The 51,490-nt window shown below is 50.5% G+C and carries 34 protein-coding genes and 1 pseudogene; 19 read left to right on the top strand and 16 right to left on the bottom strand.

Features of this window, described 5'->3' with window-relative positions; translation table 11 throughout:
* Positions 1-260, bottom strand: a pseudogene (locus UF06_RS08310) (hypothetical protein); the annotation flags it as partial.
* Between the two features lie 526 nt (positions 261-786).
* On the opposite strand from UF06_RS08310, the gene fes reads away from it, so the two are divergent.
* From fes to pulA, 3 genes are all read left to right on the top strand, one after another.
* The gene (gene fes / locus UF06_RS08305; RefSeq protein WP_052702536.1) at positions 787-2,367 is read left to right on the top strand and encodes an enterochelin esterase; all 1,581 of its coding nucleotides are present in this window, start codon (positions 787-789) and stop codon (positions 2,365-2,367) included.
* 8 nt (positions 2,368-2,375) lie between these two features.
* The gene (locus UF06_RS08300) at positions 2,376-4,328 is read left to right on the top strand and encodes a TonB-dependent receptor (RefSeq protein ID WP_052702535.1); all 1,953 of its coding nucleotides are present in this window, start codon (positions 2,376-2,378) and stop codon (positions 4,326-4,328) included.
* A 469-nt stretch (positions 4,329-4,797) separates the two neighbouring features.
* Positions 4,798-8,406 carry a pullulanase-type alpha-1,6-glucosidase gene (pulA, locus tag UF06_RS08295; RefSeq protein ID WP_045570026.1) on the top strand — a complete coding sequence of 1,203 codons (3,609 nt, stop codon included), beginning with the start codon at positions 4,798-4,800 and terminating at the stop codon, positions 8,404-8,406.
* 113 nt (positions 8,407-8,519) lie between these two features.
* On the opposite strand, the gene UF06_RS08290 is transcribed toward pulA, so the two are convergent.
* From UF06_RS08290 to UF06_RS08260, 7 genes are all read right to left on the bottom strand, one after another.
* A complete protein-coding gene (locus UF06_RS08290; RefSeq protein WP_045570025.1) occupies positions 8,520-9,446 on the bottom strand; it encodes a DUF368 domain-containing protein in 927 nt (308 codons plus the stop codon).
* Between the two features lie 468 nt (positions 9,447-9,914).
* Positions 9,915-10,727 (bottom strand): TrmB family transcriptional regulator, encoded by an 813-nt coding sequence (locus UF06_RS08285; RefSeq protein WP_045570024.1) that lies wholly within the window; start codon positions 10,725-10,727, stop codon positions 9,915-9,917.
* A 53-nt stretch (positions 10,728-10,780) separates the two neighbouring features.
* Entirely contained in the window at positions 10,781-11,671 is an 891-nt protein-coding gene (locus UF06_RS08280; RefSeq protein WP_045570023.1) for an ROK family protein, read from the bottom strand.
* On the bottom strand, positions 11,668-13,461 hold the full coding sequence (locus UF06_RS08275; protein ID WP_045570022.1) for a glycoside hydrolase family 13 protein: 1,794 nt from the start codon (positions 13,459-13,461) through the stop codon (positions 11,668-11,670). Before UF06_RS08275 ends, UF06_RS08280 begins: the two co-directional genes overlap by 4 nt.
* Positions 13,462-13,476: 15 nt before the next feature.
* On the bottom strand, positions 13,477-14,310 hold the full coding sequence (locus UF06_RS08270; RefSeq protein WP_045570021.1) for a sugar ABC transporter permease: 834 nt from the start codon (positions 14,308-14,310) through the stop codon (positions 13,477-13,479).
* A gap of 2 nt (positions 14,311-14,312) precedes the next feature.
* Positions 14,313-15,596 carry a sugar ABC transporter permease gene (locus tag UF06_RS08265; protein WP_045570020.1) on the bottom strand — a complete coding sequence of 428 codons (1,284 nt, stop codon included), beginning with the start codon at positions 15,594-15,596 and terminating at the stop codon, positions 14,313-14,315.
* A gap of 2 nt (positions 15,597-15,598) precedes the next feature.
* Positions 15,599-16,828, bottom strand: coding sequence for a maltose ABC transporter substrate-binding protein (locus UF06_RS08260; RefSeq protein ID WP_045570034.1), 1,230 nt, complete (start codon positions 16,826-16,828; stop codon positions 15,599-15,601).
* Positions 16,829-17,227: 399 nt separating this feature from the next.
* Here UF06_RS08260 and UF06_RS08255 point away from each other — a divergent pair, with 399 nt between their 5' ends.
* From UF06_RS08255 to UF06_RS08235, 5 genes are all read left to right on the top strand, one after another.
* A complete protein-coding gene (locus UF06_RS08255) occupies positions 17,228-18,262 on the top strand; it encodes a porin (protein WP_045570019.1) in 1,035 nt (344 codons plus the stop codon).
* An 18-nt stretch (positions 18,263-18,280) separates the two neighbouring features.
* A complete protein-coding gene (gene lpxD, locus UF06_RS08250; RefSeq protein ID WP_045570018.1) occupies positions 18,281-19,291 on the top strand; it encodes a UDP-3-O-(3-hydroxymyristoyl)glucosamine N-acyltransferase in 1,011 nt (336 codons plus the stop codon).
* A gap of 83 nt (positions 19,292-19,374) precedes the next feature.
* Complete coding sequence (locus tag UF06_RS08245) at positions 19,375-19,863, top strand: glycosidase (protein ID WP_045570017.1); 489 nt, start codon at positions 19,375-19,377, stop codon at positions 19,861-19,863.
* A 125-nt stretch (positions 19,864-19,988) separates the two neighbouring features.
* Positions 19,989-21,119, top strand: a complete 1,131-nt coding sequence (gene ugpC / locus UF06_RS08240) for a sn-glycerol-3-phosphate ABC transporter ATP-binding protein UgpC (RefSeq protein ID WP_045570016.1) — start codon at positions 19,989-19,991, stop codon at positions 21,117-21,119.
* Between the two features lie 37 nt (positions 21,120-21,156).
* Positions 21,157-23,127: an alpha-amylase family glycosyl hydrolase gene (locus tag UF06_RS08235; protein WP_045570015.1), complete on the top strand. Its 1,971-nt coding sequence runs from the start codon at positions 21,157-21,159 to the stop codon at positions 23,125-23,127.
* 90 nt (positions 23,128-23,217) lie between these two features.
* Here UF06_RS08235 and UF06_RS08230 read toward each other — a convergent pair whose 3' ends face one another.
* Together UF06_RS08230 and malT are read right to left on the bottom strand one after the other, a co-directional pair.
* Complete coding sequence (locus UF06_RS08230) at positions 23,218-24,225, bottom strand: immunity 49 family protein (RefSeq protein ID WP_045570014.1); 1,008 nt, start codon at positions 24,223-24,225, stop codon at positions 23,218-23,220.
* A gap of 313 nt (positions 24,226-24,538) precedes the next feature.
* On the bottom strand, positions 24,539-27,247 hold the full coding sequence (gene malT, locus UF06_RS08225; RefSeq protein WP_045570013.1) for an HTH-type transcriptional regulator MalT: 2,709 nt from the start codon (positions 27,245-27,247) through the stop codon (positions 24,539-24,541).
* 552 nt (positions 27,248-27,799) lie between these two features.
* Between malT and UF06_RS08220 the strand changes: the two genes are divergently transcribed.
* The 4 genes from UF06_RS08220 to rimO all read left to right on the top strand — a co-directional run bounded on the left by UF06_RS08220 (position 27,800) and on the right by rimO (position 36,609).
* Entirely contained in the window at positions 27,800-30,253 is a 2,454-nt protein-coding gene (locus UF06_RS08220) for a glycogen/starch/alpha-glucan phosphorylase (RefSeq protein WP_045570012.1), read from the top strand.
* A gap of 138 nt (positions 30,254-30,391) precedes the next feature.
* Positions 30,392-32,572: a 4-alpha-glucanotransferase gene (gene malQ, locus UF06_RS08215; RefSeq protein WP_045570011.1), complete on the top strand. Its 2,181-nt coding sequence runs from the start codon at positions 30,392-30,394 to the stop codon at positions 32,570-32,572.
* A gap of 238 nt (positions 32,573-32,810) precedes the next feature.
* Positions 32,811-34,991: a 1,4-alpha-glucan branching protein GlgB gene (glgB, locus tag UF06_RS08210; protein WP_045570033.1), complete on the top strand. Its 2,181-nt coding sequence runs from the start codon at positions 32,811-32,813 to the stop codon at positions 34,989-34,991.
* A 205-nt stretch (positions 34,992-35,196) separates the two neighbouring features.
* The gene (gene rimO / locus UF06_RS08205; RefSeq protein ID WP_039426538.1) at positions 35,197-36,609 is read left to right on the top strand and encodes a 30S ribosomal protein S12 methylthiotransferase RimO; all 1,413 of its coding nucleotides are present in this window, start codon (positions 35,197-35,199) and stop codon (positions 36,607-36,609) included.
* Between the two features lie 63 nt (positions 36,610-36,672).
* Here rimO and UF06_RS08200 read toward each other — a convergent pair whose 3' ends face one another.
* On the bottom strand, positions 36,673-37,260 hold the full coding sequence (locus UF06_RS08200) for a LysE family translocator (RefSeq protein WP_045570032.1): 588 nt from the start codon (positions 37,258-37,260) through the stop codon (positions 36,673-36,675).
* A 136-nt stretch (positions 37,261-37,396) separates the two neighbouring features.
* Here UF06_RS08200 and UF06_RS08195 point away from each other — a divergent pair, with 136 nt between their 5' ends.
* Entirely contained in the window at positions 37,397-37,837 is a 441-nt protein-coding gene (locus UF06_RS08195; protein WP_045570031.1) for an Lrp/AsnC family transcriptional regulator, read from the top strand.
* A 408-nt stretch (positions 37,838-38,245) separates the two neighbouring features.
* Positions 38,246-39,424, top strand: coding sequence for a lytic polysaccharide monooxygenase (locus UF06_RS08190; RefSeq protein WP_045570010.1), 1,179 nt, complete (start codon positions 38,246-38,248; stop codon positions 39,422-39,424).
* Positions 39,425-39,432: 8 nt separating this feature from the next.
* Here the strand turns inward: UF06_RS08190 and UF06_RS08185 are convergent, their stop codons facing one another.
* Positions 39,433-40,038, bottom strand: coding sequence for an HAD family hydrolase (locus UF06_RS08185; protein WP_045570009.1), 606 nt, complete (start codon positions 40,036-40,038; stop codon positions 39,433-39,435).
* 378 nt (positions 40,039-40,416) lie between these two features.
* On the opposite strand from UF06_RS08185, the gene UF06_RS08180 reads away from it, so the two are divergent.
* Positions 40,417-41,610: a type III PLP-dependent enzyme gene (locus tag UF06_RS08180; protein ID WP_039463817.1), complete on the top strand. Its 1,194-nt coding sequence runs from the start codon at positions 40,417-40,419 to the stop codon at positions 41,608-41,610.
* Positions 41,611-41,718: 108 nt separating this feature from the next.
* On the opposite strand, the gene UF06_RS28170 is transcribed toward UF06_RS08180, so the two are convergent.
* Together UF06_RS28170 and UF06_RS08170 are read right to left on the bottom strand one after the other, a co-directional pair.
* Positions 41,719-43,035, bottom strand: a complete 1,317-nt coding sequence (locus UF06_RS28170; RefSeq protein ID WP_045570008.1) for a PAS domain-containing methyl-accepting chemotaxis protein — start codon at positions 43,033-43,035, stop codon at positions 41,719-41,721.
* A 395-nt stretch (positions 43,036-43,430) separates the two neighbouring features.
* Positions 43,431-43,844: a PaaI family thioesterase gene (locus tag UF06_RS08170; RefSeq protein ID WP_045570030.1), complete on the bottom strand. Its 414-nt coding sequence runs from the start codon at positions 43,842-43,844 to the stop codon at positions 43,431-43,433.
* Positions 43,845-44,109: 265 nt separating this feature from the next.
* On the opposite strand from UF06_RS08170, the gene UF06_RS08165 reads away from it, so the two are divergent.
* Positions 44,110-45,030, top strand: coding sequence for an aminoimidazole riboside kinase (locus UF06_RS08165; RefSeq protein WP_045570007.1), 921 nt, complete (start codon positions 44,110-44,112; stop codon positions 45,028-45,030).
* Between the two features lie 385 nt (positions 45,031-45,415).
* Positions 45,416-46,180, top strand: coding sequence for an EAL domain-containing protein (locus UF06_RS08160; protein WP_045570006.1), 765 nt, complete (start codon positions 45,416-45,418; stop codon positions 46,178-46,180).
* A 55-nt stretch (positions 46,181-46,235) separates the two neighbouring features.
* On the opposite strand, the gene UF06_RS08155 is transcribed toward UF06_RS08160, so the two are convergent.
* Positions 46,236-47,864 carry a glycoside hydrolase family 32 protein gene (locus tag UF06_RS08155; RefSeq protein ID WP_045570005.1) on the bottom strand — a complete coding sequence of 543 codons (1,629 nt, stop codon included), beginning with the start codon at positions 47,862-47,864 and terminating at the stop codon, positions 46,236-46,238.
* A 155-nt stretch (positions 47,865-48,019) separates the two neighbouring features.
* Positions 48,020-49,006, bottom strand: a complete 987-nt coding sequence (locus UF06_RS08150) for a LacI family DNA-binding transcriptional regulator (protein ID WP_045570004.1) — start codon at positions 49,004-49,006, stop codon at positions 48,020-48,022.
* 253 nt (positions 49,007-49,259) lie between these two features.
* Between UF06_RS08150 and UF06_RS08145 the strand changes: the two genes are divergently transcribed.
* Together UF06_RS08145 and UF06_RS08140 are read left to right on the top strand one after the other, a co-directional pair.
* Entirely contained in the window at positions 49,260-50,699 is a 1,440-nt protein-coding gene (locus tag UF06_RS08145; protein WP_045570003.1) for a sucrose-specific PTS transporter subunit IIBC, read from the top strand.
* A 162-nt stretch (positions 50,700-50,861) separates the two neighbouring features.
* Positions 50,862-51,490: EamA family transporter (locus UF06_RS08140; RefSeq protein ID WP_052702534.1), on the top strand; the 629-nt coding region annotated here is incomplete at its 3' end.

Raw genomic sequence — 51,490 nt, 5'->3', positions numbered from 1 at the left:
CTCTTCCGTTTCCAAAAACCGTCAAGGCTTTCGGCCTTCTTTCCTTTCTCTGTATAAATGACGGCACTTGTCTTCATATCAATCACAACCGTCATGAAGCCACTTTTTGAGCCACAGTAAATCTCATCAATTCCAATGTGAGTGACGTTTTTAAGACAAGGTTGAGAGTATCGCTTTTGCAGGTAATGCTTCTGAATATCTTTCACTGTATCCCAACAGACACCACATAGCTTGGCAATGGCATTGATGGTGACGTTCAATGCTGACAGCGAGAGAACATACTGTTCAAAGCCCTTTGTGTAACGCACTTTGGGACGAGGAACAAAGTTAAGCGGCAAATACCCGAGTGTATTACAAGCTCGGCATTCAATCCGCTGGTTTGCTATCTGGATGTAACAGGGGCTAGTGCCGATTGGCGTAGCGATAAAACGGCGAACCTTACCTCCTTTTTTTTATGACATCACGACTACGACATGATGGACATTTAATATGAGGATTGTGTGCTACGTGAAAGATGGTCGCGTCACCATCAAACTCTGTAGAGCAATAATGGAAAGGGCCGCGTATTCCAAAGCGATGGTAAAGAAGTGAAGTTGACATTAACTGGCTATTTTTGGCGATATGGTATCAGAAAAGCCATTCAGGTATCGATTTTCCGGATGAACCCCTATAGCAGAGTCGCGAATAAAACCAATCGAAAACATCACTTTACCTAATGAACCAAATCAGTATAATGCGCCAAAATACAAATGATAATTGTTATTATTTGCATCAAGGAGAGTCGTTGTGTTGTCCCCGGTATTTCTGCTAGCGCTTTCAGCCACGTCACCTTTGCCCCAAACTTGGCAGCAAGAGTTTGACATCGAGCAAACCACGCACCAGCCTGTGCTCACTGAGTCGCAAACCTATTTTCGCGGCACACTCACCAGTGATGCGCCACTACAGTCTGCCTCGATTGTCGATCAGCAAGGCCAAGTGGTGAAACAACTGCTCAGCGCTGGGCAGAAAGAAGCAGAGATCTTCTGGCTGGCGGATAAGGCAGGGCGCTATCAGATAGAGATCCAGCCGTTTGCGCAGCAAAATGCTCACATTTCGCTTAATTTGAACAAGTTGGCCCTAAAGTCTGATCAACGTGTATTACCACAACATCCGTTGCTCAGCTCGTTGCTTCAGAAGACGCACGATGCGATTGTGGCCAGCAACGCCGATGCTGAGTCGCGCTTCTGGCAGCGAATAGAACAAGCAGGGACACCCCTGATCGAGCCGATTGATGATGAGCAAATGCTCCTCACATTTCTTTGGCGCGGTGAAGCAGACAACGTTCGTTTGCTCGGCAGCCCGTACGATGGCCATGTGCACTTAGCCCGTTTAGCCAATAGCACTATCTGGTACAAAAGCTATGTGGTGCCAGCACAAACCCGCCTTTCTTATCGTTTAGCGCCCAATGTGCCACAAATTGTGAGTGACGAATCTCAAGATGCGTGGCGCGAGCAGCGCCGCGCGGTGCTTGCAACAGCAGGGCCCGATCCTCTTAATCACAACGCGCCTTTTGCGCAAGACGATACGCTGTTTTCTACTGCTTCCACCGTGACGTTACCGAAAGCGCTGAGCGATGAGATAACCCGGCCACAGGGCAACCTAACTGGCCAAGTGACGACGTTTAGCTACGACAGTGCGATGCTGAATAATCGCCGCACCATCCACCTCTATCAACCCCACGCCCGCTATGCGGTGACGCCAGCCTCACCGCTGCTTATTTTGTTCGATGGGGATGCTTATCTGGGGCGCGCCTCTGTACCGACCATGTTGGACAACTTAATTGCGCAGAAAAAAATACCGCCACTGCGAGCGGTGTTTATCAATAACCCGCTTCCCAGCTTACGTGCTCAAGAGCTGACTCCCAACGATCGCTTTGCCGATTTCATGGCCAACGAGTTCAAGCCGTGGTTGTGTCAGGTGCATGGCATTTGCCCCAAGGCGGAAGAGACCATTCTTTCAGGCTCAAGCTTCGGTGGCTTGGCCTCAATGGCGATTGCTTTTCGCCGCCCCGATGCCTTTGGCAAAGTGCTCAGTCAATCAGGTTCGTTTTGGTGGGGAGAAAGCCCGCACAGCAGCGAGTGGTTGACGCAGCAGTTCGCGCTTAGCGAGCGCAAAGATATCGACATTTACATGAACGCGGGCGTGTTCGAAGTCAGCCCGGATTCGGCAAACATACTGAAAACCAACCAAAAGCTGCACAAAGTGCTGAAAGAGAAAGGTTACTCCGTGGTCTTTGAACAGGTAGCCGGTGGCCATGACTACTTCAGTTGGCGCGTCATGTTGGCACAAGGTTTAGCCCAGTTTTTTAACCAGGATAAAAAGGAATGAAAAAGAGAATGAAAAAATCAGCACTCAGTTACGCAATTACGTTGGCGGTTTTCTCCCTCCCTGTTTTGGCGGATACAACGCATAGTTCTGACGTGGATGTTATGGTGGTGACCGCGACCACCAACCAAACCTCGTTGCGCGAAGCGCCAGCGACCATTAGCGTGATCACCAGTGAGGATCTCAACCGCAAGCCAGTGAATGATGTGGCCAGCGCACTCGAAAGTGTCCCCGGTGTGCATGTGGTGCGCAGTTCTGGTAGCGAGCCGAATATCATTATTCGTGGTTTGAAGAACAACAATACCGCACGGGACAACTTTACCTTGTTGCTGGTCAATGGCCGTCGTATCAATTCCAGTGAGACGATGGTACGCGGTGCCGGTTTTGATTTCTCCAGCATTCCGATTAGCGCCATTGATCGCATTGAAGTGATCCGCGGGCCGATGTCGTCGCTTTATGGCAGTGATGCGCTCGGCGGAGTAGTGAACGTTATCCTCAAACAGCCAACGGAAGAGACGCGTGTTAACGCCAGCCTCTCTTATTCGCACCCCGAAGAGGGGGATGGCGCTATGACCAAAGGCAACGTTTGGGTCAGTGGTAGCGCACGACCTGACAAACTGCTTTACTCTGTGGCAGCAGAAGTGAGCCAGCAAGATGCTTGGTTCCCTGACGATGTGCATGCTGGGAATAACTTCTCCGGCAACGCAGAGCAGGAACGTAAAGGTATCCAAGCGGCATTGACTTGGCTTGTAAATGAAAATAACAAAATCCTATGGGACATCAGCTATCTGGAAGATAAGCGTACCTATCCCGACACCGATAGAAACAGTTCGTCGGATGATGACATCACCAACGGTAAAAAGTACACCACCTCGTTGGGCCATCAAGGAGAGTGGAGTTGGGGTAATGACAACATCAACTATTTGTACGAAAACTCGAAAATCCATGATGACAACACGCACCCTCTGTTAGAGGTTGCCAATGCGAAACAGCAAAACCACTCACTGGATGCTAAGTTTGGCATCACGGCCATCGATGGACAATTGATTACCACTGGCTTTGATGTTCTTTACACCTCAATCGACATCGACCGAGATTACAATGACAGCCAATCGCTGACGCAAAGTGCGCTGTTCTTGCAAGATCAGATCACTTTGAGTGATACCTTGTCAGCAACGCTGAGTGGCCGCTTAACCCACAACAACAATTTTGGCAGTGATTTCACCCCAAGAGCGTACTTGGTGTATACCCCAAGCGATCGTTTGACCCTCAAAGGGGGCTATGCGGAAGGTTTTAAAACGCCTTCTATTTACCAATCATCGAAAGATTTCACTCTGGTCAGTTGTGGCGGTGCTTGCTACCTGACGGGCAATCCCGACCTCAAGCCGGAGAGCTCAAAAACTGTTGAGTTCACCTCTAGTTACCGTGGTGATAGCTGGTTTGTTCAGGGCACTGTGTTTGCAAACCAGATTGAAAATATGATTGACCGAGACACCTCAACACGTGCGACAGGCTTTATTACCTACCAGAACATTGAAGACGATGTTGAGTCGAAAGGTTTAGAGCTGGAAGGCGATCTGGATATCAGCGATACCCTCTATCTCAACGCGAATGCCACATACACCAAAACCGAAGTGAAAGCGACGGGGTTGGATTTGGAAAACGTACCGTCATGGTTGGCGAGCGTTACGCTGAACTGGGACGCAAGCGCGGATCTCACTCTGTTTGCTTCAGCTAACTACACGGGGAAACAGTTGGGCTACAGTTATAGCCTCGGTGAGAACATCTGGTTTGACCCGTATGTGATCGCCAACCTTGGTGCCAGCTATCGCATCAACCATGATTGGACGGTAAAAGCAGGCATCACCAACTTCCTAGACAAAAATCTTCAAGCGGAAAGCCAAGATTATCAAGAAAGTGAGATTGGCCGCTCTTACTACATCACCGTCGATATGGCGCTGTAATAACAAGCCTTAGCCTTCCCCAGACACTGGTTTGGGGAGGGCTTGATAACCTGTGCCGTTCTTCCTCAAGAAACTCCTCTTTTACTCTCCGTTTTTCTCTTTATCTGGTTTGTTTTTCATTTGGGTGCGGAATGCGCTTTTTCCTTGAGTAACAGGAAAGGTTATTTTTATACAGAAATTAACATCAATGAAATATGTGATTTAACCCGCACTGGGTGAGAGTGGCGAAATTTCATGCAGAATGGCATCCTCCGTACCTAGCTCACAAAAGCGCCTTTTCCTCCCCCTTTCTACGCCCTAAAAATGTGCAGTATTTCACGACCTCTCCTTCTACTTTCCGTGATCCCGATACCCGCATTGCATTAATTATTAACGACAAAAATCTTTACTGAGTTTTCTCACATTTTGCTGGCAAACGAAATTCTTAGCATAACTGGGCTTTTTATAATTACGCATATGGATATAGAACGTGAACATACAACCTTTTAATTTATCAATGGTGGCGAAAGCCATTTTACCTCTGTTGGCCACATCGATCGTTGCTGGCTGTAACTCTTCAAACAGCGACAGCAGCACCCCGCAACAACCGGAACCCAGCAAAACGGCGCGTGTTTACTATAAAGCGAATAGTGCAGTGGCAGCGGCCGATACCTCTGCTTACGACAAAGCTTCGCTGTATGTATGGAACAATGACAACTGCAATAGCTACGCCGAAACCGATCCCAATGCCAACGACTGGGGAACAGGCATAGCGCCAAAAGGGGTAGACGACAAGCTCGGTGCTTACTGGGATCTCGACGTCCGTGAAGATGCAACCCAGTGTATCAATTTTATTCCGCGCATTGATGGCAACAAACCGCTGGGCGATTTCGATGCCAAGCTCGATCTGACGCAAACAGGCAAAAACAACGCGGTGTTTACCCAAGAAGGCGTCAAGGCGGTTTATCCTGAGCTGATCCCGACCTCTGACATTCCTGCAAACACGGCGCGCGTTTACATGAACACGCCAGATGGCGACCAAAGTGCGTTCCGCTTGCATGTGTGGAATGACGACACGTGTAAAAACTATGGCTCAACCAATACCAGTTGGCCTGGCATTGAGCCGACGGGCGTGAGTGAGGTGTATGGCCCGTATTGGGACTTGCCTGTCACCGGTACCGACAGCTGTCTCAATATCATTCCAAACAACAAATCGAATGGCGATTACCAAACCGCGAACTTGAAGTTTGAGTTTGATAAAACCACGGTGATTGGCAATGTGGCGTTTGTTTTCAAAGGCACCGATAAGGTTTACTACACCGCTTTGGCGCAAAAACCAGTGGCACAAGTGGAACTGGCGGGCGCGAGCGCGATTTTTGCCGATGATAAAGTCATCCTAGTCAATGCCAAAGACGCAACCAGCGTCACGCTCTACTATTCACAAAGCGGCGAACTCGCGTTTGACAGCGCGACTAAAAAAGTCACTGGCGCCACCAAACAGGTGACGTCGAGCAAAGTGGCAAGCGGCGATTGGGCCAGCGCTAAACCCCATTTGAAAAATGATTTTATCGGTTTTGAGATGGACTTTAGCGGCGAAGGTCTCGCGCTGAAAGATCTGTTGAAAGGTCAGCTAATGGTGGTGGCTAGCGACGCGACAGGCGTTATCAAGGCGACCGAAGTGCAGCCAGCCAGCGCACTGGACGCATTATACGCGGATAGCGCGACCAAGCTAAGCTATGGCGCGATCATCAACCAAGACAGCAGCACCACGTTCCGTTTGTGGGCACCGACCGCGCAAAGCGTCAAACTGATCCCTTACAGCGCAGATAAACAGGCACAAAGCGCAATTGCAATGAGCTTTGACGCCAGTAGCGGTGCTTGGGTAGCAGAAAACACAGCGTTAAAACACGGTGATTTCTACCGCTACGAAGTGACGGTTTACCACCCTGCAACCGACGAAGTGGAAACCTATCAAGTGACCGACCCGTATTCATTGAGCTTGTCGATGAACTCGGAATACAGCCAAGTGGTGGATCTGGAAAATGCCGAGCTGAAACCGTCGGGTTGGGATGCGCTTGCCGCGCCGCACGCGCAAGATAACCCAGCCAGCTTTGTCTTGTACGAAGCGCACATTCGTGATTTCTCTGCGCTAGACAGTTCAACCATTGAAGCGAACCGTGGCAAATACAAAGCCTTTACTCAAAGTGGTAGCGCGCCTGTTGAGCATTTGAAGAATCTGGCGAAATCGGGTGTTACTCATTTGCATCTGTTGCCTACCTTTGACATCGCGACCATCAACGAAGATCCAAGCAAAGTGGCCGATATCAACGCTAAGTTCGCCAAATTGTGTGAACTCGACGCTAGCGTGAAAGATGACAAAGACTTTGGCGGCTACTGCGCCGGAGATGAAACCATCGCCGCGGTGTTTGACACTCTGTCAAAGGCCGACAGCAAAGACAATGCGGTGGTTCAGCGCCTCAACAGCCATGTTCGTAATGTTGACTCATTCAACTGGGGTTACGATCCATACCACTACACGGTGCCAGAAGGCTCTTACTCCTCTGACGCCGAGGGCATGACGCGCATCAAAGAGTTCCGTGAGATGGTGATGGCGGTGAAACAGGATGTCGGTATGAACGTCGTGATGGATGTGGTGTACAACCACACCAACGAATCGGGCGTCTCTTCCAAGTCGGTTCTCGATCGCATTGTGCCTTGGTATTACCAGCGCTTGAACGAATTCTCTGGCGCGGTGGAGCAATCCACCTGCTGCTCAAACACCGCTCCTGAGAACAAAATGTTCGGCAAATTGATCGACGATTCGATCGCCACTTGGGTGAAAGAGTACAAGATTGATGCCTTCCGCTGGGATTTGATGGGACATCACCCACTGGCGCAAATGCAGCAAACCCTCGCGGCGGCGCAAGCGGTCGATCCACACGTTTACTTCTACGGTGAAGGGTGGAACTTTGGTGAAGTAGGCAATGATCGCATGTTCAAGCAAGCGACACAGCCGAACTTAGGCGGCACGGGCATCGGCTCTTTCTCTGACCGTCTGCGCGACGCCGTTCGCGGTGGAGGCCCATTTGATGGTGAAGCGACCCTGTGTTCGAACCAAGGTTTTGGTAACGGTATTTACGTACAAGTGAATGACAAAAATACTCAAACCGCAGAGCTGAAGAAAACCGCGCTGCACTTGGCGGATCTCACTCGCCTTGGTATGGCGGGCAACCTGAAAGAATTCCCATTTACCGACAGCACAGGCAAAGCGATTACAGGTGGTGAGCTGGACTACAACGGCCAACCGGCTGGTTATGCGCAAGATGCGTGGGAAATTCAAAACTACGTCTCTAAGCATGACAACCAAACATTGTGGGACAACAACCAGTACAAGATTGCGTACGACGTGACGTCTGCTGATCGTACTCGCATGCAGGCGGTCAGCCTGTCAACGGCGGTGCTGGGACAGGGGATTCCGTTTATCCACATGGGCAGTGAGCTGCTTCGTTCTAAATCGATGCAGCGCGACTCGTACGATTCGGGTGACTGGTACAACCGTGTTGATTTCACCAAACAAGACAACAACTGGAATGTTGGCTTGCCACGTGAAGATAAAGATGGCAGCAACTGGGGCATCATTAGCGATGTCATCACAGGTTCGAGTGATCGCGCCATGCCAACCGCAACAGACATCGGCAACATGGACAAGTTCTTCAATGAACTGGCGGCGCTGCGTGCATCCTCTGGCTTGTTGACCTTAGGCAAAGGCAGCGAAATCATCAAACGAGTTAAGTTCCACAACACTGGCGCGGATCAAACCCCGGGTCTGATTGTGATGAGCGTGGATAACAGCGGTGAGCTGTACGACGCGAAAGTGGATGCAACTCGTGATGGCTTAGTGGTGGTGGTGAACGCTTCACCAAGCGCATTGAGCAGCTTCGCTCACTTTGATGCGACAGGTTACAGCCTGCATGCCATTCAAGCTGCCGCTGGCAATGATTCTTTGGCGAAAAACCAAGATCAAGTGGCGTCAGTGACCGAGGGCAAACTCTCTGTGCCTGCGTGGTCTGTGGCGGTGTTTGAGAAGCTGCGTAACTAACGCTTCACTCATTCTATCGGCCTAAAAACAAACCCCACCAAAATCGGTGGGGTTTGTCTATTCAAACAGGGCAACTTCTGACTTTGACATAGCGCCAAAGCGTGCGCGAAATGTTAATGCGTTTTTTGATTGGCTTCGGCAAACTTCTCCAGCCCCAGTACCAAGACAAACGCCAGCAAGGCCATGATGATGGCCAAGCCTAACTGCGAAGGTTGCGAGGTCAGACTTTCAAACTCGAATGGAGAGAGATTATGTTGCACCAGAGGCACTTGCTCACCTTTGGAGTTGAGGCGCCAACTGATGGTCTCTTTCCATGGCCAAATTTTCGGTAGTGTGCCGATCATCAATCCGGTGAGAAACATCAAGGTGAAATCGCGAAAGCGGCGTAACAGCCAAGAGAGCACATGAGAAAACGTCAGCAAGCCCGCGACACATCCGGCGAGAAACAGTCCGAGAATATCAAGCTGCACGTTTTTGACCGCGCCGAGCACAGGCGCGTACATGCCGATCAGCAGCAAAATAAAGCTGCCAGAAATGCCCGGTAAGATCATTGCGCAGATGGCAATCGCGCCTGCTAACAGGACATTGAGCGACGTCGGTTCAAGATGCAGTGGTTTGAGCACCGTGATGCTGTAGGCGAAAACGATGCCGAGTAGCAGCAGAGCAAAACGCGTCACATCTTTGCGTTCAACTTGTCTGAGAATGTGGTACACGGAAACGAGGATCAGGCCAAAAAAGAACGACCAAATCGGGATCGGGTGATTGGCCAGCATCCAAGTAATTAGCTTAGCCAGCGTGGCGATACTGGTGAGTACGCCGCCGAACAGCGCAATGAGGAAAAAACCGTTGATGTGCTGAAAAGCGGCTGTAAAGCCTTGGGCTTTCCATAAACGAAAAATGCTCGGGTTAATGCGGCGAATACTTTCAAGTAGGGTGTCGTAAATACCAGTGATAAAAGCGATGGTACCCCCAGAAACGCCCGGGACCACATCGGCGGCGCCCATGGCCAGCCCTTTGAGAAACGTGGATAAATAATTCATGGCTCATAAACCGTCAGAAAACAGAGTGGAGGAGTATAACCAGATTCAAGGTAAAAAAGTATGCAATCACTTTGAATCGTGCCGCCGCGATCTTCTGATGCAATGGAAGTGGCAAATGTTGGGTGAAAATTAATCACCTCAATAAGAATATGGCTATTTGCGTAGGAGGTTGCATTTTGCAATTGCAAAATGCAACAAAGATCCAATCAATGAGAAAAATATGAGACATTTAGCTAAAAATAGAGCTTTCAATCTTGGCATGAATCATGCATAATCTCTTTCGACCCTTATTAAGCCGAGGGTCACCTAGCCAACTGACGTTGTTAGTGGATATATATTGTTCACACCATACATAAGCCAATCGCACCTTTTTGCGGTTGGCTCTTTTTTTATCTGCGTTTTGGTTTGGACGCTTTTTGACCTATTCGCCATTGACGGAACATCCGTTTCCCGCCGCACTTTTCTTGCCTAGGCTTTGCTTTGTGCTTTTAAGGTTAAGCGATCATCCACCACCATATTGTTTTCGAGCTCGTGCACGGTGGCAATACGACAGCGTTTTTCCGGCGCTAGCTTTTCATACTCAGTGAGATAGATATCACTGTGGATGTGTTCGGCCATCATTTTGACCATCAAACGGTTGTTGGAAAATAGCCCCTGCGTCTCCTCGCGATGTGAAAACATCATCGCTTGTTTCATGTCCACCACCAGCATAAAGCGGTGTGAAGGATAACGCTGCTCTGGGCTGTCGGATCGCGAATAGTGCTCGACTTTCGGATGCGGCAAGGTTAAGCGATTGAAAGAGAAAACAATGACGCGTACTCCACGTTCAATCGCGTGGCAGATCTCATCGGCGAGTAGGTCGAGATGAAAATCGGTATTGAGATAGACTTCGATCTGCGCCAGGTTCAGCATCTCGCGCGCTTTTTGCAGCAGGTTTTCAAAACCAGAGACGTTATAGATAAACTCTTTCTCTTCCTGAAGCATCATGCGTGAGAGCTCTTTTTTCAGGATCTGAATGTTTTCTATGGTTTTTTTCTCAATCTGGCTAAAAATCAAATCGGGCGATTTGGCCTCGTACTCTTTGGTCTCACCATCGGACATAAAGATGCAGCCATTTTTGTACAAGTTATCAATCGATGAATAGACAGATGAGCGAGAGAGCGAAATCTCTTTGGCAATTTTATAACCGCTGGCGCGGCCATTTTTGAGTAAATTGATATAAACCAAGGCATCGGTCTTGGTAAAGCCAAAGTCCATCAGTTTTGTTACCAGCTCGGTCACGGGGGTTCCTCGGTAATGATTCACGCGAATTTTCCTGTCAAGGTTACCACTCCTCATGCAGTGAATGTAGAAGGTTGTGCACAATTTACGGTGCACATCGAGACGGCGCCCTCGGCAAAACGATACTCATCGTTGTGCAGACATAAAATTTCCGGTAGGGCGTCAAATTGGCAGTAGCGGCTTAAAGTGCTTTTGAGCGTTAAGGCGAGATCAGGGTGCAGGATCAAGCTGCCACTTAAGACCAGCAGCTTAGGTTGGAAGCGAAACACCGCATCGGAGAGCGATCTGGCAAGCTGATCGACCCAGATACGATAGATGCGCGTTGACCAAGCGTGGTTGTCATCAACACCAAAGACGATGTCGCGCGCGGTGCGATGTTGCAAAGAGAGCTGATGATATTGGCGCTCAATCCCCTTGCGTGACAAGTACTGACGAATGCACTCATCACTGCCGCAGTTGCACAGCGGTGTCAGCCCGTCAATTAAGCTTTGATACCCTTTGAGCGGTTTGTGCGCCCAACCTAAATCGAGCACGTGGCGATACGGTTCGCGTCGGCAAAGCTGATCGGTAACGTACAGCTCGCAGCCGTCATCCAATACCGCGCTTAAAACGTTGCCTTGCGGCAGGTTTGGGATTTGCGCTAAGGCGATCACCGCCGGATTAAACAACTGGCAGGGCACCGAGAGGTGCGTTGTCAGCCAATCGGTCAATACCTCTTTGCCATTGGAGAGTGCGCCTTGCCAGCAATCGGGCATGAGATTGATACCGACCAGTGTCAGTGGGCCGAACATGCGCTGCATGCTCAGCGCCATGCTAGTGATGACTTCAGCGGTTTGCTGCGCGCTGAGTGGCGTTTTGAGCTGATTGCGATAACGGGGCTGCCCATCGTTATCGATGAGCACCCCCCAGATCCATTCTGAATCGACAGAAAGACCCAGCTTCATAGCACTTCCGCAGTGGTGAGATCACGCAGTTCAAAGCCAAACGCGGGCAAAGCAAGCTCAGTGCCGTTGATAAGACAGCGCGCTTCACTGTCGCTGTTGTTGAGGGCCACTTGCAGTGCGCCTTTGCGAAAAGCCACCACGTGTGGATGATCCACCTCGATCCACTCTAAGTAAGGCAGGTTGCACTCCGGGTAGGCTTGGCGAAGTCGAATCAGCTTTTGCATAAAGGCTTTGAATTCGAGATCTTGCTGCTGCTCATCCCAAATCATGCATTTGCGGTTTAGCTCTAGGCCCATGCCTTTTTGCCCGTCCATGCCCACTTCGCCGCCGTAGTAGATACACGGAGAGCCCACTTGGGTGAACATAAACAGATACGCCAGTTTCGCTTTGCGCTTGTCGTTGCCACACAGGCTCAACAGGCGCGTGGTGTCGTGGCTTTCCAGCAGATTAAACATCGCCTCATTGACGTTACGCGGGTAAGCAAGGTAAGAGCGCGTGACCGCATTGATGAAGCTGGTTTTGTCGTCGTAGCCAAGGGCAAAGAAGTCGGTGATCGCCTGTGTCAGCGGATAGTTCATCAGCGAGTCATATTGATCGCCGCGCAGCCACGGCATGCCTTCGTGCCAGATCTCGCCCAAAATGTAGCAATCGGGCTTGATGCCTTTGACCAAACGGCGGAAATCACGCCAGAACTCGTGATCGACCTCGTTGGCTACGTCCAAACGCCAGCCGTCGATATCAAACTCTTGTACCCAATGGCGCGCTACATCCAACAGGTAGGCGCGGCACTCTGGGTTTTCGGTATTGAGTTTGGGCATTTCTGCCACATTGCCGAACGTTTCGTAATTGAGGTTGCTAAAGTCCCACTCCGATTTGGGCTTGTCTGGATAAACCGGAAATTGCTTGATCCAGAACCAATCGGCGTAGCGAGACTCAGCGCCTTTTTCCACCACATCCAACCACAGTGGGGATTGATGGCCGATGTGGTTGAATACCGCGTCTAACATCACCTTCATGCCACGACGGTGCGCTTCTTGAACCAAAGCACGGAATGCCTCGTTGCCGCCAAAATGCGGGTCGACATTGTAGTAATCGACCGTGTCGTATTTGTGGTTGGCATTGGCGGTGAAAATCGGGCAGAAATAGAGACCATTGACCCCGAGTTCTTGCAAGTAATCGAGTTTTTCAATCACGCCCCATAGATCGCCGCCCATGAAGTTGTCGCTGGTGGGCGTGCTGCCCCACGGCTGCACATTGGCAGGCGAGATCTCCGCACGGCCGTTGTAAAAACGTTCCGGGAAAATCTGATACCAGATGGTGCTGCGTACCCATTGTGGGGTTTTCAACACATCTTTGGGGTTGATGTAGGGAAAGCAGAAGAAATTGCTTAAGTTGCTCAGTTCGATTTCGGCTGTGCGCTCGTCTTGAATGTTCACACAACGTTTTTCGCCAAACAGCAGTTTCTCACCCGCTTTGCCATGCAAAATAAAGCCGTAGCGGGTGCGTTTTTTCGGTGGCACGAACGGGGCGAACCAGTGATCATGATGTTCGCTTTGTCCTTCCAACTGCATCGGCACTTCAGTCCCGCCTGTCCAGCCGTGCGCGTCGCTGCCGCCTAAATTTCCACCGTCTAGGCCGCCTTCGGCCCAGGTGTAGGGGTCGCCGATCCACAGTGTCACTCGGTCAACTTCGCCTTTGGCACTGCGAAAGCGAATGTGCAAAGTGTCGTTGTCGTAGGCGTAACTGTCCGCACTTTTCGCCAAGTGAGTTAATGAGCTTCTAGTAATCATAAAGGTTCCTGATATTTATTCTTTTACTGCGCCACTGACTAAGCCAGTTGTGATGTGTTTTTGAGTGGCGACAAACAGCAAGGTGATCGGTACGGCGACCAGTAGCGAGCCAGCGGCAAACAGGGTGAAGTTTTCCGCTGAGTTGGAGGTGATCCAACTGAAGATGCCGATGGCTAACGTCATCTTCTCTTCGCTGCGTAAAATCAGCGTCGGCAGGATGAAATCCATCCAAGGGCCGGTAAAAGAGACCAAGGCGACAAACACTAAGATCGGTTTGGCGAGTGGCAAAATGATCTCAAGGAAGATGGTCATGTGTCCGGCGCCGTCGATTTTCGCTGCTTCATCCAGCGAGGTAGGAATGGCGTCAAAGTAGCCTTTCACCAGCCAAGTCATAAAGGGCAGAGAGCCCGTCACGTAGACAAACAGCAAGCCGATGTAGGTATCAATCAAGCCCATTTTTGACAGCAGAATGTATATCGCCGTCATCGAGAGAAAGGCCGGAAACATCTGTAACACCAAAATGCTCATCAACACGTTACGTTTGCCCTGAAAGCGGTAGCGCGAGAAAACAAATGCCGTCATGGTGACAATCACCAAAGAGATCACCATATTGGCTGTCGCGAGCATAAAGGTGTTTTTGTACCACTCCAAATACGGGGTATCGGTAAACAGCGCTTTGTAATGGTCGAGGGTAAAAGCGAACTCGCCGAACGAGGAGCTGAACAGGTTGTTGCCCGGTTTAAACGAAGCCAGCACTGTCCACAGTACCGGGCCAAGCACCAGGATGGCGTTGACGGCGAGGAACAAATAGACGATTACGGTACCCAGTTTTTCTAATACACGACTCATAGTTACATCCCCACATCGTCTTTAAAGGATTTCATGCGGCGGAATTGCCAGATAGCAATCACCGACAGGAACAAGAAGATCACAATCGAAATCACCGAAGCGATTTGGTACTGCTGAAAGTCGAGCGTCAGTTTGTAAATCCAAGTGATCAAAATGTCGGTATGGCCAGCAAAACGGTATTCCGGATTGATTGGCCCGCCTTCGGTGAGCAAGAAAATCGCACCGAAGTTGTTGAAGTTATGGGCAAAGGTCATCACTAACGACGGTGCGACTTGATGCAACACCATCGGCAGGGTGATTTCACGAAATTGCTGGAACTTGCTGGCGCCGTCGACTTCACTCGCTTCATACAGATCGCGTGGAATATTGGTCAACGCGCCGGAAATCAGCAGCATAAAGTAGGGCGCGCCGACCCAAACACTCACCGCAATCACGGTCAGCTTGGCTAAATGTGGATCCGAGAGAAAAGCGACCGACTCAAAGCCCCAAGCATTGAGTGTGGCATTGACTGGGCCAATACCGTTGAGTAGCAGGCGGAACATCAGCAGCGTCACGAACGCAGGAATGGCATAGGGCAAAATAAACACAAAACGCCATAGTTTTTTCGCTTTGATGTTGCGATTTTCCAGCGCCAGCGCGAGGATAAAACCAAAACCACAAGTGCAAATGGTCGCGGCAATCGCCCAGATGACCGTCCAAGTGGCGACACCGACAAAGGTGCTCGACCAAATTCTCAGCTCAAACAGCGTCAGAAAGTTTTTAAAACCGACCCAATCGACCAGATTTTTCGGCGGAATATGGTGCGGCGCTGAGTAGTTGGTGAACGAGACCAACACGGTGATCGCAATCGGCATGATGATGAAAGCGATGCTGGCGATAAACGCCGGTGACAACACGATAAAGGCGAATTTGTCGTCGTAGATGGCTTTAAGTTGCTGGCGCACGCTCAAACGGCATGGCTGACACTCTTGCGCCTGACGAACGTTAACCACGTAGGCGGTAATCGCTAAGAAAAGAAACAGCAGGGCAATGACCCCTTCCACCAACATAAAGATGGAGTTGTCTCCTTGAATCACTTTAAACCCTTGGCGAGTTTGCGCCACGTCGCCCAGTGATACCAAGCCCTTGAGTGCGGCCGCTAAATCCGGCAAGTAGAGCAGAAACAGGCATTGGATGGCGAGGAAAACCCCGCCAGTAACCCAATGTTTGTGCGCCAGTTGTGTTGAGCCCATGATAATCCACGAGGCCGACACTTTCGGTGCTTTGATGGTTTGCGACAACAACATAACTACTCCTGAAACGCGATCTGCTCTTCAATGATCGCTTTAGCGTGATCAAGAACCTGTTTGGGCGTTTGATCGTTGACCCACATCGCAGTGATGGCACTGGCCATCGGCGACCACAGGTAGCCCATCTCCGGAATGGATGGCATTGCGTCTGAGTAGAAGCCTTGCGCGATGATCGCGTAGGTCGCTTCATCCGCATCGACAATGATTTTCTCCATCAGGCTCTGTACTGGTGGGATGGATTTGGTCATCTGATAGCGTTTCATCAGCATCTTCTCTGAAGAGAGGTAGTCGGCAAACAGCTGCGCTGCTTTCGGGTACTCACTGTACGAGGATACGACTGCCAGGCGTACGGTGGAAAAGGTACGCGGCTGCTTGCCTTCAAAGGTAGGAATTGGCACGACGCCGTAGTTGACGCCACTGTTGTCATAGCTTTGAATCGCCCACGGGCCATCGATGATCGCGGCGACTTTGCCCTCACCAAACAGGCCACGACGCACCTGTGGGTTACGCATGTCGACCGGGTTAGAGTTATTCGCCGCTTTAAGGGTTTTCATCGCGCTCATGCCCTGCTGCGCCAGTGGCGAGTTGATGCCGAGATCTTTGGCATCGGTGCCGCCTTTACCAAACTCGTAGGCACCGTACAGCGTTAAGAACATACGTGATTCATAGTAGTTCTGAATATCCCACAGCAGCGCGTATTTGTTCTCTTTGGCGTTATTAAACCCTTTACCAAAATCGATGATCTCTTCAAAGCTTTTTGGTGCCGTTGGCAGCAGATCTTTGTTGTAAAACAGCGCTAACGTGGCGTAGCTCACTGGGAAGCCATAGCTGGCGCCCGCGTATTTGGCCGCAGCGGTCGCGTTGGGTAAGAAGGTCGATTGAATGCGATCGGCAGAGACAAGGTTTTCCATCGCGCCACCCGCGACCACTAAACGGCCGAGCAGATCGTGTTCAATTTCGGCGATGTCGGCCACGCGAGCAGAACCACCATCCTGAATCATGCGTGACGCAGCATCAATCGGGGCTAAACCACGAAATGAAAACTTCACCTTGTAACCAAAATCTTGGTTAAACGACTCTGCCGCGTACTTCATGTAGTCCAGCGTGGTGGTGTCGGTCCAGATCAACAGATCTGACCCAGGTTCCGGCTGAATATCTTGAGCGTAAGTAACTGCGGGCAGACTAACGAACGTCGCGAGTAGCGCTGCTTTTATCCATGTCTTTTTCATCGTGATAGCTCTGTAGTAGTTCATAATATACTACTAGGTTAAATCCGCCTTCTTTTAAGTCAACTACTATCCATCGAACTTTGAGTTCAAGTGTGATGCTCATCAATAAATGCTGATGGAAGCTAAGTCCGGTGTCGCTTTGTGTCTCACGAATAGAATGTTTTTTTCATGAGCAAAAAGCGCTCACAAATTGGCTGTAATCTCGGCTGTCAAATCTAAAATTGTGACCAATGTCATTCAAATGAGCCAGTGAGAGTGATGAGAGTCTCATTTGAAGAAAAGGGGAGAGGAAAAACAAATCAACATGCAGAAGAATAGATAGGCGTTCACAGTGAACTACTAAATATTCAACTTAACTCTACCGACGATTTACAACCAAATGGTTGATAAGGACCTATCGTGAAAAGAACGTTAATTTCCGTCTCCGTAGCGGCGGCGCTTGCTCTCTCTTTCCCTACTCTTGCTGCCAGTGAGCGTGGCATGGACTCTGACACTGGTTTTCTTGACGAAGCGATGCAGTTTGGCGGCCATGTGGGCACCTCTCTTGAATACGAAGATAAGGTGACTGATGGCTTCAACGGCGACAAGAAAAAGGAAAAAACCACCACCCATGAAGTGTTTGGCGTCTACTACAACAACGCCCGCTGGAACCTTAGCGCGCTCTATGGCCTGAAACTGGAAAACCGTGAGCAGAGAAATCCCGGCTACCATGAAAATGAAGACGGCATTAAGCATCTCTTCTCCCTCAATAAGGGCTTTGATCTCGGTAATGGCTGGGCTACTGGTGCTATTTATGAGCTGGAGTACACCCGTAGCAAAGTATTCTCTCCTTATGTGAGTGGCCTGCGTAAAGAGCTTGCCGAACACAGCTTCCGTCCTTATCTGACCTATTTTAACAACGAGCACAACTGGGGCTTCTACTCAAATCTAGAGTACCTATACAGTTCAGAAGATAAGAGTGCCTGGGGCGAGCGCACCGAAGAAGGATACAGCTTGCTGTTTAAACCTTATAAGCGCTTTGGCAACTGGGAGTTAGGCGTCGAGCTTTACTACCAAATCAAAGACAACGAAGATCGCTCATCAAGCGGTTCTATCAATGAAATCAGTGATTTCAATGAAAAATACATCGAACCGATTGTGCAATATAGCTTCGACGATGCGGGTGTACTTTACGCACGTGTTCGCGTTGGTGAAAACGAAACCAACAATGCAGCCAACAGCGGCGGCGGCAACGCAAATGTGGATTACTTTAAAGACATTCGTAAAGCGACCTTGGGCTATGAACAGGCAGTGGGTGATAACTGGTTGCTAAAAGGCGAATATGAGTACGCGAACGAAGTCGAAGAAAAAAGTAAACTGGCGGGATGGGAAGCGAAAAACGAGAGTGAGCTCAAACAGCACACCGTTTATCTTCAAGCTTTATACCGTTTCTAACCGAGTCAAGGGGTCAACATGCTGAGTGTTTCAGAAATTGCGCAAAGTTTATCGGGTCGAGTGGAGGGGGATACTTCGCTGGTGGTGGACACCATACGTCCAGTGGTCAGTGATATCCGTGGCGGCCTCGCCGTGGTCTTTGCCCGCTCGGATCTTAAACAGCTTTCTGAAACCTCAGCCGATGTGCTGGTCGGCCCGGCAGCGATTTTGCAAAGCCCAGCCAAAGCACACATAGTGATTGACCATTTGGATGTGGAGAAAATCAATTCGCTGCTGCGCTTTTATAAAGTGCATAAATATCAGCTATTTGATCAAGGCAACACATCAACCATTGATGGGGTATATATCGGCAAACATTGCCAGATAGGGCAGGGATGCCATTTTATGCCCGGCGTACTCATTATGAACGGCGTGACCATTGGTAACAACGTGGCGATTCACGCCAATACGGTGATCAAAGAAGGCACGGTGATCGGCAATAACGTCATCATCGACTCCAACAACTCGATTGGCAACTACAGCTTTGAGTACATGTCTGGCAAAGATGGCAGTTATCAGCGCGTGGAAAGTATTGGCCGCGTCATCATTGAAGATGACGTGGAGATCGGCTGTAACAACACCATCGATCGCGGCACACTGGGCGACACTGTGATTGGCAAAGGCAGCAAAATCGACAATCAAGTGCAAATCGGCCACGACTGCCGCATTGGTAAGCACTGTTTGATCATCTCTCAATGCGGTTTCGCCGGGCACACCGTGCTGGGCGATCACGTGGTGGTGCATGGCCAAGTCGGCACCGCCGGACACATTCACATCGGCAGCCATTCGGTGATCAAAGCCAAATCTGGGGTGAGCCACTCTTGCCCGCCGGGCAGTGATCTGTTTGGTTATCCGGCCAAAGAGTCCAAAGCCTATTACCGCAATCTTGCGGTGCTGAACAAACTGACTCAGCACTATGAGCAGTTGAAAAAATCGCCACCTGAACAAAAGCGCTGGTTTGCCCGTCTGTTTGACAAGAAATCGGCCTAACAAGCGAACACAACCGACAACGCGGAGCAGGCAGTTCGGACTCCGCTGGATAGAAACGAGAACGAAATAATCAAGGATTTGTTATGAAATATACACTTCTGATTGCGGCGACCGCTACCGCGTTACTGGCAGGCTGTGCCAGCACCACCACTGAGCAGGCCCAGCCTGCCGCGACCAATGTCGACGCGCGCTTTTCTAACTGTAGCTTGCCGACGTTAGAAGATGATCGCGGGCCAATTCGCCCATCGCTGTTTGTGGTGGGTACTTTCCCAGAAGGTCAGTGGATTCATTTGGACAACCACAAAATGGGCTACAAAGGCGATGGTATCTATCAAGTGGTGGTGGACGAAAAAGCGGGCAACGTGAGCTTGCAATTTGCCACCATGAGCTGGACGCCGCAGTTCACCGCCGCAGGGATGGAGATGACGGTTGGCCAAGTGAAAGAGCTGAAACGCGGCGGCTTTGCCAAAAACACCGTAGTGAATTTGCCTAAAGATGGCAAATACGTCTGGACCATTCAGATCGCTGCGGACAAAACACCGCTGCTGGCGATGGTCACTGAGTGTCAGTAACAAAGTCATCGAGTTGGCAGCCGAAGATACGTTCGGCTGCCCGATTTACCCAGACAGATTGCCTGCCAGTCTGCCTCGGTAAATTGAGGACCAATTTTATACCCTTTTGGTAAGTGGAGAGATTCATGGCGACGGTTAGCTTACGTAAAGTAGAAAAAAAATATGAGAACGGTTTTAAAGCTGTCCATGGCATAGATCTGGATATTCGCGAAGGCGAATTTATGGTGTTTGTCGGGCCATCAGGCTGCGCAAAATCGACCACCTTGCGCATGATCGCGGGGCTGGAAAGCATTTCAGGCGGTGAAATCCACATTGGTAATAAAGTGGTAAACGACTTACCACCGAAAGATCGAGGCATCGCAATGGTGTTTCAAAACTATGCGCTTTATCCGCACAAAACCGTGTTCGATAACATGGCCTTTGGTTTGAAAATGCAAAAGCGGCCGAAAGAGGAGATTAAGCGCCGTGTGGAAGAGGCGGCTGAAAAACTGGAAATCACTGACCTTTTGTACCGTAAACCGAAAGAGATGTCTGGTGGACAGCGCCAGCGCGTAGCGGTTGGGCGCGCGATTGTGCGTAAGCCAGATGTCTTCCTGTTTGACGAGCCGCTGTCCAACCTAGATGCCAAACTGCGTGTGTCGATGCGGGTGAAAATCGCCCAATTGCATCAATCGCTCAAAGAAGAGGGCAACCCGGCGACCATGATCTACGTGACGCACGATCAGACCGAAGCACTCACCCTTGGCGATCGCATCTGCGTGCTCAACCAAGGCAAGATCATGCAGGTGGATACCCCCGCCAACCTCTACAACTATCCGGCCAACAAATTTGTCGCAAGCTTTATCGGCTCACCAGCGATGAACCTGATTGATACAGTGATCCGCGAGGAAAATGGCCAGCTCTATGTTGAAATTGGCAATGGCCTTCGCATGTTCATTCCGGTGGAAAAGCAGAAAGCGCTCAGCGAATACGTGGATAAACCGGTTTGCTTTGGCATTCGCCCAGAACACATTCGTGTTGCCGCGCCGGGTGACACCATTAACGCCGTCGAGGGCATTTTGACGGTGGTCGAAAACATGGGCAACGAGAAGTACCTCTACTTCAAAGTGGGAGGCAAGGAGCTGATCGCACGCGTGAACGATCAAACCATCACTACCGCTGACATCGGCAAACCGATGCGCTTCAACCTCAATACCGCCTTCTGCCACATCTTCGATTTCTACAGTGAAAAGAATCTAACCAACAACCGGGAATAGTTCCCGGTTCATTTTCACAAACCACGGGGGATCTCCAATGAAAAAACGCACTATGCTTTGCAGTGCGCTGCTGGCGGCTATTGCCGCAAATGGACTGATGTTTAGCCCAACACTTTATGCTGCGACCAGCGCGCAGACGGAAAGTGGCACTTTTCTCGATTTTCGCAAAGAGACGATTTACTTTGTTTTTCTTGACCGTTTCAGCGATGGCGATGCAACTAACAACACGGGCCGCAACCCAGCAACTTACGATCCGAACAACTTGAAAAAGTATGTCGGCGGAGACCTTCGTGGCTTAATCAATAAACTGCCGTACTTGAAATCATTGGGCGTGACGGCCATTTGGATCACGCCGCCAGTGGACAACGCCGATAACCTCGATGCCAATGGTGGCGCGGGCTATCACGGTTACTGGGGACGAGATTTCTTCCGCGTCGATGAGCACTTTGGGACGCTAGACGATTTCAAAGAACTGACCGCTAAAATGCACAGCGCAGAGTACAACATGAAGCTGGTGCTGGACTACGCGCCGAACCATTCCAACGGCAACGATGAAAACGAATACGGCGCGTTGTATCGTGATGGTCAGTTCATCACCGATTACAACAGCGATGTCGCGGCGGGCACCAATTGGTATCACCACAACGGCGGTGTGACCAACTGGAATGACTGGTATCAAGTGCGCAATTTCAACTTGTTCAACCTTTCGGACTTTAACCAGTCAGATGCCAATGTGTATCAATACCTGCTGGATGGCTCAAAATTCTGGATTGATGCCGGGGTGGATGCGATTCGTATCGATGCAATCAAACACATGGATAAATCCTTTATCCAACAGTGGACCACGGACATCTACAACTACAGCAAAACGCTGGGGCGCGATGGCTTCTACTTCTTCGGCGAATGGTTTGGTGCCAGCGCCAATACCACCACAGGCATTGATGGCTACGCGATTGACTACGCCAACACCTCAGGCTCAGCGCTGCTCGATTTCGGTTTTCGCGATACGTTAGAGCGCGTGTTGGCCGGCCGTGCAGGCAATAGCATGAAAACGCTGAACAACTATTTGGAAACACGCAAATCCGTCTTCAGCAGTGATGATTGGCAAGTGGTGTTTATGGACAACCACGACATGGCGCGTATCTCGACCGCGCTACGTTCCAGTGCCTCGACGTTTGGCCCGGGCAACAACGAAGCCGGTGGCAATCAGAGCGAAGCGTTTGCCCAGCAGCGCGTTAATTTAGGTTTGGTGGCGACCATGACGGTGCGCGGTATTCCCGCGATCTACTACGGAACGGAGCACTACTCGGCGAACTTTACCCAAAACGCGTTTGGTCAAGTGGGCAGTGACCCATACAACCGTGAAAAGATGCCAAGCTTTAGCCAAGATACGCAAGCGTTTAAGATCATCCAAGCGCTGACTGAACTCCGCCAGAACAGCTTAGCGATTCAACGCGGCAGCTATACTCAGCGCTGGGTGAATGACGATGTATTGGTCTATGAGCGCCAAGAGGGCGACGATGTGGTGACCGTCGCGCTCAACCGTGGTCCTGCAACGTCGGTGACGGTGAGCAACTTGGCCATGACAGATGGCAGCCACACCAGTTTGATTGGCGATGACAGCGTTAGCGTTGCTGGCGGACAGGCGACGTTCCACTTGGCACAAAACCAAGCGGTGGTATTGCATGCCACAGGCAGTGGTAGCGTGGATCCAACGGTGAAAAGTGTCACCTTCACTTGTTACAACGGCTACACCAATCTTGGTCAAAGCGTTTACGCGGTGGGCAGTGTTGCGCAGCTCGGCAACTGGGCAGCCTCAGGCGCGGTCAAACTTGACCCAGCTCAGTACCCAACGTGGAGTGCAACAATTAGCGTACCAGCGGCGCAAAACATTGAGTGGAAGTGCCTAAAACGGGATGAAACCAATCCAGCGCTAAACGTGGTTTGGCAATCTGGTGCAAACAATCAACTGAGCAGCAGTAGCAGTGCCACCCAAGGTGCTTTCTAGCCTTAAGCTACGTCGCTAATGCTTGAATCAAACTCTGCTTAAATAAAAATCCGATAGCCTTGGCTATCGGATTTTTACCTTGCTACTCAACTATTCGGCTAACACGGATTCAACGGTGAACTCGGGCGGGTTGGCCTTGAGCGCTTCGAAGCTTGGGCCTTCGCCTTTGATCAACCACATCGGAGCGTAGAGCGAATCGAAGCTTGGCGTTTCACCCGTTTGTTGGTAGTGCACCTTTAAAAACGCGGTGAGAATGTTATGAAACAAGCAGCTACGGTCATTAAGGTGCAAGCTCTCTTCTCCGGTTTTGCCGCCATTTTGTTCGGCAAAATAGGCATACCATTGATAGTTGGCCTCGATAGACGCTTCCACCGCTTGGTCTAGCGGTGTTGCTTCAAATCCCCAGCTAATTGCAATCAGGCTGTAGAGCGGAAAAATAAGAAACTCATAGTAATTCATCCAGTAAGGTTCGCCTTTTTCAGCTTCAGCAATTAACTCACTGGTGAGGTAGGGAACCACTGCTTGCAGCAGTGCGGCCTGTTGCTCCTTGTTTTGCTCACCAAACAAAAACGCCTTAAACAAGTGAAAGAAATCTTGTTCAATCGGACGAAAATCGGTGAGGTCTGTTTTCCGTGAGATTTCATGAGCGGGAACGGCGTTGAGCTGCGTTTTCGCCTGTGGATTATCGGCCAAAATCGCCATGCTTGCGCCATCCAACCAATGAACCAAAGAGTCGTAGCTGTTGTAATCGTGCTGCTTTTCTACTGTGGTGACTTGCAAGCGCTGGGTAAAATAGTCCACCTCAATGGTCTGGTTCGGCTGGCAGTGAATCGCCCAATGCATCTTAGCCAGCTCGGACGCCGAACCAATCAAATATTGAATCGCGGGCCGAGACCAATGCAAAAGAATTGCGCTTGCTATTCGATAGAAAATATCGTCGGAAGCAGCATAGTTCTGGATGTAAGTAGAGTTTGAGGCATACATGTCAAAATTATGAATATTAAATTGTATACTGTTGATTTCACACTCGGAATAATCTGAACGATTGTCACCCATGTACAGCGAAAATTTATGGTGCGGTTTGATTGATGTATTCATGATTTAGTTTTTCGGATACCTAGCTATGTCGTTTTGCTATTTTATCATTATAAATGAGAATAAAACTCATTAATCTTGCATGGTAATCAAAACGAGTCGATTTCACCTGAATCCTCCCTTTAAGTGTGATCTTGATAGGGTTTCTATCAGTTTAGCGAGAGAACAACCTGTTTCAGCGAGATAGAGTGGGATCTAATGATGTTGCATTTTGGGTCTCAACGCAGAATATAAGCCAGCGTATGTGATGAAAGAAAAAAGCCGATCAATTGATCGGCTTTTGAGTGTTGCACTTATTATCTGAAATCGGGAGTATTTAATACCCCATCAATTGCAACAGGCTTTCGGCGGTGGTGATCGCCTCGCGGCGGTTAGCGATATTGAGCTTTTGATACAAGTTGCGAATGTGGGTTTTGATGGTGGTGCCTGCCACATCCAGCTCTTGTGCTATCTGCTCGTTGCTAAAGCCAGAATAGATCAGCCCCAACACTTGCCATTCACGCTGGGTGAGCGGGCTGGTGCGCACTAACTCCGGCACATTCGGGTGAGTGACCAGTTTTTCAACAAACTCCTCATCAAAATGAATCGAACGGCTGCGCTGGCTCGATGAGATATCTTTCATCAGTTGCTGCGCGCGGTGACGTTCCAGATCGCCGAGCTCGTGACGGTTGGTCAGTTTTTCTAGTAAGTTGCCAATGGTCGCCCCGTCAATTAAGAAGTTCCCCACCATACCCGTCTGGTTGGTGAGCACTAACGCCTCTTTAAGCAGCGATTTGGCTTGTTCTTCGTCTTTCTGCTGGACTGCGTAAATCGCTTCAACAATTAGGTTGCGATTTTTGTCGGTGATTAAACGTGAGCGGTTCGCTTCACTTTGCAGAAAATCGAGTGCCTGACGCGCTTCTGGGTATTGACCAAGATTGATGTGCGCGCGGGCGATGTTGCGCCACTGCAATTGACAGAAGTGGTTGCTGGCGGTTTCCGGACGAACCGCACTGTTGAGCCACTCTTGCGTTGCTGTCATGTTGCCCTTGGCTTGCCAATACAAGATCAGCGAAAGCGAGGCGTTGGCAGTCCAGTCGACGTGATAAGTAGACTGTTTCATCAAATGTTGGATGTGCTCGATAAACTTACCGGCGCGATCCAGCTCACCGCGACCAATGGCAATACGCGCCAACATCGAGTAGCTGTGTAAGTGCTTACTTGGCGCGTGATTTTCGAGGATCTGTAGTCCTTTGTAAGCGCACTCTTCGGCTTCGTCTAGGCGGTTCCAACACCACAGCACTTGCGCCCGGATGCGCAGCAAAAACTCGTGCAGCGGTACGTGTTGCAACTGCTGATCTTCTATCAATTTAAACGCCGAATCTTGCAGTTCGAATGCCGCTTGCACATAACCCTGCGCGATGAGAATTTCACTTTGCTGCAAAATTGCCCACAGCGCCTGATGGTACACTTGGTACTGACGCGCCAGCTTCTCGGTTTGTTGCATCATCGGCAGAGCACGGTCCAAGCAGCCAATCACGTGGTTGACTTCGCCGACCACGGAAGTGGCGACAATACGGCTGCGATAGATAGTGCTATCAAGCTGACTCAGTGCCAGTTCGGCCAGCTCCAGCGCTTTTTGCGGTTCATTGTTATTGATCGCCACTTGCGCCAGCAGCGCATTGGCTTGGCCCTGATATTGAATGTCGAGGTTAATATTGCGCTTTTTGTGCTCATTTTCCGCTTCCGCGAGCAAGGTGCCGACTTGATTGTAGCGGTGCTGACTTTGTGCCAGCCAAGCGCGCAACATGGTGAGTTTGGGGTCGCTAAACAGCAAGTCTTTATCGAGCAAGTTGATCGCCGCTTCTAAGGTTGAGAGCTCACCTTGATGGAACATTTTCCAACCGTACTCGTTGAGGATCTCCGCCACCAGTTCGCCGTCGTAGGCGCGCTGTGCATGACGCAGCGCTTGATGGGGCATCTTCTGTTTGAGCCAAGCGATTGCCGCGTTGCGGTTGAGATCTTGCTCTTGCTGCGGGATGCGTGCCTGACGTTCGTGCGACAAAAACTCGCCAAACAGATTGTGGAAGCGGAACCAGTTTTGTTCCCCCTCCAGCGGATAGATAAACAGGCCATAACGGTTGAGCGATTCAATCATGCCTAGCGCGTCTTCGCGCTGGGTGAGCGCATAGACCAATTCATCGTTGAAATGATCGAGCACCGACACTTGCATCAGAAACTGACGCGTCTCTTTATCGAGCAGATCAAAAACCTCTTCCACCAGATAATCCCACAAGTGAGCGTGGTTAAAATGCGAGACCGATTCAGCCGATTGCGCCAAGGTGCGCTTTTGGTGCTGCGCTTGCAGCGCGATCAATTGCAGCGCTGATGGCCAACCTTCAACGTAAATACGGAGGTTATTGGCGGTATCTTCGTCTATTCCGTCGCTAACGCGCTGATTAAAGAAGCGCGTGGTCTCTTCGGTGTCAAAGGCGAGCATCTCATTGCCAATCTCAATCATCAGATCGCGCACGCGCAAATTGGCGGTACCGAGTGGCGGATTGGCGCGGCTAGTCACCACTAGGGTGACGTTATCCGGCATATGTTTGAGGAAAAAGCGCATCGCCTCGTGGATCTCGTCATTGGTAATGACGTGATAGTCATCCAACACCACGTAGCACTCTTGATGAAAATCGCTCATCTCCGAGAATACGTCACTAAAGAGTGAACGGAGCGAGGAAAATTGGCGTTTTTCGGCCTGTTTGAGCGCGTTGGCGCACTGGCCATTGGTGGCTTTATTCAGCGCTTGCAGCAGATAGTTTACAAAGCGGAAGCCATCGTTATCACTGTCGTCGACACTGTACCAGCCGACATGCGTTTTATCGGCTAACCACTGCGCGGCCATGGTGGTTTTTCCGTAACCCGCTGGCGAGCGAAACAGCACCAATTTGTAGTGTGGCGCTTGCTGTAGCAGATCCAGTACTCTGGGACGCACAATGGCATTATGCAGTCGTCCTGGGCGCGTGAGTTTAGAAGGAATCCACATCGTTAACTATCCTTATTTTGGCGGTGTCCGCAGCGAGGACATCGTAAAAACGGGCGAACAAAAATTAGTCAATTTGCTCGATTTGTCCGGCATGTTACGTTAAACAAAAGACAAAAGACTTTGATCCACTTCCTAATTCTCAAGAGTTGATGCTTTTCACGCCAACTACGCCCCGTTTTTGTGAACTATATCAATATTAATCTCTATTTCCAGTCTAGATTTAAATGTGGCTGCGCAACATTTTGTAATATTTTCCATTGTTGGAAAATTTATTGTGATCGGTTTTACATAAATGGATTTTAGAAAATTGCCTGTCAATCACAGCGTCATGTTTCTCTTTTAAGGTGATTGAGTGATGGCTGTGATCTTGGTCACTGCAATCTGGTTGCTGAGGTTGATTGGTGAGAGACAGATCACTAACTCATCGCTGGTCCCCCCTCTACGCCCTGACCCCTCCTCCCGTAAAGGCCCAAAAATGGGAGGATGTTTATTCATTGCCATCCATGCACGATGTACCGCAGATGGATTAGAACCAAAGGTGAGATTTCTCTAATGAAACCTACTCAACAAAAACAATTCGACAAAGTGTCGTTCCAAGAAAGTGTCAAAAAACACCTCTCAGCAACTTACGCCCAAACTCTAGAAAACGCCGATAGCCGCGCTTGGTATCTGGCGATGGGTCGTGCGCTCGCGGAGCTGACAACTTTCGACTTACTTGCTACCGAAACCGACAAGAAAATTCTTCAAGCCAAGAGCGTTAACTATCTGTCCCTTGAGTTTTTGATTGGCCGTTTAACCGGTAATAACCTCATCAGCTTAGGTCTGTATGAGCAGATCACAGAGGCGATGGCAGAGCTTGGTCAAAACCTCACCGATCTTCTTGAAGAGGAACGTGACCCATCATTGGGTAACGGTGGCCTAGGCCGTTTAGCCGCGTGTTTTATGGATTCTTTGGCAGCGCAAGAATTCCCAACCGTGGGTTACGGCCTGCACTATGAGTATGGTCTGTTCAAACAATCTTTTGAAAATGGCCGTCAAAAAGAAGCACCCGATGCTTGGTGTGGCGTTGAAGGTTACCCTTGGGAAGTGGCGCGTCCTGAACTGGCGCAACAGATCGGTTTCTATGGCCATGTGGAAGCGTACCAAGAAAATGGCAAAGAGAAACGCCGTTGGGTACCGGGCATGCATGTAAAAGCGATGCCGTGGGATCTACCGATCGTTGGTTACGAGAGCGATACGGTTTATCCGTTGCGTTTGTGGGAATGTCAGGCGATCGCCCCATTCTCGCTAGAGAGCTTTAACAACGGCAACTACTTTGAAGCGCAGCACGCATTGATCGACGCGGGCAACATCACCAAAGTGTTGTACCCGAACGACAACCACGGAAAAGGCAAGACACTGCGTCTGATGCAGCAATATTTCCATAGCGCCGCATCGGTACGTGACATTCTGCGTCGCCACGAAGCGGCGGGTCACGCGCTGGCGGATCTGGCTAAATTTGAAACCATTCAGCTTAACGATACGCACCCAACTATCGCTATCCCTGAGCTAATGCGCATTCTGATCGACGAAAAAGGTCTGACTTGGGATGAAGCGTGGGCAATCAGCTCAAAAACCTTCGCTTACACCAACCACACGCTACTGCCTGAAGCACTGGAAACGTGGAGCGAGTCGTTGATTCAGCACCTGCTGCCGCGTCATATGGAGATCATTTACGAGATCAACCACCGCTTCTTGCAAGAAGTTCGTGCCAAATGGCCAGGTGATGTGGCGAAACAGCAAAAACTGTCGATCATTCAAGAAGGCTTCCACCGCATGGTGCGCATGGCGAACTTGTGTGTGATTGGCTCTTATGCGGTCAACGGTGTTGCGGCGCTGCACTCAGAACTGGTTAAACGTGACCTGTTCCCAGAGTTCAACGAACTGTACCCAACGCGTCTGCAAAACGTGACTAACGGTGTGACGCCACGTCGCTGGTTGAAGTTCTGTAACCCAGGTTTGTCTGCGCTGATCTCTGAGAAGATTGGCACGGAGTGGCCAGCTCATCTTGAGCAGCTAGAAGGCATTACCAAGTTTGCGGAAGACGCCAAGTTCCAGAAGCAATACATGGCGGTTAAGAAAGCCAACAAAGAGCGTTTGGCCAAGTGGGTGAAAGAGAACATGGGTATCGAGCTAGATACCAATGCGATCTTCGACGTACAGATCAAACGTCTGCATGAATACAAGCGTCAGCATCTCAACATGCTGCACATCTTGTCTCTGTACCACCGTTTACTGAACGATGCGAACTTCGACATGGCGCCTCGCGTGGTGTTCTTTGCAGCCAAAGCGGCACCGGGTTACCACCTAGCGAAAGAGATCATCTTTGCTATCAACAAGATCGCAGAGAAGGTCAACAACGATCCACGCATCGGCAACAAGCTGAAAGTGGTCTTCATCCCTGACTACCGTGTCAGCATGGCGGAAATCATCATTCCAGCGGCGGATGTGTCTGAGCAAATCTCAACCGCAGGTAAAGAAGCATCTGGTACTGGCAACATGAAGATGGCACTGAACGGTGCATTGACTATCGGTACCATGGACGGCGCGAACGTGGAGATCCGCGAAGAAGTGGGCGATGACAACATCTACATCTTCGGTTTGGAAGTGGATGGTGTTGAAGCGCTGAAAGCGAAAGGGTACAACCCGTTTGATTACTACCACGCCGATCCGCTACTCAAAGCATCGATGGATCTGCTGCTGGGTGAAGAGTTCACTCCGGGTCAACCTGGCCTACTACGAGCGACCTTCGATAGCCTCCTTGATGGCGGTGATCCGTACCTCTGCTTGGCTGACTTCGCTTCTTATGTGAAAGCGCACGAAGCGATGGACAAACAGTACCGTGACCCAGCGGGTTGGGCGAAGAAAGCGATTTTGAACACCGCCTTGGTTGGCAAGTTCAGCTCAGACCGCTCAATTCGTGATTACGTGAACAACATCTGGAAACTCGAAGCGGTTCGTCGTTAAGCAAAATAACCAAGGTAGCCAACGGCTGCCTTGGTTGTTTATCCACGACTTGGTTGTTTATCTACGCATTGAATAACAACACCATTTGCAGCATAAAACCCTACATTGAAGGCTTGAGAAGTACCTTCGGAGAAAGCGATGAAAGAACAAACAGCATTAAAGAAAGTCGCAGAGATGGCAAGATTAGCCGATAGCTACGTCAGCGCTTGGGGAGATGAAGCGTACGTTTCCGATGAAACGCTTCGCCGCCTGTTGACTTCGCTTGGCTACGACACCAGCAGCGACGAAAAACTACTGGCATCTGCTGAAAGAATGCACAAGAAAGACGTATTGGCCCCTGTTTTGGTTCTACGTGACGGTGATGTGGTTGAGGTTGAGCTTAACCTTGGCGTGAGCGCGCGTGAAAGCGAGTTCAACTGGCGCTTAGAAACCGAGCAAGGAGAGGTACTGGAAGGCTATCTTCAATCACAAATTGTGCGTGACGAGCGTGCCGAGGGTGGCCCTCTAGTGTTTGCACTGCCAAAAGATTTGGCGTGGGGTTATCACAAATTGTATGTCAGCCGTAAGCGTCGCAAAGCGCCTTATGAAATGACGCTGATCAAAACGCCGCGCGCGTGTTTCAAACAAGGCTCGCTGGAGCATGGCAAAAAACTTTGGGGCCCAAGCATTCAGCTTTACACCCTGCGCACTCAGCACAACTGGGGGATCGGTGATTTTGGCGATCTGAAACAACTGGTCAGCGACATCGCTTCGCGTGGCGGTGATTTCATTGGTCTGAACCCAATTCACTCACTTTTCCCAGCAAACCCAGAAGGGGCTAGCCCATACAGCCCATCCTCTCGCCGCTGGCTGAACATCCTGTACATCGATGTGAGTTCCGTGCCTGAGTTTGCCCTAAGTGCGCAAGCACAGCAAAAAGTCGGCAGCGCAGAGTTCCAGCAGCGCCTGCAAAAAGTACGTGAATCGCACTGGGTCAATTACTCTGAAGTTGCCGAGCTGAAGATGAGCGTACTGCCACTGCTGTTTGACGAGTTCAAAGCGCGTCATCTGGACAAAAACAGCGACCGCGCTCGCGCCTTTCTCGCCTTTGTGGAAGATGGCGGCGACAGCTTAGTGCACCAAGCGGCGTTTGACGCTTTGCATGGTGAACTGCACGCTAAAGACAGCAACATGTGGGGCTGGCCCGTTTTCCCTGAGCAGTATCGCCGTTTTGATTCGGCCGCGACGCAGAAGTACATCAAAGAGAACCAAGATCGCGTTCATCTCTACATGTACCTGCAATGGATTGCGGACGGCCAAATCAACGAAGCACAAGCGCTCGCAGAAGAGAAAGGCATGTCGGTTGGTTTGTACCGTGACCTAGCGGTGGGCGTGGCCGATTCCGGCAGCGAAACGTGGGCAGACAACGGTAACTTAGTGCTGGACGCCAGCATCGGCGCGCCGCCAGATGTTCTCGGCCCACTTGGTCAAAACTGGGGCTTGCCACCGCTTAACCCGCAAGTACTGCAAAACACCGCTTACGACGCGTACATCAAACTGCTGCGCGCCAACATGAAGCATTGTGGGGCACTGCGTATCGACCACGTACTTGGCTTGCTGCGTTTGTGGTGGATCCCAAGAGGAGAGAAGGCGACTGAAGGGGCGTATCTCTACTACCCAGTGGAAGACATGCTGGCGATTTTGGCGCTGGAATCTCACCGCCACCAGTGCAGCGTGATCGGCGAAGATTTGGGTACCGTACCTGACGAGATCGTTGACATTTTGCGTGACGCGGGCGTGCATTCCTACAAGGTGTTCTTCTTCGAAACATCGAAAGATGATGGTGGTTTCATTTCACCTAAGCATTACGCGGAGCAATCCATGGCGGCACTGTGTACCCACGACATGCCAACGCTACGCGGTTTCTGGCACTGTGATGACCTGAAAATGGGTCGCGAGATTGGCCTTTACCCGAATGAAGAGCAGCTGCTCGGCTTGTTTGATGATCGCTTGAAGTGCAAACAAGGCATTCTGGACAGCGCACGCTGGCATGGTTATCTGCCAGAAAGCATCGGTCACGACGCGCAATTTGTGCCAATGGATGCTTACCTAAGCGAAGCACTGCAACTGCACGTCGCGGCGGGTTCGTCGGCACTGCTTAGTGTTCAGCTTGAAGACTGGCTGCAAATGGACAACCCAGTCAACATCCCGGGCACGGTCGATGAGTACCCGAACTGGCGTCGTAAACTGTCGATGAATCTTGATGAGATCTTCAGTCGTGACGATGTCAACCGCATCGCCAAACGGTTGAGCGAAGTGCGTGCACAAGCGAGCAAATAAGCCGGCTTTACAAGAGATGACCCGATGTAATGACTTGATTTTACGCACAGAAACTACAGCATGGGTCACTCTATCTTTACCAGTAAATTGGTAGAATAAGTTACCGTTATTATGCCCGCCCCATAAAGCGGGCATTTTTGTTATTTATTGCCGTTTGCGCTTTACTGTGTAACGCAATAAGTTTGTGGTGAACGCGGAATTTAGTTCACAACGTTGGCTGTTTGGCGAGGGAAAAGGTTTGAAAAAAAGTGTAAAAAGTAAGCGAGATCAGGTGGTGGAGAAATTGTCTCAAGCCGCTTACGCCGACCCGTTCTCATTTTTGGGTCCATTTATTGATGACGCAGCAGGCTCACTGCGGGTTTGGATGCCCGGAGCAACTGGGGTTGAACTGGTGCTGGATGGGCAACCACGCATCACCTTAAAGCGCGAAAAAGAAAGCGCGTTTATTTTAGAAGAAAAGCGCGATCTGCATCTAACGCATTACCAATTAGCAATCGATTGGAATGGCGTGGAGCAGCTTATCGATGACCCGTATCAGTACCATACCATTTACGCTGAGTATGACGATCTGCACACTCCAAAGCAGATGTATCACCATATGGGGGCGCAATTTGTCAACCAAGAGCGCGGCGGAAAGTCGATCTCCGGGGTTCGTTTCTTGGTCTATGCGCCACACGCATCTGCGGTGAGCTTGGTCGGCGCGTTTAACGATTGGGATGGTCGCCGCCTCCCGATGCAGCGTCTGGATTACGGCATTTGGGGCCTATTTGTCCCCGGCTTAGCAGAAGGCGTTAGCTACAAGTTTGAGATGAAAGGGCCTGATGGCAAAGGGCTACCGCACAAAGCAGACCCTTGGGGTTTCTACGCTGAGCAATACCCTTCTTTTTCATCGGTCACTTACGATCACAATCGCTACCAATGGCAAGATGCCGCTTGGCAATCTCGCCCAGTCACGGCGAAGCGCAAAGAAGCGCTGTCGTTTTATGAGCTGCATGCGGGCTCTTGGAAACGCAATGCTGATGGCGAGTTTCTTAACTATCGCGAATTGGCCGATGAACTGGTGCCATACCTTACCGAAATGGGCTACACCCATGTGGAGCTGATGCCGGTCTCTGAACACCCGTTCTACGGCTCTTGGGGTTACCAGCCTGTTGGTCTGTTTGCGCCCACCAGTCGCTATGGTTCACCGGATGATTTCAAATATTTCGTCGATGCGTGTCACCAAGCTGGCCTTGGCGTTGTGCTCGATTGGGTACCAGCGCATTTCCCGTCAGATGATCACGGCTTGGCCAATTTTGACGGTACTCCGTTGTTCCACGATCCCGATCCGCGTCGTGGCTGGCACCAAGACTGGAACTCGTTTATTTACGATGTGGGCCGCGAGCAAGTGCGCCGCTTCTTGGTCTCCAACGCGCTCTACTGGTTCGAGCAGTTCCACATTGACGGTATTCGCGTTGATGCGGTGGCGTCGATGCTTTACCTCGACTATTCACGCAGCCACGGCCAGTGGATCCCGAACCAAGACGGCGGCAATGAGAACTACGATGCGATTGCGATGTTCAAATGGATGAACGAGGAAGTGTACAAATACTTCCCGAATGCCATGACCATTGCTGAAGAATCGACCGCCTTTCCAGGCGTGTCTGCCCCGACTTTCCTCGGCGGTTTGGGCTTTGGCTTTAAGTGGAACATGGGCTGGATGCACGATAGCCTCGCGTACATCAAAGAAGAGCCTGTGCACCGCAAATACCACCACAACACGCTCACATTCCCGCTGGTGTATGCGCACAGTGAAAATTACGTGCTGTCGTTGTCACACGATGAAGTGGTGTACGGCAAAGGCTCCATCCACAACAAGATGCCGGGGGATGAGTGGCAGCAAACCGCCAACCTGCGAGCGTACTACGGTTATATGTATGGTCAGCCGGGTAAAAAACTCAACTTTATGGGCGCTGAGTTTGGTCAAACGGCGGAGTGGAACCACGACGATCAACTGCAATGGTTCTTGCTCGATTTTGAACGCCATCAAGGGGTGAAAGCGCTGATGCGTGATCTCAACTTCTTGTACCGCAACGAAGCGGCGCTGCACGATCAAGATTGTGTGCCAGCCGGTTTCGAATGGCGTTTGCAAGACGCCGCAGAGCTGAGCATCATCGCTCACGAGCGTATTAGCGAAGCGGGTGAGCGTATTTTGGTGATCTCCAACTTTACTCCGGTTCCGCGCGACGATTTCCGCCTTGGTGTACCAAGTCAGGGTACCTATTCGCTGTTGCTCAACACCGATGACGGCAAATACGCTGGTGCTGATTACGCCGTGCTGCCACAAGCGAAAACGGAAGCCATCGCGAGCGAAGGTCTGGCGCAATCCATTGTGCTTAACCTGCCGCCGCTGTCGACGCTGTTCTATAAACTGGGCTAAAAATCCGTTTCTAGATCGGCAAAAATGGGAACCGAGCGTTCCCATTTTTTATTGGCTAAATTTTGCACTAAAATCCTTATCTGGCTCTTTGCAATTTTTTGCCGTCAGTTATAATTCGCGCTCTTTAGAGATATCGCCAGCAGCGAAAAGTGGCAATCCGATCACGACCGGCTGGAAGTAATCAACACTGGAAGCAGACCAAGTAATGACAGTTCAAACGTTTACGCCTAACCAAACAACTACGTTGGAGACGGCAAAAAAAACCATCGAGCAGCAAAGCCAAGAAATGACGCCAACGGGCGGCAATAAAGTCGGTTTTGTCTCTTTGGGTTGTCCAAAAAACCTGGTGGATTCTGAGCGAATCCTGACTCAGTTACGTACCGAAGGCTACGAAATCGTCAACAGTTACCATGATTCTGACGTTGTGATCGTCAACACCTGCGGTTTTATCGACAGTGCGGTGCAGGAATCGCTGGATACCATCGGCGAAGCGTTGAAAGAGAACGGCAAAGTGATTGTGACCGGTTGTTTGGGCGCGCGCGAAGATGAGATCCGCGAGGTGCACCCGAATGTGCTGGGCATCACGGGCCCGCATGCCTACGAAAACGTCCTTGAACATGTGCACCAGTTTGCGCCAAAACCCGCGCACAATCCGTTTACCAGCCTAGTGCCGGATCATGGCGTTAAGCTGACACCAAAGCACTACGCTTATTTGAAGATATCGGAAGGGTGTAACCACCGCTGTACCTTCTGCATCATCCCATCGATGCGTGGCGATCTGGTCAGCCGTCCGGTGGGTGAAATCATTAGCGAAGCGGAGCGTTTGAAAAACGCTGGCGTGAAAGAGCTGCTGGTGATCAGCCAAGACACCAGTGCTTACGGGGTCGACAGCAAACACAGTTTAGGTTTTGCCAACGGCACGCCTGTGCGTCAAAACATCAAAGCGCTGAGCGAAGAACTTGGCAAACTGGGCATTTGGGTGCGCTTGCACTATGTCTATCCGTATCCACATGTGGATGATCTGATCCCGCTGATGGCGGAAGGAAAGATCCTGCCGTATTTGGATATTCCGTTCCAACACGCCAGCCCGAATGTTTTGAAAGCGATGAAACGTCCGGGGCGCGCCGAGCGTACGCTGGATCAAATCAAAAAATGGCGCGAAATCTGCCCTGAGTTGGTGATCCGTTCGACTTTCATCGTCGGTTTCCCGGGCGAAACGGAAGAAGATTTCGAGATGCTGCTAGAGTGGCTAAAAGAAGCGCAACTGGATCGCGTTGGCTGCTTTAAATACTCTCCGGTTGAAGGGGCGGCGGCAAATGAGATCGCGGAGCAGATCGCCGAAGAGGTGAAGCAAGAGCGTTTCGAACGCTTTATGCTGGTTCAGCAAGAGATCAGTGCCGCCAAGCTACAAAAGCGTATTGGCAGCACCATGAAAGTGATCATCGATGAAGTGGACGAAGAGGGCGCGATTGGCCGTACCTACGCTGATGCGCCGGAAATCGATGGTCTGGTTTACCTTAATGGCGAAACCAGCCTCAAGCCGGGTGAGCTGGTTGAGGTAGTGATCGAGCACGCCGATGAGTACGATCTGTGGGGTTCGCTGGCTAGCGCGCAGTAAAGCCGCCGATTGTTACCAGCAAATCATCGCAATCAAAAAGAGCCGGCTTGTCCGGCTCTTTGCTTATCCCAGCATAGGAAGGGTGGAGACCAGCAGTAGAAGCGCCATGCTAATGTTGAACCCTTTGACTCGCGTGCTAGTGGTAAGCCAACGCTGCAATTGTGTGCCAGCGGCGGCCCAAAAGCTGACCGAAGGAATGTTGGCAGCGATAAAAATCCCGGCGATCAACGTCATCTCCCACCAATGGCTGCCGCTGCTGTAAACGCTGACCGCAGTCAGTGCCATCGACCAGCCTTTAGGGTTAACCCATTGAAAAATGGCGGCTTGTAAAAAATTGAGCGGCGTGAAATTCTCTTTCTCGGCCGCTTTGCCGCTGGTGGCGATTTTCACCGCCAAATAGAGCAAATAGCTCAGACTGAGGTATTTCAAAATATCATGGCTAAGCGGGTAGTGGTTAAACAGCCCCATCAGCCCCACGCCGACTAAGATCACCATCAGGGCAAAACCGAATGTGACGCCAAGCATGTGCGGAATGGTGCGCACAAATCCGACATTGGCCCCTGAGGTCATCAACATAATGTTGTTCGGACCGGGGGTAAAGGTAGAAACAAACGCAAACAAGGCCAAAGCCCCCAATTGTTGCAACTCCATCATTTTCTCCTCAATTTCTCTTATTGTTGGTTCATGAGATAACGCTTGACCGGTCACGACAATCATAAGTAGTTTCAATGGCAATTTTGTGCTTATATTTGATGACAAAACACAATATCAGCAAGAAAATTTCACTATGGATAAGTTTGACGAAAAAATATTGCACGCACTGAAAAGCAATGGCCGTCTCCCCAATGTTGAGCTGGCAGAGCGTGTCGGTTTGTCGGCCTCGGCCACCTTAAGACGAGTGCAAGATTTGGAGCGTAAAGGGGTGATTCAGGGCTACCGGGCGGTGCTCGACAGCAGTCAACTTGGTATCGGTTTTGTCGCCTATGTGTCGATTGGGCTGGCGTCGCACAGCAAAAAAGCGCAGCAACAATTTGAAGATCATGTGCGCTTTGTCGATGAAGTGGTCGAGTGTCACAACATCACGGGGGCGAATGAGTACTTACTTCGAGTTGAAACGCGCGATCTGGTCAGCTACAAGAAATTTCATGCCGATGTGTTAGGAGAGTGCGAGCAGGTAAAATCCATCACCACTATGGTGGTGATGGATTCGCCGAAAGATGAACGCTAGCAAACTGTATAACCGCAGATGGTATGCCGTTGAGACTTTTTAGGCGAGGATAACAGTTGGTTTGAGTTTGTATAGCAGCGTTCGCCGCCTGCTGGTCTGAACGCTTTCTGAGTTGTTGCGATGACTTTGATTGGCAAGGCTGAAAATAAATCTTAGGCGCTTCTCCTTGATTGTTTGGTCAATTGGTCGGTTACCTGCACGCTTTGAAGTGACTCGAAAATGTTTGTCGAGCGCTTTGGCGTGCTACAAACAGGCTGGAAAGCAGCTAGCAAACCGGGCAAAAAGTCCCACTGAATCCCATTTTGAACGCGGCATGCCACGCACATCCTGCTAGTTTTACAGCGCCTATTCTCACCAAGCGGGATAGGTTTTCAATACGTAACGTTTTGAGAATCAAAAGGGATCAGGATGAAAAATACAATTACTCTGTCTGCCTTGGGGGCGAGTGTTATCGCCGCGCTCAGCGCATGCAATGTCAGTGCCCATGGCTGGGTCGAATACCCCAATGCGAGACAAAACATCTGTTATGAAGATGGCGGTTTCTGGACAAATGAAATCCCTAATCAGGCGTGTCAGGCGGCGTATGATGTCTCTGGCGCGTATCCATTTGTGCAGCGCAATGAAGTCTCTGCCAATGTGCCTAACTATCGTGATATGGCCCATGTAAAAGCGATTGTGGCCAATGGCGAGCTGTGCTCGGCGGGCGATGCGGCGAAAGCGGGGTTGAATTTGCCTTCGCCCGATTGGCAAAGAAGCAATGTCTCTCTGGATGCCAACAATCAGCTGGATTTAGTGTTTGCTGGCGTGGTGCCGCATAACCCCTCTTACTGGGAATTTTATCTCACCAAACCAAGCTACGATCCTTCTTTGCCACTGACGTGGGATGATCTCGAGCTGATCGATAGCGCTGGCGATGTGGCGGTGGATGAGCAAAAACGCTATCGCATTAAGGTCAGCTTTCCGGCGGGGCGCAGCGGTGATGCCATTCTCTACACTCGCTGGCAGCGTGTTGATGCCGGTGGCGAAGGCTTCTACAACTGTAGCGACATCACGTTCAAAGACGGAGGAACCACACCTCCAACCGACCCGACGGATCCACCGACTGAGCCGGGTAACAACCTGAGCGTGCTGGGCTATTTTGTTCCGCAAGGCTTTACGGTGGAATCGGGAGATACGGTGCGTTTTAGAACCTTTGATGCGTCCGGCGCAGAGCTGGTGGATCTCTCTTTACCGATCAGCGCCAACAACACCAGCACTTGGGCGGCAGAGCTGGCAGGGCAGTTCAATGGTCAGCAGCATAAAGATTGGTACATCGGTATCTGGCATCAGGAGATGAACCACTATATGTTCGATACGCGCAACTTGTTTGCCAACCAAGTCCATGCGCCAAGCGCCAATTTCAGTTACGCGCTGTCGCTGGTCAAAGGCGATACCACACCGCCGACCGAGCCAGACAACCTTTGGAGTAAAGACAAAGTTTATCAGGCGGGCGATGTCGTGAGCCACAACGGACGCGAATGGACGGCCAAATGGTGGACCAAAGGTGAGGAACCGGGCACCACCGGAGAGTGGGGCGTTTGGAAATAGTCTCGCGACTAACGATTGGCAGTGCGCACGCGCTGCCAATTCATATACGCTTCATCGGCCATATTGAGCATCGGCCAATCCTCTTCGGTGTCGCCGTAAGCATAAACCTTGCTGTAGTCGCTTAGTCGACAGTGCTGTTTTACCCGCTGTACTTTCTGTTCTCTGCTGCAATCGCCTTGTTGGTATTTGCCCGTATACCGGCCGCGGCTGACCGCCATTTCACTGCACAATAGCTCAATGCCTTGCGCGTCGCACCAATGGCGCAGATAGAGATCGAGCGACGCGGAGACCAAGATGATCCGATCGCCGCGCTGTTGATGCCAAGCCAGTTTCGCCACCGCCTCCGGCCGTAGATAACGTGGAATAACGTCACGGGCAAACTGCGCTCCTATTATTTGCAGCGTTGCTTCTCGGCGGCCTTTAAACGCGATCCAACTGGCGATGGGGCGCATAAGATGACTTGGCAACAGATTGGTTTTGTACAGCAGATAAAACGGCGCGATCACCACTCGGCCCACCCACTTACGCGTGCCTGAGGCGGAATGGTTGAGAAAGAGTGAAAACATATCTTCATTGGTGAGCGTGCCGTCGAAGTCAAACAGAGCCAGATTCATCACAACGCCTTGTTATCTTTTGCTTTAAGCGCCAAGTGTACCTCATCAGCGTTAAGAGGCCGAGCCAAAAGGGAAAATGCAATTGCATTAGGATTTGTTAAATAGATATGCAAAATATAGTCATAAATAATCGTGGTCTTTACCATAAAAAATCTTTTCCTTAGGTGGGACATTTTTTATTGTGCTGAGTAAACGATGACCTTATTATCCCCCTGCTTCTTGATGATAGCCAATCCGAGTACATCACATTCTGTTTTGTGGCAAGGCGATAGAGCAACTATCCAAGAGTGACTTTGACGGCGCCCGCGCGCTCTTATTGACGCTCCACTTTTCATCACGACTCACATGAAAAGTGCCCAACAGACTTGGAGGTTTACAATGGCTCATTCTGCATTTGGTTTTCAATCTATCTCTTCTCCTGCGCTGTCCAATGACGACATCGCGCTGATCGAATCTTCCGTTGAACAATTTGGCGCGCCGCTGTTGCTGCTTGATTGCGATATTATTCGTCAGCAGTACCGTGCACTGAAAAATGCCTTACCCGGCGTGACGTTACACTACGCGCTCAAGCCACTGCCGCACCCAGTTGTGGTCAGAACGCTGTTGGCGGAAGGCGCCAGTTTTGATCTGGCAACCAGCGGAGAAGTCGATCTCGTTGCGCAAGAAGGCGTACCGGCCGAGCTGACCATCCACACCCATCCGATCAAACGTGATGCGGATATCCGCGATGCGCTGGCGTATGGCTGTAATGTGTTTGTGGTCGACAACCTCAATGAGCTGGCGAAGTTCAAAGCGTACAGCGAAGAGGTGGAATTGTTGGTGCGTTTGAGCTTTCGCAACTCAGAAGCGTTTGCTGATTTATCGAAAAAATTCGGCTGTTCACCAGAGCAAGCACTGACCATCATTGAAACCGCTCAAGCGTGGAATATTCGCATTAAAGGCTTGTCGTTCCATGTTGGTTCACAAACCACCAATCCGCATAAATATGTAGAAGCGATCCACACCTGCCATCGTGTGATGCAGCAAGTGGTGGAAATGGGCCTACCAGCACTCAGCACGCTCGATATCGGTGGCGGTTTCCCAGTCAACTACACTCAGCAAGTGATGCCGATTGATGAGTTTTGTGCGCCGATTAACCAAGCGTTAAATGCATTGCCTGATACGGTGCATGTGCTGGCTGAACCCGGACGCTTCATCTGCGCGCCAGCGGTAACTAGCGTTGCTTCGGTAATGGGGCAAGCCGAGCGTGAAGGACAGATCTGGTATTACCTAGACGACGGTATCTACGGTTCGTTCAGTGGTTTGATGTTCGATGATGCCAAATACCCATTGGTGACCATCAAACAAGGCGGTGAGCTATTGCCAAGCGTGTTGTCTGGCCCAACTTGTGACAGTGTGGACGTGATTGCGGAAAACATCATGCTGCCAAAACTGGAAAACGGCGATTTGGTAATTGGTCGTACCATGGGCGCGTACACCAGCGCGACGGCAACAGACTTTAACTTTTTCAAACGTGCGCAGACCATCGCGCTGAATGAACAAGTGGAAAACAGCGAACGTTTGATTGGCTGATAACCCAAACGGATGACCGCAAAAACAAAAAACGCTCACATTGCTGTGGGCGTTTTGCTTTTGTGCCACAAGTGGTGAATTCCAGTGGCACTTTTGCTTGTTATCGGCTTAGAGCTTTTGGTTGAATTGACTGACCGATTCGATGACTTGTTCCGCGCCAGATTTGATCTCTTCCATCAATTGCCCAGCTTGATTGGATAATTGCAACGTGTCGCCAGCCTGCACTTGGCAGTCCGCGATAAGTTCAACCGCTTTGGTGGTTCCTTGTAAATTCTCCGACACCACATCGGCTATCTCTTTAGTGGTCTGGTTAGTTCTTGAAGCCAGTTTGCGCACTTCGTCCGCCACCACGGCAAATCCACGGCCCTGTTCGCCCGCTCGCGCCGCTTCAATCGCCGCGTTTAGTGCCAGCAAGTTGGTTTGGTCGGCGATGGCGCTAATGTCGCCTACGAGGTCATCAATTTTCTGTGAATCGTCTTTCAGTTTTTCTATGTCTTGCGTGGCACGCTGCATCTGCTCGACTAGGCTCTCCATCTTGTCGATCATGCTTCTGACCACTTCTTGACCTTGCGATGTCTGCTTTCCAGTCTCTTCAGAGATGCTGTAAGCCAAATGTGCGGCTTCGGCAACAACCTGTTCCTGATTCACTTGATCGGTGATCACCGTAGCAAACTTGACGACTTTATACAGTTCCCCGAAGTCATCATGGATGGGGTTGTAGGAGGCTTCGAGCCACACGGTACGTCCGTAGTTATCGATACGTTGAAAGCGGTTTGAAATGAACTGACCTGCTGCCAGCTTTTTCCAAAATTCTTTATAAGCGGAAGAGTTCGCTTCTTCGCTATGGCAAAACACGCGGTGATGTTTCCCGGCGATTTGCTCGTTGTTGCTAAATCCCATGCCGCGCAAGAAATTCTCATTGGCGCGGATAATTGTGCCATCAAGGTTAAATTCAATCACAGCGGTAGAGCGATTGAGCGCTTTGAGCAAATCTTCGTGCTCGCGAGATTTACTGATGGTACGGGTTAGCTCAGTGGCAAAAACGATGAAGCTTTGAACATTGCCTTTAATATCTATCACAGGTTGAACAATTGCTCTGAGCCAAGCTTCTTGGTGATTACCTTTCTCTATTTGCAAGGCGCCATTCCAATGTTCACGCTTCTCAATGGCGCTTTTCATCCGCGTATAATGTGGGGTAACTCTAGCATGTTTGGGAACGAGGTTAGTGAGGTATTCGCCAGAGATATTAGCGAGCTTAATACCCAGTTCTTGCTCAAAATTTGCGTTGATGTCAATGACCTTCCCTTGCGTATCAAGCGTTATACGCAACATGTCATTGTTGAGGCTCTCATTTATCTGTTCAAGCGAATACAATCTTTCTTTTAGTTGTTGGTTTTCTCTTTGCAGAGAGTTATTAAAAAACATGTCGGTTTACCTTGGGCGGAGGACAATATTAGGGATTATAGCTTTTGTCATAATTGCTTACATCGTGGTTTAGCACATTCCGCCAAGTAAATTAAAACAACATGTTAAACCACTAGGTATCAACCAGTTGGGCGGCGGTTTCTATCATATTGAACTAGAGGGAGTTTTCTCTTCCGGCAAAATGAGCGGTAAAGCTCAATGCGAATGAGCTGAAAGACAAAACGCCCATAGTGTGAAGTCGAGTGACGAGATCACGATGTCTCTTCGGTCAGCGATGACGCTTTGCCCTTCTCGCTAGGCGAGCAAGGCTTGGCTAGTTCTACTGCCCATTCTCTTTCCGCCTTCAGCCGCCGTTTTTCACTCCACTTTGGCCTTTCTCCCCGTGAGTGTTCCCGCTAGTTTTGCGGCTTTGGCACAATAAATTTGCCACTTGCGCTCACATGAACCTTCCCCTGAACACACAGCTCGGCAGAAAGCTGATATATGCCCCGTTTCTGCGTATCGCAACGGGCGAAAATCATCACCTGTTCGCCAATTGCAATCGGTTCATGGTAACGAACGTCGAGCCTTGCCGTCAGCGCTGGAATATTTTGCAACAGCAAACAGTGCGTCATTGCGCCATCGAGCAAGGCACTGGCGATACCACCATGGAGCAGATTTTGATAGCCCATATGACGAACCTGCGGAGTAAACTGCGCAAAGACGAGGTTTTCTTCACTCAATTGGTATTCCACTCCAAGGCTGTACGGGTTTTGTTGTTCGCTGGCGCAGACAGCACAGCTTTTGTGCAGGGTGAGGGCGTGATTCATGGTGATCCCGTTGGTTAGGCAAATTGAGTTAATAGCATATGCCAGTAACAACGGAAGATACTGGCTGCAATCATTGTTTGCAGCCAGTGACAATTACCCTTTCTTGGGAACGATACCGGAAAAGGTTTAAAAAGGCATGTTTGGCGCTACAAAAATTTTTGCATGATCACAAATTTAAACTCAGCGCCGATCGGTTTGAGCATCGTGACTTTTCATCTTAAGTACATGGTTTACACTGAGCGCAGGCTATATTTGGAGAATTGAGATGAGCAGAGTATGGGTAACGGGTGATGCGGTGGTGGATTTGATCCCCGATGGTGAAGCGCACTACCTTAAATGTCCGGGTGGCGCGCCTGCCAATGTTGCAGTGGCGATTGCTCGCCTAGGTGGAGATAGCGCGTTTTTTGGTCGAGTCGGGAACGATCCCTTTGGGCGGTTTATGCAGCAAACACTCAGCGATGAAGCGGTGGATTGCCAGTATTTAACTCTAGATAGCGAAAAGCGCACCTCAACGGTGGTGGTCGACTTGGATGATAGCGGTGAGCGTAGCTTCACTTTTATGGTCAAGCCAAGCGCGGATCAATTTCTCCAACCTACTGACATCCCGAGATTTAAATCGCGCGAGTGGCTGCACGTTTGCTCGATTGCCTTGGCCAACGAGCCCAGCCGTAGCAGCACGTTTGAAGCGATCGCGCGGATGAAACAGGCTGGCGGTTTTGTCAGCTTTGATCCAAACTTGCGCGAAGAAGTTTGGGCGAAACCTCAGGAGCTGATCGAGGTGGTGATGCGCGCGGTCGCGCTGGCGGATGTGGTGAAGTTCTCCGAAGAAGAACTGATGCTGCTCACCCAAACGGCCTCGATTGAAGAAGGTTTGGCGGTATTGGAAAGCTATGTACTGCCGCTGGTGGTAATCACCCAAGGTGCCAAGGGTGCTTTAGTGGTGGCGGGCAAAACGCAGACGTTGGTGAGCGGAAAAGTGGTGAAGCCGATTGATACGACCGGAGCGGGCGATGCGTTTGTCGGCGGTTTACTCTACCAGTTGTCTGTCGCAGAGGATTGGCGCTCGGCTGAGGCCATTACTCAGGCTATTACTTGGGCGCATGGCTGTGGTGCGCTCGCTACGACGCAGAAAGGGGCGATGACGGCACTGCCCAATCAAGCGGCGCTTATGGCCTTTCTTGCTTGATGGTACGAGTGAATCTGTTTTGGGCGAGCCGAGAGCTCGCCTTTTTTCTGTTGTCGTTTTTTGTCTGCCTTGATCACAAAACCAATTCAGATCGTGAATCAGATTAAAGTTTTCTATTTTATTTCGGGATCGTTCCCTGAAGTTGCAGTATAGTCTAGCTACACAAGATAACGTTGGCATGCTTGCTACCTACCTAGGTTGGTCGTGATGTTGAAAAGAGCACACAACAGCGTGTTAGCGAAAGATACTGCAACTTGTCATATTGCGAATTGGTTTATCGGGGAGCGTTTGCCACTTTTCCCACGCGTAAACTGCCAGCTTGCCTAGTTGCGTTCAACTCAATAGCCAGCTAGTCTTTAGAGTAAATCTCTAATAAGGCTAGGATATGGCAGAAGAATTGATGCAAGGCGAGCGAATAACCTGCCGAAATTGTGCTGATAAAAATCAGCTGGGTTTCGATTTTTCGATGGCGTTTCAACCCATCATTAACTGCCACACGCAAAGTGTCTTTGGTTATGAAGCTTTGGTTAGAGGGCTGAATAACGAACCTGCTTTTTCTATCATTTCTCGTATTACCGACGAAAATCGTTATCTGTTTGATCAGTTGTGCCGCGTCAAAGCCATTTCGTTGGCGGCGAAGCTAGGCATCGAGTCGATGCTGAGCATCAACTTTCTTCCCAATGCGGTTTACCAACCTGAGCGCTGCATTCGCACCACGCTGGAAGCGGCGAAAAAGTATGATTTCCCGACTGAAAACATCATGTTTGAGTTTACCGAAGTCGAAAAAATCGAAGACAGCCAGCACGTTGAGCGCATCGTCTCCTATTACCAATCGTTAGGCTTTAAAACCGCGATCGACGATTTTGGCTCGGGCTATTCTGGTTTGAGCCTGCTGGCGGATTTTCAAACCAACATTGTTAAACTGGACATGGGTTTGATTCGGGATATTGACCGCGATACAACGCGCCAATCCATCGTCACGCACTGTTTGGCGATGTTTCGCGATCTTAATATCACTCCGCTTGCAGAGGGAGTGGAGAGTGAGAGTGAATATCGCTGGCTAAAAGAGGCTGGGGTGGCGTTGATGCAAGGTTATTTTTTTGCCAAGCCCGGTTTTGAGAGTTTGCCGAGCGTGGATTTTATGGACTAGATATCACCATAGGCTAAAGAAAAACCACCGTTGGCATGCGGTGGTTTTTTTCGTTTTAGCGCGGTGCAAACGGCCAGGACATGGCGTTTAGCGGGGTAAAGTGTGTCTGCTCTTTAGCATGGAAAAGCGAGATTTGCGTTGCCTCTGGCGGAGTAAAGATACGCCCTGTCATCACTTTTTCTCCGTCATTGATGAAGATTTCCAGCGAAGAGTTATCGGCTAGAATGTGCAGCTTCACTTTGTCGGACGTGAGCGCGAGTTCGCGAATGGTATCGCCTTGTCGAATCTCGGTGGCGCTGCGATCAAAACGCAGCACTCGCTGCTGTGCGTCTAAAGCTAGCACCACGCGATGCTGCTCATCGTGCATTAAGTGCAGTTCGCTGCCCCAAGGCAGAGTGACTTGCAGTTCAAAGCTTTTAGTACCAAGCGTGATTGGCTGGGCGCTTAGCGCCAGTGATTGTGTTTCGCCGCGCAGAGCGTCCAGTTCGGCCGTTGGCTGCTGGATAATTTGACCTTCTTGCCAACGAAGTTCACGCAGCGCGGTGAACTGGTGGATCCAGCCGTTCTCACAACTTGGGTGATCAATTTCGTCGGGTAGCCCCATCCAGCCGCACATTACGCGGCGACCATCGGCGGTTTGCAGGCTTTGCGGTGCATAAAAATCAAAGCCAGCGTCCAGTTCCCAACCTCGCAGAAAATGGAACCCGCCTTGTGCATCCTGCTCAACGCGAAAGATGCGGTTTTGGTGCACTATGGTGTGGTGCGGGTTATCAGAGGTGATGCCTTGGGGGCCGAACACGACAAACTGCTCACCATCGATCTCAAACCAATCCGGGCATTCCCACATATAGCCATACGGTGCCAGTTCGTCGCCGTAGAGCTTATCGAACCGCCACTCATGCAGATCCTCACTGTGGTACACTGCTAACCTGCCTTGCAAATCTTGCGTCTGCGCACCAAGCAACATGTGCCAACGACCTTGTTTGAACACCACTTTGGGGTCGCGAATATGCTCGGTGACACCGGGCGGCAACGTGCGGATCACTGGCCCTAATTTGGCAAATTTGCCATTTGCATCAAGGCGAGCTGCACACTGCATGGTTTGTCTGTCACGTTCATGGCCAAGGCGTGTGTTGCCGGTGTAGAACAGCCACAAATCGTCGCCATCACTGACCGCATGACCAGAAAATACCCCGTGACTATCGAACCAATCTGAAGGGGTGAGGGCGATGGACTGCCAAGCCCAGTTGACGAGATCCGCGCTTTTCAGGTGTACCCAGTATTTGTCTTTGTGCTCACAGGCAAAAGGGTACCATTGATAGAAAAGGTGATATTCACCTTGATGATAAATAAACCCATTCGGATCGTTGAGTAAGCCTTGTGGCGGTGAAATGTGCCATTGTGGGCGATACGGGCAAGCGGTGGGTTGCAGATACTGCGAGGCTTGTTGGCGCTGGCGAGCAGCGATAGCCAAACCCACCTTGGCAAGATCCTCATCGCTGATGCTGGCATCGCGCGCCATCGACAGTTGCCATTCTCCGAGTACAGACTCGGCGCAGACCGCGTCGGGCTGTGTAACGCGCTTTGCGTCGATCACGGCAACCGTCACTTGCCCCTTCGGCGCCAAAATTCGTTGGATATTATCGAGCCCGCCGGCGAGTTCGATAAGCTTTTCTAGTGACATAACTTACCTAATAATAAATTCGGGAACGTTCTCAAAAATATAAAACAAAGAAGATTTAGGCAAGTCTTTCTGGCAAAAGAGGAGGGCAGAGTGTCAGTGAGTGTGAGGCCGGGCACAGAAACCCGGCACAAAAGAGAGAAAACCGAGAGGGGAGCTCAGCAAGTTTCGCGGCTGATATTTTGGAAGGTAAGCACCACTTTACTCATTTCCTGACCGCGCCCCGCTATGCGTTCAAGTAGCATTTTTGCGGCATTTTCTCCTGCTTTATCAAAGGCATAGTTGAATGTTGAGAGTGAGGGTGTGCTGACGTAAGCGAGTTCATCGTTCCCCACGCCCAGCACTTTGATCTGCTCGCCAACCCGAACGCCCTCTTCTTGCAAGGCTTTGACCGCCCCCACCGCTAAACGGTCGGTGGCGCAAAACAGGCCGTCGAGTTTAGGATGCGCTTTAAGCTGTTCCTTCGCTAAACGGTAGCCCGACTCAATAGAGAAATCGCCGCGAACATGGAACAAAATCGCTTGTTGATGAAACGCCAAAGATTGCTCTAACCCCTGTGAGCGCAGCACATCCACGGCGATGTCATCCCTTTGCACGCCAATAAAGCCGATTTGCGAGCAGCCCGCTTGGACTAAGCGGTTACCTGCCTCAAAGCCGACACGCATATCATCATGTACCACGCTGGGAATATTGTGCATGGAGCCATCTTGCCCGACCAGCACCACGGGCACGGCGGATTGTTGGATAGCTTTGACCAGCGGCGCGTCTAAATGGGTGGCGTAAAAGACAATGCCTTCGACACGCTTCTGGTTAAATATCTGAATATATTCAAGTTCTTTTTCATGAACTTGATGTGTATTGGCCAGCAGAACGTGTTTTCCTGCTTGTTCAAAAATGGCGGTGAGGCCATCCACACCTTGCGCCGTCGCATGGGAAGAGACGCGCGGTACAATCACCCCGATCAAATTGGTCTTTTGTGATTTTAAATCTTTGGCGACTTGATTGACGACGTAACCACATTCGGCAACGGCTTGTAAGACTTTGATTTTTGTTGATTCTTTTACGCCGTACTCGTCGTTGATCACCCGAGAAACCGTCGATTTGGACACGCCAGCCATTTTGGCGACGTCATGCAAACTTGCCATAAAGCATCCTATTTCACATTTCATTTGGGATTGATTGCAGAACTGGTCGATCTCAATCCGCTTTTAACGTGATTCTACCCTTGTTTTACGGATCCTCTGCGTTGAATTTGCCGATCCCACTCACAGATTTCACCCGCATGTTTTGACCGATGGCGATTTATTGACAAGAATTCGTTTTGCAAACGTTCCCAAAAATGAAAACAAAATCGCAGTCAACCACTATACTGAAACGAAACAACAATCGGGGTGAGTTATGGACTATCCAGTCATAGCAAAACAACTTTTAGAACATTTGGGCGGTAAAGCCAACATTCAGGCATTAGCGCATTGTGCGACACGTCTGCGCTTAGCCGTGAAAGATGAAGCGCTGATCAATGAGAGTGCGATTGATTCTCTAGACGGGGTGAAGGGCCAGTTTAAGGTCGCTGGTCAGTACCAGATCATTTTCGGTTCGGGCATCGTCAACCAAGTGTATGCCGAAATGGCGAAACTCACCGGTATGGCAGAGATGTCGACCAACGACGTTGCCAGCGCGGGCGCAGAAAAGCAGAATATTGTGCAGCGTGCGGTCAAAGGTTTGTCGGATATTTTTGTCCCTATCATTCCGGCGATTGTCGCGGGCGGCCTGTTGATGGGTCTGTTTAACGTGCTAACCGCCAAGGGGCTGTTTATTGATGGGCAATCGTTGATTGATGCCAATCCGGGCCTTGCTGATCTCGCCAGTATGATCAACACTTTTGCCAATGCGCCTTTCGTTTATCTCCCTGTTTTATTGGCATTTTCTGCTTCTCGCAAGTTTGGTGGCAACCCATTCCTTGGCGCGGCACTTGGCATGTTGATGGTTCACCCTGACCTCCTAAATGGCTGGGGTTTTGGTAGCGCGACGGTTTCTGGTACGGTGCCGACGTGGAATATTCTCGGTCTGGAAATCCAAAAAGTAGGCTATCAAGGCTCGGTGCTTCCTGTGCTAGTGTCGGCGTTCATCTTGGCGAAAGTGGAGCTTGGCCTGCGTAAAGTGGTGCCATCGGTTCTCGATAACTTGCTCACTCCAATGTTGGCAATTTTCATCACTGGTTTCCTTACTTTCACGCTGGTAGGTCCGATCACTCGTGATGTTGGCTTTATGTTGGGCGACGGCTTGAACTGGCTGTACGATTCGGCGGGCTTTATCGGCGGCGCACTGTTTGGCTTTATCTACGCGCCATTTGTGATCACCGGCATGCACCACAGCTTTATCGCGATTGAAACTCAGCTTTTAGCCGACATCGCGACTACGGGTGGCACCTTTATTTTCCCAATCGCGGCGATGTCAAACGTTGCGCAGGGTGCAGCGGCTTTGGCCGTCGGCTTCACCACCAAAGAGACCAAGCTGAAAGGCATTGCGCTGCCATCGGGTATCACGGCGCTACTAGGCATCACTGAGCCAGCAATGTTCGGTGTGAACTTAAAACTGCGCTACCCATTTATTGCTGCGATCATCGGCGCGGCGGTTTCCAGTGCCTTTATCACCCTGTTTAACGTTAAAGCTCAGGCGCTAGGCGCGGCAGGCTTGCCAGGCGTCATCTCAATCAACCCAGAGAAGATCGGCTACTACGTGGTGGGCATGGTGATCTCTTTTGCTGTTGCCTTCGGCTTAACCGTCATGCTTGGCATGCGCGAAAAAGCCAAACAAGGCGTTCGAGCTACGGCGTAATACATCCCCCTAAAATGCGATTACGCTTTCGCCCACTCCATCGAGTGGGCTTTTTTCTACCTAAAACGTCTGACAAAGCAATTTTTGCGTCCGTTTAGCAAAGTCAAAAGCAATTTCTCTGGTTAGGATAGCGCCAAGATTCGATTGAAAACGAGCGCAAAAATGGCCGAGATAACAAGCAAAGCTGACACCAACCAATACCAAACTGGCGCAGCGGCTATATTACTTGCCTGCATTTTATGGGGCACCACCGGTACGGCGGCCAGCTTTACCCAAGCGGTTTCGCCCCTCGCGACGGGTGCTTTTTCCATGGGGGTTGGCGGCTTGCTGCAAGCCCTGATCGCCAGCAAGATCATCGCTTATCAACGTCGTCAGTTGTGGCAGTTTCGCTCGGCGCTACTTTGCAGTGCGCTTGCTTTAGCCGTCTATCCGCTGGCGTTTTATACGTCGATGCAACTGGCTGGTGTGGCGGTGGGAACGGTGGTTTCGATTGCCAGTGCGCCGTTTTTTACCGTGCTTATTGAGCGTCTTTTTGGCAAAGGGTTAGGAGTTTGTCGGCGCTGGTGGCAGAGCTTTGCAACTGGCGCTTTGGGTATCGCGTTACTGGCGGGGGGGGGGGGGGGGGGAAAAGCCGAGGCTCGCGCCAAGGGGGGGGGGTTTTTTGTTTGGGATCCCGCTTGGGTTTGGGGGAGGGGGCGCCCACCCCGTTTTTTCTTTGGGTTGGGAAACGGGGATTGTTATAGGGGGGGAAAAACAAAAGGGGGGGGGGGGGGTTTTTTCCCCCTTGGGGG

It is taken from the genome of Vibrio sp. S234-5, from assembly GCF_000960595.1.
GTDB lineage: Bacteria > Pseudomonadota > Gammaproteobacteria > Enterobacterales > Vibrionaceae > Vibrio.
Note: the sequence above shows the minus strand (reverse complement) of the source record. Positions and strands in the feature narration are given on the sequence as shown.

What these genes read in the sequence shown, in the direction of transcription:
- UF06_RS08300 (WP_052702535.1), top strand. Translation starts at nt 2,376, where the DNA reads ATGAAAAAATCAGCACTCAGTTACGCAATTACGTTGGCGGTTTTCTCC.
- UF06_RS08290 (WP_045570025.1), bottom strand. Translation starts at nt 9,446, where the DNA reads ATGAATTATTTATCCACGTTTCTCAAAGGGCTGGCCATGGGCGCCGCC.
- UF06_RS08280 (WP_045570023.1), bottom strand. Translation starts at nt 11,671, where the DNA reads ATGAAGCTGGGTCTTTCTGTCGATTCAGAATGGATCTGGGGGGTGCTC.
- UF06_RS08275 (WP_045570022.1), bottom strand. Translation starts at nt 13,461, where the DNA reads ATGATTACTAGAAGCTCATTAACTCACTTGGCGAAAAGTGCGGACAGT.
- UF06_RS08270 (WP_045570021.1), bottom strand. Translation starts at nt 14,310, where the DNA reads ATGAGTCGTGTATTAGAAAAACTGGGTACCGTAATCGTCTATTTGTTC.
- UF06_RS08265 (WP_045570020.1), bottom strand. Translation starts at nt 15,596, where the DNA reads ATGTTGTTGTCGCAAACCATCAAAGCACCGAAAGTGTCGGCCTCGTGG.
- UF06_RS08260 (WP_045570034.1), bottom strand. Translation starts at nt 16,828, where the DNA reads ATGAAAAAGACATGGATAAAAGCAGCGCTACTCGCGACGTTCGTTAGT.
- lpxD (WP_045570018.1), top strand. Translation starts at nt 18,281, where the DNA reads ATGCTGAGTGTTTCAGAAATTGCGCAAAGTTTATCGGGTCGAGTGGAG.
- UF06_RS08245 (WP_045570017.1), top strand. Translation starts at nt 19,375, where the DNA reads ATGAAATATACACTTCTGATTGCGGCGACCGCTACCGCGTTACTGGCA.
- ugpC (WP_045570016.1), top strand. Translation starts at nt 19,989, where the DNA reads ATGGCGACGGTTAGCTTACGTAAAGTAGAAAAAAAATATGAGAACGGT.
- UF06_RS08235 (WP_045570015.1), top strand. Translation starts at nt 21,157, where the DNA reads ATGAAAAAACGCACTATGCTTTGCAGTGCGCTGCTGGCGGCTATTGCC.
- UF06_RS08230 (WP_045570014.1), bottom strand. Translation starts at nt 24,225, where the DNA reads ATGAATACATCAATCAAACCGCACCATAAATTTTCGCTGTACATGGGT.
- malT (WP_045570013.1), bottom strand. Translation starts at nt 27,247, where the DNA reads ATGTGGATTCCTTCTAAACTCACGCGCCCAGGACGACTGCATAATGCC.
- UF06_RS08220 (WP_045570012.1), top strand. Translation starts at nt 27,800, where the DNA reads ATGAAACCTACTCAACAAAAACAATTCGACAAAGTGTCGTTCCAAGAA.
- malQ (WP_045570011.1), top strand. Translation starts at nt 30,392, where the DNA reads ATGAAAGAACAAACAGCATTAAAGAAAGTCGCAGAGATGGCAAGATTA.
- rimO (WP_039426538.1), top strand. Translation starts at nt 35,197, where the DNA reads ATGACAGTTCAAACGTTTACGCCTAACCAAACAACTACGTTGGAGACG.
- UF06_RS08200 (WP_045570032.1), bottom strand. Translation starts at nt 37,260, where the DNA reads ATGGAGTTGCAACAATTGGGGGCTTTGGCCTTGTTTGCGTTTGTTTCT.
- UF06_RS08195 (WP_045570031.1), top strand. Translation starts at nt 37,397, where the DNA reads ATGGATAAGTTTGACGAAAAAATATTGCACGCACTGAAAAGCAATGGC.
- UF06_RS08190 (WP_045570010.1), top strand. Translation starts at nt 38,246, where the DNA reads ATGAAAAATACAATTACTCTGTCTGCCTTGGGGGCGAGTGTTATCGCC.
- UF06_RS08185 (WP_045570009.1), bottom strand. Translation starts at nt 40,038, where the DNA reads ATGAATCTGGCTCTGTTTGACTTCGACGGCACGCTCACCAATGAAGAT.
- UF06_RS08180 (WP_039463817.1), top strand. Translation starts at nt 40,417, where the DNA reads ATGGCTCATTCTGCATTTGGTTTTCAATCTATCTCTTCTCCTGCGCTG.
- UF06_RS28170 (WP_045570008.1), bottom strand. Translation starts at nt 43,035, where the DNA reads ATGTTTTTTAATAACTCTCTGCAAAGAGAAAACCAACAACTAAAAGAA.
- UF06_RS08170 (WP_045570030.1), bottom strand. Translation starts at nt 43,844, where the DNA reads ATGAATCACGCCCTCACCCTGCACAAAAGCTGTGCTGTCTGCGCCAGC.
- UF06_RS08165 (WP_045570007.1), top strand. Translation starts at nt 44,110, where the DNA reads ATGAGCAGAGTATGGGTAACGGGTGATGCGGTGGTGGATTTGATCCCC.
- UF06_RS08160 (WP_045570006.1), top strand. Translation starts at nt 45,416, where the DNA reads ATGGCAGAAGAATTGATGCAAGGCGAGCGAATAACCTGCCGAAATTGT.
- UF06_RS08155 (WP_045570005.1), bottom strand. Translation starts at nt 47,864, where the DNA reads ATGTCACTAGAAAAGCTTATCGAACTCGCCGGCGGGCTCGATAATATC.
- UF06_RS08150 (WP_045570004.1), bottom strand. Translation starts at nt 49,006, where the DNA reads ATGGCAAGTTTGCATGACGTCGCCAAAATGGCTGGCGTGTCCAAATCG.
- UF06_RS08145 (WP_045570003.1), top strand. Translation starts at nt 49,260, where the DNA reads ATGGACTATCCAGTCATAGCAAAACAACTTTTAGAACATTTGGGCGGT.